The following is a 57,671-nucleotide window of genomic DNA, read 5'->3' as shown; positions in this document are numbered from 1 at the left end:
CGCCGCCACCGCCTCGTGGACCAGGGCGCGGGCCTCCGGTTCGAGTTCGGTCAGGCGGCCGGAGAGGTGGATCCGGCCGAGGAGCGCGCCCGCCATGGTGAAGGCCACCTCGTCGGGGGAGTCCTCCGGCTGGGGGTACGCCCAGACGGCACCCTGTTCGGGGGTGACGGCGGTGGGCGCGGAAGCCGCGATGGGCGCGTAGAGGTCGAGGTTCTGCTGGTCGCTGGTGGACTGCAGCTGCATCCGGGAGAGCAGGGCGTCGTCCCAGCGCATGCCGCCGGAGGCGCAGTTCTCCAGCACCAGGTGCGGGTACCGGTCGAGGACGCCGTCGAGCCAGTCGAGGTGCGCCCGGTTGTGGCCGAGCAAGCCGGCGCCCGGAGTCTCGCCGGGGTGGGCGCTGGTGCCGGAGCCGGGGTCGATGTTGTGGTCGAGTTTGAGGTAGCCGACGCCCCACTCGCCGACGAGGCGGTCCACGACCCGGTCCAGATGGGCGCGGGCGGCGGGGTGGCGCAGGTCCAGGTGGTGGCGGCCGGCCTCCGTGACGCGGGCGCCGTCGCGGCGGAAGAACGCCCCGTCGGGCAGGGACTTGGCCATCGGGCTGCCTACGCCGATCACCTCCGGCTCCAGCCACAGCCCGGGAACCATGCCGCGCTCCCGGACGCGGTCCAGCACCTCGTGGATCCCGCGCTCCCCGGGGAACCGGGAGGCGGCGGGCTCCCAGGCGCCGACGGTGGTCCACCAGCCGCCGTTGTCGTCGTCGTACCAGCCGGCGTCGATCACGAAGTACTCCGCGCCCGCGTCGGCCGCCGCGTCGACGAGCGGCATCAGCTTCCCGGTCGTGGGGTCGCCCATCAGGCAGTTCATGTAGTCGTTGAAGATGACGGGCAGGCGCCGGTGGTCGGCGTGCGGGCGGCGCTGGGCGCGGCGGTAGCGGGTCAGCGCGGCGAACGCGGCGTCGGGCCCGCCGTCGGCGCTGAAGGACAGGGCGGCGGGGACGGTACGGAAGGCGGCGCCGGGTTCGAGGGAGTGCCGCCAGCCGTGATGGGTGTCGGTGGGTCCGAACAACGCCGCGTAGACCGCCCGGTCGTGCTCCGCGCACTCCCAGCGCCAGCCCCCGCCGTTGTGCTCGATCTGCCACACCCACGTGCGGCCGGTCCGCCGGTCCGTCAGGCCGCCCATGGGCAGGCGTCCGCAACTGGACCAGGTGCCCTGTCCGTTGAGGGTGAAGCCAGCTCTTCCGTGCCCGTTTCTCACGCGTCCGCCGTGGGCCGGTGTGGTCAGGCGCATCGGCTGTCGCCGCCAGCGGCATTCGGCGAGCCAGTCGTTCTCGGCCCACAGCAGCTCCGCGTCCTCGACGGCCGCAGGATCCCGCGGGGTCAGGCAGCCCACCGCGAGCGAGCTGACCGACTCCAGGTGCAGCGCGGCCCGCCCTTCGTTGCGCAGGGTCACTTCGCCGCGGAGTACGGGGATGCCGTCCGGTGACCGGTAGGTCACCTCCGCGGTCAGCCCGGATTCCGGATCGTGGAGGTGGACGGTCAGTGTGTGCCAGTCCCCGTCGCGGGTCGCGCGGTGGCTCCGGTGGCGCAGACGCCCGCCGAGATCGGTCCCGATCAGGCGGTCGCCCGACCAGCCACGGCCGTGACCCGCGGCCGTCACCTCCACCAGGGGCAGCGACGCACCGGGGATTTCCCGGGCTTCGCCGGGCCGTCCGAGGTGTGTGAGGCGCGGGCTGCCGTGGTCATCGAGGGCGATTTCGAGGTGGAGGGCCTCGTGCCCCCAGTGAAAGGTCCCTGGTTCCGTCGTCATGGTGGCTTCCATCGAGGTCAGTGCCCGCGCAGAACCACGCAGCCACCGGGCGGCAGCGCGTGCGCGAGGGCATCGGTGAGCAGGTCGTGGGCGGGTTCCGGCAGGGGCACGGCCTCGGAGGTGTGGTTGAGCAGGACCTGCCAGTGGCGGCCGTCGGGCGCGTGCCGGGTGACGGCTTCGACACCGGACGGCAGCCCCGGCACCTCCGGCTCGACACCGGCCTCCGTCAGCAGGCGGCCGACCAGGGCGGCGTAGTCGGCGTCGTCCAGGCGGGTGGAGAGGTACCAGCCCTGTCCGCTGCCGCAGTGGTGTCGGGTCAGGGCCGGGCTGCCCGCCAGCATGCCGTGGGTGTAGGTGGCGAGCGTCTGCGCGCCCTCGGTGCGCAGGGACTCGCTCCAGAGCGTGCCGTGCGATCCGTCCGACAGGGTGATGCGTTCATCCGTCCGCAGCGGCCGGTGCTCCTCGACGCGGATGCCCAGCGCCTCGCGCAGCGGGCCCGCGGGATATCCGCCCAGCCGGGCGTGCACGCGGTCGTCGACGAATCCGCTCGCGTGCTGGACGAGGAGCGTGCCGCCGCCCTCGACGTAACGGCGCAGGTTCTCGGCGCCCTTGTCGGACAGCAGGAAGAGGGACGGGGCGATGACCAGCCGGTAGCCGCTCAACTCGTGCTCCGGGTGGGCGAAATCGGCCGTGACGCCCGCGTCCCACAGCGCCCGGTGCGCCCCGGCGAGCGGCGCGTGGTAGTCGAGCCGGGCGGAGGGCAGGCCGTCCGCCTCCAGTGCCCACATGGCGTCCGGGTCGTCGAGTACGGCGACCTGCGCGGTGACCGTGGATCCCGCCAGCTCGCCGAGCCGGGCGACCGCCTCGCCGGTCCGGGTGACCTCGCGGAAGATGCGGCTGTCGGGACCCGCGTGCGGAAGCATTGCCGAGTGCCAGGTCTCGGCCCCGGCCCGGGACTGGCGCCACTGGAAGAAGAGGGCACCCTCCGAACCGCGCGCGATGTGGCCGAGGCTGTGGCGCAGGATCTCGCCGGGCTCCTTGCCGAGCACCTGCTCGCCGTCGTAGAGCGTGCTGGTGCCCTGTTCCATCAGCAGCCACGGGCGGCCGTCGGCCAGGGAGCGGGAGCGGTCGGCGTAGAAGGCCACGTGGGCGCAGGCGTCCAGGCCGGGCTCGGACGGATACTGGTCGGAGGTGACGACGTCGAGTTCACGTGCGAAGGCCCACAGGTTGAGCCTGAGGTAGTAGGGCAGCATCAGGTTCGTCGTCACCGGACGGTCGCTGTGCGCGCGGATCGCGTCGCGCTGTTCGCAGTACGCGGCGATGATCTCGTCGCCCCAGAAGCGGTGGAAGTCCACCGTCTGGCCGGGGTTCTTGTGGTACTGCGTCGCGCGCGGCGGCAGCACCTGCTCCCAGGAGGTGTAGCGCTGGCTCCAAAAGGCCGTTCCCCAGGCCTCGTTGAGAGCCTCCAGTGAGCCGTGGCGGGTGCGCAGCCACACCCGGAACGCGGCGGCCGCGTGGTCGCACCAGCAGAGCGTGCCGTACTCGTTGTGCACGTGCCACAGCGCGAGGGCGGGGTGGTCGCCGTACCGCTCGGCGAGCGCGGCGGCGATCCGGCGGGCAGCGCGGCGGTAGGAGGGGGAGGCGAGGCAGTATGCGTCGCGACTGCCGTGGACGAGGCGGGTGCCGTCGGCCCGGACCGGCAGCGCATCGGGGTGGGCCAGGGTGAACCAGGGTGGTGGGGATGCGGTCGGGGTGGCCAGGTCGACGGCCACGCCGTTCGCGTGCAGGCGGTCGATGTGGGCGTCGAGCCAGGTGAAGTCGTAGCGCCCCTCCTCCGGTTCGAGCAGGGCCCACGAGAAGACGCCCACCGTGGCCAGGTTGACCCTGGCCCGGCTCATGAGCTCGTCGTCCTCCTTCCAGACCGGCTCGTCCCACTGCTCGGGGTTGTAGTCCCCGCCGAAGGCCAGGCCACCCAGGCGGTCGGTGATGCTGCGAGTCGTCATGACGGCTCCTCGGGTAGGGAGAGTCGAGTCACGCCCTGACGATGCGTCAGAGTCGATGGAGGCAGCGCTCGGTGGCGGCCTCCCTGCGGCCGGGACTATCGAAGCGCTTCACCTCTTGGCGACAAAAAGTAACGGACAAGTTTCGTAAGAAACAAGGGCCCCTGGCACGAGGGTGGCTCCTACTGGCCCTTGGGTGGCCCGTCCGGGCTGGTGAGGGCGTCGAAGCGCTTCGATCGTTTACTTCGGCACCCTGAAGAGCATCATGGAGACCTGCGGGCCCGGCGGAGGTGCGGAGCGGTGTTGCTCGCGTCGGAGACCTCGCAGATCAGCGAAGCATCGCGAATCAGCCGCAGCCTGATCGGCGGCTCGCCGTATCTGATGGCGTTGGTGACCAGCTCGCTGACGACCAGTTCGGTGACGAATGAGGCCTCCTCCAGACCCCAGGCGTCCACCTGCTCGACGGCGAACTTCCTGGCGCGCGGCACCTGCGAGGGGTCGGGCTCGACGTCCCAGTCGGCGACGTGCTGGGGGTCCAGCGCGTGAGTGCGGGCGAGCAGCAGGGCGGTGTCGTCGGTGCGGCGTTCGGGGGAGCATGGCGTCCATCACCGTGTCGCACAGGGCCTCCAGTGAGGTGGCCCCGTGGTTGAGGACCCGCTGCAGTTCGGCGATCCCCTGGTCTACGTCCCGCTCGCGGCTCGCCACCAGCCCGTCGGTGTAGAGGGTGAGCAGGCTGCCCTCGGCCAGTTCGAGCTCGGTGGCCTCGAAAGGCAGTCCACCGATGCCGAGCGGCGGTCCCGGCTGTGCGCGTACCGGGGGCCTGGTGCCGTCCGGAGAGATGATCAGCGGCAGCGGATGGCCGGCGCTCGCCAGCGTGAAGCGGCGGGAGACCGGGTCGTAGACCGAGTACAGGCAGGTCGCCCCGAACTCGCCGGTCGCCTCGGATCGGCCGGCGGGCTGAAGGTCGCTGGACAGGTGGAGGACCAGGTCGTCCAAGTGGGTCAGCAACTCGTCCGGCGGCAGGTCGACGTCGGCGAGGTACGGACCGCCGTACGCAGCCGGCCCATGCCGTGGCCTACGACATCGCCTACGACCAGGGCGACCCGGGCGCCGGACAGCGGAATGACGTCGAACCAGTCACCGCCCACGTCCGCGCCGGTCCCGGCGGGCAGGTAGCGGGACGCCACATCGATCGCCTCCTGGCTCGGCAGTCGCTGCGGCAGCAGGCTGCGCTGCAGGGTCAGCGCCGTGGTGCGCTCGCGCGAGTACCGGCGGGCGTTGTCGACGGCGACCGCCGCCTTGGCGGTCAGCTCCTCGGCGAGGATCAGGTCGTCGGCGGTGAAGGCCTCGGGCCGGTCACGGCGGGAGAACGCGACGACGCCGAGCAGCGCGCCGCGCGCCCGGAGAGGCACGGTGATCCGGCCGGTCAGCTCGTCCGCGGCGATGGACCCGTCGATCACCGGGTTGCCCGGCGGCCAGTGGGCCGGGTCGGCGGCGAGCCCGGGGCCGAAGGCCCATTCGCCGCCCTGGCCCGGCTCGGCGGCGAGCTCGACCGTGGACCTGCCGGTGGCCATGCAGCGGGCGGCGACGGAACCGGGGGCGTGGCTGACCCGAGTCGTGGTCCCGGGCGCCCGGGCGGTGTCCCCCTTCGCGCCGCGCTGGGCGGCACGGCTGAGCGCGATGCTCTCACCGGGGGTGAACGCGGACGCGGAAGGCGGTTCCTCTCCGCGCAGCACCTCGTCGAACAGATCGACGCTGACGAGGTCGGCGAATCCCGGCACCGGGGAAGACGGTGATGAGACGTGCGGGCACGCCCGTCCTCGCCACCTCGGAGAGCCGGTCGGTGTAGGCCATGTCGTCCAGTTCGGGGAACAGCTCGCGGTACTTCTCACCGAGCACCTGCTCCTCGGAGTGCGCCATCACCCGGCAGGCGGAGGCGTTGACCCACAGGAACCGCAGCTGGGGGTCGTAGACGCCCAGAGCGAAGGGGCACTGCTCGAAGGCCCGGTCGGCGATCACCGGGCGGTGTCCCCAGAGCTGGGCGGTCACCACGTGGCCCAGCGCACGGCCGTCCGCGCCGCGCAGCGGATGGGCCGTCAGCACGGCGTCCGCCGTGGAACCGTCCCGGTGGCGCAGCGGGACGACTCCGGTGAGATCGGAGCCGAGGTGCTCGGGGAAGCCGGGTGGGCGACCGGCGATCAGATCGGTCACGGGCCGCCCCACGGTCTCCTCCGCCGTCCAGCCCAGTAGCAGCCGCCCGCCCTCGCTCCAGCCGCTCACCATGCCGTCCGGGTCGACCACGACGGTGGCGGTCGGGCATCCTGCTCGGCAGCCATCTCCACGCGCCGCGCCTCCGTCCGGACAGCGGTGCTCGCCAGGACCAGTCTCCAGCGGCTGTTTCCAGCCTAGGGCGTGTTTTAAAAGTCCCGCCTGGCCCGCGACGCCTGGCACCGCGCCTCGCTGCGTTGTCGGAACGCCCGATTACGTCCAGTAGGCGGGCGATCCTCCGCCTTGCGATGCACGGCACCAGACGCCGCGGGCCGCGCCCTCCGGGCGCCCGGCGCTACTTTTAAAACACGCCCTGGGTCCGCTCCGGCCGGCGTGCCGTCCGGTCGCGTTCCGTCTCGGATGCGGAACAGTAGGTGATCGCCGCCTGTCTGCCCAGGCGCTTCTGGGCAGGGCCTCGCGGCCGGGGAGCCGTGGGCTACGCCTCGTCGGGAGCGCGCAGCTCTCCTGTCCGGGCCACGCGGGAGTACCAGTGCGCGCTCGATTTGGGTGTGCGCTCCAGGGTGTCGTAGTCGACGTGGATGGCGCCGAACCGCTTGGCGTAGCCGTAGGACCACTCGAAGTTGTCGAGCAGAGACCAGAGGAAGTAGCCGCGCACGTCCGCCCCGGCTTCGATCGCCCGGTGCACGGCGTCGAGGTGCGCGTGGATGTACGCGGCGCGCTCCGGGTCGTGGACCGTACCGTCCGGGCCGGCCTCGTCCTCGTACGCGGCGCCGTTCTCGCTGATGACGAGCGGCAGGCCGGGATACCGGGCGGCGGTCCGGGTCAGCAGGTCGAACAGCGCGCCCGGGTCGACCGGCCAGCCCATGGCCGTACGTTCGCCCGGCGCCCGGTGGAAGGCGACGTCGTCCGCTCCGGGCCAGGGGGAGTGCGCGCTGTTCCCGTGGCCATCGTCCTGCGGCCGCTCCGCGCCCTTCCCGACGTGCGAGACGACCGTCGGGGTGTAGTAGTTGACGGCGAGCAGGTCCAGGGGCTGGTGGCTCGTGGCGGTGTCGCCGTCCCGCACGAAGGACCAGTCGGTCAGGTGGCCGGTGTCGAGGAACAGGTCATCGGGGTACGCGCCCTCCAGCATCGGGCCCAGCCAGATCCGGTTGCCGACGGCGTCGATGCGGCGGGCCGCCTCCCGGTCCCCGGGCGAGGAGGTCAGGGGGCGGACCTCGTGGAGGTTGAGGGACACCGCGACCTGACCGTCCCCGGGCAGCGCCGCCCGCAGGGCCTGTACGGCGAGGCCGTGACCGAGGTTGAGGTGATGGGCCGCGCGCAGGGCGGCGACCGGGTCGGTGCGGCCCGGGGCGTGGACTCCGGAGCCGTAGCCGAGGAACGCGCTGCACCAGGGCTCGTTGAGGGTGATCCAGTGCTTCACCCGGTCTCCGAGGGCGTCGGCCACCAGGCCCGCGTACTCGGCGAAGCGCTCTGCGGTCGCGCGCTCGGGCCAGCCGCCCGCGTCCTCCAGGTCCTGGGGGAGGTCCCAGTGGTAGAGGGTGAGGGCGGGTGTGACACCGGCGGCGAGCAGTTCGTCGACGAGCCGGCGGTAGAAGTCGAGACCCTTCTGGACGGCGGGGCCCCGGCCGGTCGGCTGTACGCGTGACCAGGAGACGGAGAACCGGTAGGCGCCCAGGCCGAGTTCGGACATGAGCCGGACGTCCTCTCGGAACCGGTGGTAGTGGTCCACGGCCACGTCACCGGTGTGGCCTTCGAAGACCTTGCCGGGGGTGTGGGAGAAGGTGTCCCAGATGGAGGGGGTCCGGCCGTCCTCTCGGACGGCGCCCTCGATCTGGTACGCGGCGGTGGCCGTGCCCCACAGGAAATCGGGCGGAAAGGTGCGGGTGGCCGTGAGTGGCCGGGTCTCGGACGTGGTCATAGGAGAGTGCTCCTCATGCAAGTGTGGATGAAGTCGTGTCGTCAGTTCTTGACGGCGCCCGCGGTGATGCCGCCCACGATGTGCTTGCCGAGGACGGCGAAGACCAGGAGCAGCGGCAGGGTGGAGATGAGCGCCCCGGTCAGGACGACGGCCTGGTCGACGGTGTGGTTTCCCGCGCCGAGGCCGGCCAGGGCGACCTGGAGAGTGGGGTTCCCGTCGGGGGTCAGCGCGATGAACGGCCAGAAGAAGTCGTTCCATGCCTGCACGAAGACGAGCATCCCGAGGACCGCCATCGCGGGCCGGGCCACCGGGAACACCACGTGCCAGATGATGCGCAGGCTGTGCGCGCCGTCCATCCGGGCCGCCTCCACCAGCTCCACCGGCAGGGCCTCGATGAGGTACTGGCGCATGAAGAACACGCCGAAGGCGGCGACCAGCGAGGGCAGGACGACCGACTGGAGCTGGTCGACCCAGCCGAGGTCGGTGATGATCTGGTAGAGCGGGATCACACTGAGCTGCGGCGGGATCGTCATGGTGGCCACCACGATCGCGAGCAGCGCGCCCTTGCCCCTGAAGGCGAGTTTGGCGAAGGCGAAGCCGGCCAGGGTGGAGAACAGGACGGTGGACAGGGCCACGAGCCCGGCCACGATCGTCGTGTTGACCAGCGCCTCGCCCATGTCGACCTGGTTCCAGGCGAAGGAGAGATTGTCGAACAGCCGGGGGCCGGGCAGGAGCGGGGCCGGAGCCTTGACCACGCGCTCGCCCGTATGGGAGGCGGCGACCAGGTTCCAGTACAGGGGGAAGAGGGAGACCAGCGCGGCGAGGCCGAGCAGGACGTAGGTCAGCGGTCCGGCGTGGTGCTGGCGGCCGGCCGACGGGCGAAGGCGCCTGGCGCGCGGCGCCCCGGTGGCGGTCGTGCCGAGTGTGCGGGTCATGGGTTCAGCTCCCCGCCTTCGTGCGCATGCGGCCGACGCGGTTGCGGGTTCGGTTGCGGTTGCGGGTTCGGCCACGGCCGCGGCTGCGGTTGCGGTTCGAGCGGGAGATCAGAGCCTGGAGGCCGCCGATGAGCAGGAGGATCAGCAGCATGACCCAGGCGATCGCGGAGGCCTGGCCCAGTGCGCCGGTCACCCACCCCTTCTCGTACATGAGCAGGCTCAGCGTCTGGAACTGGTTCCCGCTGCCGCCGCTGATGCCGACACTGCCGCCGAAGAGCATCGGCTCGCCGAAGAGCTGGGTGGCCCCGATGGTCGAGACGATGACGGTGAACAGGATCGTCGGCCGGATCGAGGGGATGGTCACGCTGAGGAACTGGCGCCACCGCGAGGCCCCGTCCAACGCGGCCGCCTCGTAGAGGTCCTGGGGTACGGCCTGCATCGCCGCCAGGTAGATGAGGGCGTTGTAGCCGGTCCAGCGCCAGGTCACGATCACCGAAATCGCGATCTGAGCGGGCCACTTGGAGGATTCCCAGGCGACCGGCTCGAAGCCGGCCCAGCCCAGCGCCGTGTTGATCAGGCCGTAGTCGGTGTTGAACAGCTGCGCGAAGACGAGCGTCGCGGCCGCGATCGAAGTGGCGTACGGGGCGAGCACCGCGACACGGAAGAAACCGCGGCCACGGAGTTTGTAGTTGAGCAGGTGGGCCAGGCCGAGGGCCATCAGCAGCTGCGGAACGGTGGAGATCACGCCGATGGTGAAGGTGTTGGCGAGGGCGTTCCAGAAGAACTCGCTGCCCGCCAGCGAGGTGTAGTTCTCCAGCCCCTTCCACTGCGCGCTGCCGCCGAGTTCCACTCGGTGGAGCGAGAGCCAGCCCGTGTAGATCAGGGGGAAGAGTCCGAAGGCCGCGAAGGTGAGGAAGAAGGGGGCGAGGAAGACGTAGGGGACCGCCTTCAGGTCCAGGCGGTAGAGCGTGCTGCGCAGCCCGCCCCGGCCGGAGGGCCACTGCTTGCGGGAGCCGGTGCCGGGGGCCGGGGGCTGTGCGGCGGGCGGCGGGGAGCCGCCACTGGTCGCCCGTACGGAGGTGGCCACGGGGGCGTCCTTCCAGGTCGATGCGTGCGGTGGTGCGGTGGCGCGGACGGCGGCGGCCCGCCGCCACCCGCGGGGAAGCGGCGGGAGGCGGCGGGTGGGGCGGGCCGCCGCGTGGCCCCGCTACTTGTCGATCTTGTCGGCGACCAGCTTCTTGACGTTCTCCCAGGCCTTCGCCGGGTCGGTGCCGCGCTGCTCGATGTCGAGGATGCCGTTGTCGGTGAGGAAGGTCTTCACCTGTCCGTCCCAACGGCTGATCGGGGCGGGCGTGATGCCGGCCGCGGCTTCCGAGTAGATCTTGCCGACCGGGGTGTCTCCGAAGTACGGCAGCTTGGCGCCCTGCACCGCCGGAGAGCTGAGGGTGTCCTTGGAGGAGGGGATGTTGCCGTTCACGCCGAAGACCTTGGCGTGCTGGGCCGGAGCGGTGAGCCAGGCGGCGAGTTCGGCCGCCTCCTTGGTGTGCTTGCCCGACTTCGGGACGGCGAGGAAGGAGCCGCCCCAGTTCCCGGCCACGGGCGGTGCGGCGATGTCCCACTTGCCCTGGTTTTCCGGGCCCGCCTGGTCCTTGATGATGCCCGTCATCCAGCTGGGGCAGGCCACGGTGGCGAACTTCGAGTTCTTGAAGGCCGCGTTCCACGTGCCCTTCTCGTCGAACTGGCGGAGCTTCGCGGTCATTTCGCCCTTGGCCGCCGCCACGGCGGTGTCCCAGGCCTTCTTCACGCCCGGACTGTTCTCGTAGTCCAGCTCGCCCTTGGCGTTGGCGTACTGCACCGGCTGGCTGGAGATCACGGCGTTGAACAGGCCGCTCGCGGAGTCGTGGAAGGAGGTCCCCGCGGGGGCGCTCTTCTTGTACGCCTCGCCGGTCTGGATGAACTTCGCCCAGTCGCCCGCCCAGAGCTTGGCGACTTCGGTGCGATCGGTCGGCAGACCGGCCTTGGCGAAGAGGTCCTTGTTGTAGCAGATGGCCATCGGGCCGATGTCCGTGCCGAGGCCGATCACCTTGCCGTCGCCCGTCGTGGCCTGCTTGACCTTCCAGTCGAGGAACGCGCCGAGGTCCGCGCCGCCCGTCGTGCCGAGGTCGGCCCACTTGTCGGCCATGGCGGGTCCGGTCGCCTCCGCGATGTAGCCGACCTCCAGGGCCTGGATGTCCGCGAGGCCGCTGTTGCGGGAGAGACGCAGCTTGAGGGTGTCCCAGTACTTCTGGCCGTCCGCGACGTTCGACTCTTCGATCTTGATGTTCGGGTGGGCCTTGGTGTACTCGGCGTAGAGCTTGGCCCCGGTCGCGTCGTCGTAGCCGAAGGAACCGAAGGTACCGATCCGCAGCGTGATCTGCTCGTTGCCGGCCGCGCCGCCGTCGCCCTTGCCGCTGTCACCGCCGCAGCCGGTGAGCAGGGCCGTACCGGTCGCCACGACGGCGACCGCGGCGACCGCGTTGATCACGGTGCGGCGTCCGCGTCCGCGCCCGTGTCTGCTGCTGGAAGTACGCATTCCACTCTCCTCGTCCAAGGTGCTGCTCGTTGTGCGCCATGGGGTCCGGCGGGCTGTTCGCGGCTCGGCCAGGGGCCCGCCCGGACCTGATGTGAAAGCCGTTGTCGCACGCCTGGATGGGAGCGCTCCCACATCGTTGCCGGAAGGTTGCTGCCTGGCGGGTGCGGGTGTCAAGAGATGAACGCGAATTCATTACACAGGAGCCTCAGGGGCGGGCGGCTTCCTTCGTGAGTGCGCTGCCCGCGTCAGGTTGTGAACGCGACCGTGGTGGCAGGAGGGAATGAGGAGTACTGTGGGAGCGCTCCCACTCCTAGTCGGCGTAACGTGTCCCACGGCTACGGAACGGGTGCACCGGCCTGCTCACCTGATCGGCAGGCCCGGCCCGCGCCCGGTGCGGAGTGCGCTGGCACACGAGGGGAGTTCAAAAGCGTGAGCGGACGGCAGAGCGGCGGCAGGCCCACTCTGGAAGAGGTCGCGGCCCTGGCCGGTGTCGGCCGGGGCACGGTCTCCCGGGTCATCAACGGTTCGCCGCGGGTGAGCGAGCGGGCCAAGGACGCCGTGGCCCGGGCTGTCGCGGAGCTGGGGTACGTACCCAATCAGGCGGCCAGGGCGCTGGCCGGCAGCCGGACCGACGCGGTGGCCCTGGTCATTCCGGAGACCGAGGCCCGGCTGTTCTCGGAGCCGTACTTCCTCGACCTGATCCGCGGGGTCAGCGCCGAGCTGGCCGAGGCGGACAAGCAGCTGCTGCTCACCCTGGTCCGGACCGAGGCCGAGCGGCAGCGGTTCGAGCACTACCTGGCCGCCCAGCGGGTCGACGGCGTGCTGCTGGCATCGGTCCACGGGAACGACCCGCTGCCCGACCGGATCGCGCGGCTGGGCCTGCCGGTCGTCATGAACGGGCGGCGTTCGGAGGCCGAGCCGGTGGCCTATGTGGACTCCGACAACATCGGTGCGGGACGGGCGGCCGTCGCCCACCTCGCGGAGCGCGGCCGGTCCAGGATCGCGACCATCAGCGGGCCGCTGGACATGTACGTGGCCCGCGCCCGTCTGGGCGGCTACCGCGCGGGCCTCGCCGAGGCCGGAATCCAGCCCGACGAGTCGCTCGTGGCGACCGCGGACTTCACCGAGGAAGGCGGCCGGCTGGCGATGCGCGCGCTCCTGGAACGTGCCCCCGGCCTGGACGCCGTCTTCGCCGCCTCCGACGTGATGGCGGCCGGCGCGCGCGGCGTGCTGCGCGAGGCCGGCCGGCGGGTCCCCGAGGACGTCGCCCTCGTGGGGGTCGACGACTCCACGGTGGCCCGTCTGATGGACCCGCCCCTGACCAGCGTGCGTCAGCCCATCGAGGAGATGGGCCGCACGATGACCCGGCTCCTGCTCCAGAAGATCGCGGAGGAGTCCCGAGAGGGCGCCGCCCCGAGGCAGGGCATGGGCGAGGAGCCGCGCCGGGTGCTCCCGACGGAACTGGTCGTACGGGATTCCTCCTGAGCCGCTTCGGCAGCCGGCCGTCCGGCCGCCCCGCACCGGGCGTGCCGAAACCCGGAGCCCTGCGGAAGGAATGCTTCCGTAAGGCTCCGGGTCCGTCACCTGCCCCGCGTCACAGCGCCGGGTAGGCGTTCTTCATGAGCTCCTGGAACTGGGCGGAGAACCACTGGCCGGCGAGCGGTGCGTTCGGGAGGGCCCCCGACATGCTGTTGCCGTTGCGTACGTTGCCCGTGTAGGTCGGGTCGCACATCCGGTCGAATCCCTTGCCCTCGTTGTTCGGGATCTCCTTGCTCGCCCCGTCGGACTCGCCCGGAGGCTTGATCCACACGTAAGCGTCGATGCCGGCGGCCGGGGCCGCTTGCGGGCGTTCGCCGAGTCCCGCGCCGGACTGGTTGCACCAGTTGCCGAGGTGGATGCGCCGGTCGTAGCGGCCGCCGTTGACATAGGTGTCCACGCTGGTCAGCGCGCCGGGTCCGGTCGGGCGGGCGGTGCCGCCCCAGCCGTTGCGGGAGGTGTCGATGAGCATGCCGATGTTGGCGTCGAAGCCCAGGGAGACCAGCTTGGTGCGCATGCCTTGGGCGTAGGACAGTTCGTCGGTGTAGCGGTTCCAGTCGACCCACTTCGACTGGCGCACCGAGGTGCCGTTGACGGAGTCGTCGATCTTGAAGTTGTCCTCCTTCAGGGCGCTGTAGTTGGCGGTGTTGACGATGAAGCCGTGCACGTTGGCGAGCGTGGAGCCCTCGGCGGTCGCGGCCTGCTTGAACATCTCGGCGGAGGCGCCGAGGTTGTCGTCCCAGCCGAGCCAGCCGTGGTGGCCGGCGTCCAGGTAGTTGTAGACGTTGGGGATCGCGCCGAGCTTGTTCAGGGCGTAGCCGACGCCCTTGACGTAGTTGCCGTTGGTCTTCATCACGTCGCAGTTGGCGGTGGCTGTCGGGCGCCCGGAGACGTTGGTGACCAGGTTCGGCAGCGAGTCGATCTCGACGGTGGTGACGATCCGCAGCCCCGCGTACTTGGGGTCGGCGAGGATCGCGGCGATCGGGTCGATGTACTGCGTCTTGTACTTGTCGATCTCGGTCGGGCCCAGTTCGCCGTTGGAGGCGAGCGCGGAGCAGTCCCGTCCGGGCAGGTCGTAGATCACCAGCTGGACGACGAGTTCGCCGCTGCCCTTCTGTGTCAGGGCCGCGTTGAGGTGGTCGCGCAGCCCCATCGTGCCGCTCGTTCCCGTGACGAGGGCGATGCGGTCCAGCCAGACGGCGGTGGGCTGGTTGGACACCCTGCTGCCGCCCGGTTCGGCGGCGGCATGGGCGGACCACTCGGGGTTCACGTACATCTTGGCGCCGGCGTAGGGGTTGTCGACCTTGCCGCCGGTGGGCGGAGGCGTGGTCGGCGGTGTCGTGGGCGGTGTGGTGGGCGGAGTCGTCGGGGGCGTGGTGGGGGGCTGGGTCGGGTCGGTGGCGCCGTTGCAGGTGATGCCGTTGAGTTTGAACGTCGCGGGGACGGCGTTCGTGCCCGTGTGCGAACCGTTGAACCCGAAGGACGCCGAACCGCCCGTGGCCAGCGACCCGTTGTAGGAGAGGTTCTTGGCCGTAACGGCCGCCCCGGACTGGGTGATGGTGGCGTTCCAGCCCTGCGTGACCTGCTGGCCGTTGGCGTAGGACCACTCCAGGGTCCAGGAGGCGACCGGGTCGCCGGTGTTGGTCACGATCACATTGGTGCTGAATCCGGTGTTCCACTGGTTCGAGATCTGGTACTCGACCTTGCAGCCGGCGCTGGCGGCTCCGGCCGTGGTGCCGAACACGGTGGCGGTGGCGCCCGCGGCCGTGACGAGACTGAGGGCCGCCAGTAATGCGGTGCGGGGGATGGTGCGGCTCATTTCGTGGGGTGCCTTTCCGTTCGGGGCGCGCGGGCGGTCGTGCGGCCCGGCGCCGGTTGCGGTGGGTGTGCCGTTGTGCGGAGAGGCCGCGGTCGCCGGAACGGGCCGTGGCGCGGTGGTCGGAACCAGGCCGTGGCGCGGTCGATGAACGCGTGTCCGCAGGTGTGCTCGCTGTTCTCGCCCGCGATCAGGGGGGACCCGGGACGCGACCGGGACGAGAGCCGGAGGAGCGCCAACGGGCGTCGCTGGAACAGGTGGTGGACGCGCGGTGTGCGCTGCTCCGCCGAGCAGCGCTGACAGACGCGGTGATGGCACCTGAGCGAGACCTTGCGGCAAGTCGCGCTCTGATGGTGCGTCAACTGTGGAACCGCTCCCACTGGTTGGGGCCAGACCGTAGCGCCAACTGACGACAAGCAAAAGAGGGGCCGAGTAAATTTCTCACGCAATGTATTCGACTCTTCACACGTCTTGACGCCGTCGCGCCACGTCTGCACATTGGGAGCGCTCCCACTCGTTCAGAGCTTGTGTGCAATCGTTCTGCCATACCCGTCTCCCCGAGCCGCGAGGAGAACCATCGGCATGTCGGCACATCCCCCACCCGGACTCCACAGACGACGCAGGCTGCTGACCGCGTCGGCCGCGACTCTCTCCCTCTCCCTCCCCCTGGGTCTCACGGCCATCGGCGCCACCACCGCCGCGGCTGCAGCGGTGCAGTGCAGCGTCGACTACAAGACCACCAACGACTGGGGCTCGGGCTTCACCGCCGAACTCACCCTCACCAACCGGTCCGCGAGCGCGCTCGACGGCTGGAGCCTCACCTACGACCACTCCGGCAACCAGCAGCTGACCAACGGCTGGAACGGCACCTGGACCCAGTCCGGGAAGAGCGTCCGCGTCGTGGCCCCGGACTGGAGCAAGACCGTCGCCGCCGGCGCGGCCGTCACCACCGGCGCCCAGTTCAGCTACAGCGGGACCAATGCCGCCCCCACTTCCTTCGCCGTCAACGGCACCCCGTGCACCGGAGCCCACCAGCCCCCGGTCGCCGTCCTGACCAGCCCGACCGCGGGCGCCGTCTACACGGCGGGTACTCCCGTCCCGCTCGCCGCCACCGCCGCCGCGGCCGACGGCGCCACCGTGGCCAAGGTCGAGTTCTACAGCGACACCACGCTCCTGGGCACGGACACCACGGCGCCCTTCACCCTGGATGCCACCGGCCTCGCCGCCGGTTCCCACTCCCTCTACGCCAAGGCCTACGACAGCCTCGGGGCCTCCGCCGAGTCGGCCCCCGTCGGCATCACCGTCGCCGCGGGCCCCGCGCTCGTCGCCACCCCCGCGCAGCTCTCCGTACGCCGCGGGGAGACGGGCACCTTCGACCTCAAGCTCTCCAAGCAGCCGGCCGCGAACGTCACGGTGGGCGTGGCCCGTACCTCGGGCAACACCGACCTCGCCGCTGCACCCGCCACGCTCACGTTCACCCCGGCGAACTGGAGCACCGCCCAGAAGGTGACGGTCACCGCCGGGACCACCGGCAGCGGTTCCGCCGTCTTCACCGCGACCGCGCCCGGCCACGCGAAGGCCGAGGTGACGGTCGCCCAGCTGGCCGCCGACTCCACGTACGACGCCCGCTTCCTCGACCTCTACGGGAAGATCACCAACCCGGCCAACGGCTACTTCTCGCCCGAGGGCATCCCGTACCACTCCGTCGAGACACTGATCGTGGAGGCCCCGGACCAGGGGCACGAGACGACCTCGGAGGCCTACAGCTATCTGATCTGGCTGCAGGCGATGTACGGGAAGATCACCGGGGACTGGACCAAGTTCAACGGTGCGTGGGAGACCATGGAGAAGTTCATGATCCCCACGCATGCCGACCAGCCGACGACCGGCTCCTACAACGCCTCCAAGCCCGCCACCTACGCCCCCGAGCAGGATCTCCCCTCGCAGTACCCGGCCAAGCTCGACGGGGGAGTCGCCGCCGGCGCGGACCCGATCGCCGGTGAGCTGAAGAGCGCGTACGGCACGGACGACATCTACGGCATGCACTGGCTCCAGGACGTCGACAACGTCTACGGCTACGGCAACGAGCCCGGAAAGTGCTCCGCCGGACCGACCGCGACCGGACCCTCCTACATCAACACCTTCCAGCGCGGACCCGAGGAATCGGTCTGGGAGACCGTGCCGCACCCCACCTGCGACAACTTCACCTACGGCGGCAAGAACGGCTACCTCGACCTCTTCACCGGGGACTCCTCCTACGCCAAGCAGTGGAAGTTCACCGATGCCCCGGACGCCGACGCGCGTGCCATCCAGGCCGCCTACTGGGCCGACATCTGGGCCAAGGAACAGGGCAAGGGAACCCAGGTCACCGCGACCGTCTCCAAGGCGGCCAAGATGGGCGACTACCTGCGGTACTCCATGTTTGACAAGTACTTCAAGAAGGCCGGGAACTGCGTCGGCCCGACCGTCTGCGCCGCCGGCACCGGCAAGGACAGCGCGCACTACCTGATGTCCTGGTACTACGCCTGGGGCGGCGCCACCGACACCTCGGCGGGCTGGTCCTGGCGGATCGGTTCCAGCCACGCGCACAGCGGCTACCAGAACCCCCTCGCCGCCTACGCGCTCAGCGAGTACGCCCCGCTGAAGCCCAAGTCCGCGACCGGCGCCACGGACTGGGCGACCAGCCTCGGCCGGCAGCTGGAGTTCTACCGCTGGCTCCAGTCCGACGAGGGCGCCATCGCGGGCGGCGCCACCAACAGCTGGCAGGGGCGCTACGCACAGCCCCCGGCCGGCACCCCCACCTTCCACGGCCTCTTCTACGACGAGAAGCCGGTCTACCAGGACCCGCCGTCCAACCAGTGGTTCGGCTTCCAGGCCTGGTCCATGGAGCGGGTCGCCGAGCTCTACCGGCAGACGGGCGACGCCGCCGCCAAGACCGTGCTCGACAAGTGGGTCGGCTGGGCCCTGTCGAAGACCACGATCAACCCCGACGGCACCTACCGCATCCCCTCCACCCTCCAGTGGTCCGGCGCCCCCGACACCTGGAACGCGTCGGCCCCCGGCGCCAACGCGGGCCTGCACGTCACCGTCGCCGACTACACCGACGACGTGGGCGTGGCCGCCGCCTACGCCAAGACCCTGACCTACTACGCCGCGAAGTCCGGGAACGCCGAGGCCAAACGGGTCGCCAAGGCCCTGCTCGACGGTATGTGGGCCCACCACCAGGACCCCCTGGGCCTCTCCGTCCAGGAGACCCGGACCGACTACAAGCGCTTCAACGACCCGGTGTACGTGCCCAGTACGTGGACCGGCAAGATGCCGAACGGCGACACGGTGAACTCCTCGTCCACCTTCGCCTCGATCCGCGGCTTCTACAAGAACGACCCGGCCTGGCCGAAGGTCGAGGCCTACCTCGCGGGCGGCGCCGCGCCCGTCTTCACCTACCACCGGTTCTGGGCCCAGGCGGACATCGCCCTGGCCATGGGCTCGTACGCGGAGCTGCTCGAATAACAGAGCGCCCCGCCCGGAGACGGCTCCGCGTACGACGAGGCCGGGCAGGCCCTCAGGGCCTGCCCGGCCGCTACGCGTCCCGCCGTTCACAGTCCCAGTGCGAGGCGGTGGTACGCCTGGTTCCAGCGGAGATCGCGCCGGAACTGCTTCGGGGTGGTGGTCTCGTCGATGAGCGCGAGTTCCACGCGGAGCATCTCCGCCAGGTCGTCGAGGTGGTCGGAGGTGAGGGCGGTGCTGAGGACGGTGTGGTGCGGTCCTCCGGCCGTCAGCCAGGATTCGGTGGAGGTCCGCAGGTCGGGGCGCGGCCGCCAGACCGCGCGGGCGACGGGCAGGGCGGGCAGCGGGTGAGGGGGTGCCATCACGTCGATGTCATTGGCGATCAGGCGGAAGCGGTCGCCGAGGTCGGCGAGCCCGACCACCACGGCCGGGCCGGGGGCCGCGTCGAACACCAGGCGCACCGGGTCCTCCCGCCCGCCGATGCCGAGGGGGTGGATCTCAACGCTGGGCCTGGCGGTCGCGATGGTGGGGCAGACTTCCAGCATGTGCGCGCCGAGGATGAGCTCGTTGCCGGGAGTCATGTCATAGGTGTAGTCCTCCATGAAGGAGGTGCCGCCCGGGAGACCGGTGGCGGCCACCTTGAGGGCGCGCAGCAGGGTGGAGGTCTTCCAGTCGCCCTCTCCGCCGAAGCCGTAGCCCTGGGCCATGAGCCGCTGGACCGCGAGGCCGGGCAGCTGGCGCAGTCCGCCCAGGTCCTCGAAGTTGGTGGTGAAGGCCCCGAAGCCGCCCGTTTCGAGGAAGGTGCGCAGGCCGGCTTCGATGCGGGCCGCGTAACGCAGCGAGTCGTGCCGTTCGCCGCCCGGTCGCAGTTCCGGCGCCAGGTGGTACAGGTCCGCGTACTCCTCGACGAGGGAGGCCACCTCGCTCTCGTCCGCGCTGTCGACGACCTCCACCAGGTCGTTGACGCCGTAGGTGTTGACGGAGACACCGAAGCGCAGCTGGGCCTCGACCTTGTCGCCCTCGGTGACGGCCACGTCGCGCATGTTGTCGCCGAAGCGGGCGACCTTGAGGGTGGCCAGTTCGGACCGCGCGGCGGCCGCCCGCGCCCAGATCGCGACGCGTGCGGTCGTGACCGGATCGCTGACGTGGCCGGCCACGGTCTTGCGCGGGACGCCGAGACGGGCCTGGATGTGCCCGAACTCGCGGTCCCCGTGGGCGGCTTGGTTGAGGTTCATGAAGTCCATGTCGATGGTGTCCCAGGGCAGGGCCACGTTCGACTGGGTGTGCAGGTGCAGCAACGGCTTGCGCAGCGCGTCCAGTCCGGCGATCCACATCTTGGCCGGCGAGAAGGTGTGCATCCAGGCGATGAGCCCGATGCACCGGTCGTCGGCGTTCGCGTCGAGGCATGTCCGGCGGATGGCGTCGGCGTCGGTCAGTACCGGCTTCCACACGACACGTGCGGGAATGCCGGAGGCTTCGGCCAGGGTGGTGGCGATCTGCTGCGACTGTTCGGCGACCTGCTTCAGGGTCTCCTCCCCGTACAGGCCTTGGCTGCCCGTGAGGAACCAGATTTCCTGGGCGGGAGATGTAGGGCTGGGCACATGGACTCCTGAAGGTGACGTCCCGCTACGAGGGTGAGGGCGGCGGGCGGGTGGGGAACTGGTTGCGGACAGCGGGGCGGGGTCAGCCCCCGGTGTGGGTCGTGTCGCGGATGCTCCTCAGCCGGTGCAGCAGGCCGCCGACGGCGAAGTGGTCGTGCAGGAGCCGGTATTCGGCGAAGAGGGCGTCGTAGGCGTCGGCCCGGGAGGCGTCGGGCGTGTAGACGGCGGGCAGCCGGCGGCCCATGGCGGCGGTGGCCGTGCGCACGTCCGCGTGCGCGCCGGCGGCCACGGCGGCGTGGATGGCCGACCCGAGGGCGGGGCCCTGGTCGGACGCGGCCAGGGAGACGGGGCGGCGCAGCACGTCGGAGTAGATCTGCATCAGCAGTTCGTTCTTGGCCAGTCCGCCGGCGACGATGAACTCGTACACCGGTACGCCGCCCGTCTCCAGGGCCTCGACGATGACGCGGGTGCCGAACGCGGTGGCTTCGAGCAGCGCGCGGTAGACGTCCTCGGGGCGGGTCGCGAGGGTGAGGCCCACGATGACCCCGGAGAGGTGGTGGTCGACGAGGACCGAACGGTTGCCGTTCAGCCAGTCGAGGGCGACCAGTCCGTGTCCGCCGACCGGCTGGCCCGCGGCCTTGCGGGTCAGCAGGGTGTGCAGGTCCTCGCCGCGGTCGGCGGCCTCGGTGAGGTAGTCCGAGGGGACGCCTTGGTCCAGTACCCAGGCGAAGATGTCGCCGACCGCGCTCTGGCCGGCCTCGTAGCCGTAGGTCCCCTCGACGATCCCGCCGGCCACGACACCGCAGATGCCGGGGACGTCGGCGAGGACGGGGGCGTTCACGACGTGGCAGGTGGAGGTGCCCATGATGGCGAGCAGCTGGCCGTCCTCGACGGCCTGGGCCGCCGCCGCGGTCACATGGGCGTCGACGTTGCCCGCGGCCACGGCGATGCCGGGGCGCAATCCCGTCCACGCTGCCGCCTCGGTACTGAGCGAGCCCACTCGTGAGCCCAGTGCGGAGAGGGGGAATTCGAGGCGGGTGCGCGCGAAGTCGGCGAACCGGGGGTTCAGCTCGGCGAGGTACTCCTCGCTCGGGTAGGCGCCGTCCTGGTGGATGCCCTTGTATCCGGCGGTGCAGGCGTTGCGGGACTCGGTTCCGGTGAGCTGCCACACGATCCAGTCGGCGGCCTCGATCCACCGCGCGCAGGCGTCGTAGACGAGCGGATCCTCCTCCAGGACCTGGAGGGCCTTCGCGAACTGCCACTCGGCGGAGATCTTGCCGCCGTAGCGGGCGATCCACTTCTCCCCGCGGGCGTGGGCGAGTTCGTTGATGCGGTCGGCATGCGACTGGGCGGAGTGGTGCTTCCACAGCTTGGGCCACGCGTGCGGCCGTCCGGCGAGCTCCGTCTCGGCGAGGGGGGTCCCGTCGGCCAGTGTGGGCAGGACGGTGCAGGCGGTGAAGTCGGTGGCGATGCCGATCACCGCCGCGGGATCGATCCCGGCCGCCGCCAGGGCGTGTGGGACGGCGTGACGCAGTACGTCCCGCCAGTCCTGGGGGTGTTGCAGGGCCCAGTCCGGAGGCAGCGGCGCACCGCCGTGCGGCAGATAGCGGTCGATGATGCCGTGCCGGTAGACGTGGACCGCCGCGGCCAGCTCCTGACCGTCGCGAACCCGCACCACCACGGCGCGGCCCGACAGCGTGCCGAAGTCGACGCCGACCGTGTACTGCTCCGATTCCTCGGAATACGGGGTGGGCGCGAGGGGGCGGGGTGAGGTCAACGGAGTGCCTTTCGAAGGAGCCGTGGGGCGGCGGACGGCCCGGCAGACGGCGTTGCCGCCCGCGATCCTGGCGGTCGGCCGGGCGGTCCCCACAGTGTGAGCGCTAACAATGTCGGTAGGCAAGAGGCTTGGGGTTGAGGGTCGCAAAAAGCCGGATGCCGCCCTCGTTGTCGCACCTGACATGGTAACGGACAGGTAACGCGCGCAAGGGGGTTGAGAACGCGGCTTGTTAGCGCTCACAATGCGACAGCGCCCCCGGGGTCCCATGGGGTCAAGCCCGGCCCCGGTCGTGCGGCGCCTCTTCCGTACACCCTGAAAGGACACCCGACATGGCTCGCAGAGCAGTTCTCGTCCTCACCGCCGCCCTTCTCTCCTCCTCGTTGACCGCCTGCTCGACCAGCGCCCCCGCCCCCAGCTCCCCCTCGGAGGCCAAGGCGGGATCCGGCAAGACGATCACGCTTGGCTTCGCCCAGGTCGGCGCCGAGAGCGGTTGGCGCACCGCCAACACCAAGTCCGTCCAGGAGGCGGCGAAGAAGGCCGGGATCACCCTCAAGTTCTCCGACGCGCAGCAGAAGCAGGAGAACCAGATCAAGGCGATCCGCAACTTCATCCAGCAGAAGGTCGACGTCATCGCCTTCTCGCCGGTCGTGGAGTCCGGCTGGGACACGGTGCTGAAGGAGGCCAAGGACGCGGGCATCCCGGTCATCCTCACCGACCGCGCCGTGGACACCAAGGACACCTCCCTCTACAAGAGCTTCCTGGGCTCGGACTTCGTCAAGGAGGGCAAGTCCGCGGGCGAGTGGCTGACCGCCGCTTATGCGAACAAGCAGGGCCCGGTCAACATCGTCGAGCTTCAGGGCACCACGGGCTCCGCACCCGCCAACGACCGCAAGGCCGGCTTCGCCGAGGCCATCCGCTCCGACGGCAAGTTCAAGATCGTCGCCTCGCAGACGGGCGACTTCACCCGTGCCAAGGGCAAGGAGGTCATGCAGGCGTTCCTGAAGTCCCAGAAGAACATCGACGTCCTCTACGCCCACAACGACGACATGGCCCTCGGCGCCATCCAGGCCATCGAGGAGTCCGGAAAGAAGCCCGGTACGGACATCAAGGTGATCTCGGTGGACGGGATCAAGGACGCCTTCGTCGCAATGACCGAGGGCAAGATCAACGTCGTGGTGGAGTGCAACCCGATGCTCGGTGACCAGCTGATGGAGCTGACCAAGAAGGTCGCGGCGGGGGAGAGCGTGCCGCCCCGCATCGAGACCCAGGAGGGTGTCTTCCCGCAGGACAAGGCGGCGGCCGCGCTGCCGTCCCGGAACTACTGACACAGCAGGGTTCCGGTGCGGGAGGAGGCCACCCGGCCACAGCACCAGGCCCCGGTGCCTCCTCCACCGTCGGCAGCCCGCTCCACCACCCCACCCATGAGAGGAGGGCGGATGGCATCCCCGTCCACCACCCCGCGGCCCACGGACGCGGGCGGTCCGCGACCCGTCCTGGAAGCCCAGGGCATCCGCAAGCAGTTCCCGGGCGTGCTCGCCCTCGACGGAGTCGCCCTGCGGCTCTTCCCCGGTGAGGTGCACGCCCTGATGGGCGAGAACGGCGCCGGGAAGTCCACCTTGATCAAGGTGCTCACCGGTGTGCACCCCGCCGACGGCGGCACCCTCGTGGTCGACGGCCGGCCCCACACCTTCGCGGACCCCCTCCAGGCGCAGCGGGCCGGAATCAGTACCGTCTACCAGGAGGTGAACCTCTGCCCGAACATCTCGGTCGCCGAGAACATCCTCATCGGGCGCGAACCGCGCCGGTTCGGTCTCATCCACTGGTCCGCGATGCGGCAGCGGGCGGCCGAGCTGCTGACGGAACTGGATCTCGACCTGGACGTCACCAGTCTGCTCGATGCGCATTCCCTGGCGGTGCAGCAACTGGTCGCCATCGTCCGGGCGGTGGACGTCTCGGCGAAGGTGCTCGTGCTGGACGAACCCACCTCCAGCCTGGACCGCGAGGAGGTCGCCCAGCTCTTCACCCTGGTGCGGCGCCTGCGGGACCGCGGTGTGGCCATCCTGTTCGTCACGCACTTCCTCGACCAGGTATTCGACCTCTGCGACCGCGTCACCATCCTGCGGGGCGGCCAACTGGAGGGCGAGTACCCCATCGGGGAACTCACGCCGGTGACGCTGGTACAGCGCATGATCGGCGGAGAACTGGCCACCCTCGACCAGCTGTCCGGCCGTGCCCACGAGGAGGCGGCCGAACGGGCGGCCGGCGAGCCGTTCCTCCAGGCGCGACAGCTGACCCGCACGGGCTCGATCGAGCCGTACGACCTCGACATCCATGCCGGCGAGGTCATCGGACTGGCCGGCCTGCTGGGCTCGGGCCGCACCGAGGTGGCGCGCCTCCTGTTCGGCGCGGACAGCGCGGACTCCGGAGAAGTGAGCATCGAGGGCGAGAAGGTGGTCCTGCGCACCCCCCGCCACGCCATCGCCCGGGGCATCGCGTTCTGCTCCGAGAACCGCAAGTCCGAGGGACTGGTGGGCGAGCTCACGGTCCGCGAGAACATCATCCTCGCCCTGCAGGCCGCCCGCGGCTGGACCAGGCCGCTGGCCCGGGCGAAACAGGACGAACTGGCGCGGCACTGGATCGAAGCCCTCGACATCCGCCCCGGCGACCCCGAAGCGCAGGTACGCCACCTCAGCGGAGGCAACCAGCAGAAGGTCCTGCTGGCGCGTTGGCTGCTGACCGCCCCCCGGCTCCTGATCCTCGACGAACCCACCCGGGGCATCGACATCGGGGCCAAGGCGGAGATCCAGAAACTCGTGGCCCGCCTGGCGGGCGAAGGCACCTCCGTGCTGTTCATCTCGGCGGAACTCGAAGAGGTCCTGCGCCTGAGCCACCGCATCGCCGTGCTCCGCGACCACCGCATGGTGGCCACCCTCGCGAACGATGACACCGTCACGCCCGAACGCCTCCTCACGACCATCGCCACCGGAACGGACTCATGACCACCCAGCCCGCCAAGTCCGAGGCGGCCGGCGGAGTCGGGAGACGACTGGCCGGCCACCGCCTGCTGTGGCCCGCGCTCATCCTGCTCGCCCTGCTCCTCGGCAACCTCGCGTTCCACCACGACTTCTTCTCCGTCCGCATACGCGACGGCCACCTCTACGGCAGCCTCATCGACATCCTGCAGTTCGGTGCGCCCCTCATCCTGGTGGCGCTCGGCATGACCCTGGTCATCGCCACCCGCGGGATCGACCTCTCGGTGGGTTCCACCGTCGCCATCGCCGGCGCCCTCGCCTGCGGGCACATCTCCACCGCCGCACATCCCGGCAGCGTCGCCACCATGCTCACGGCCGTCGCCCTCGCGCTCGGCGTCGCCCTCGTGCTCGGCGTGGCCAACGGTTTCCTGGTGTCCGGGCTGGGGGTGCAGCCCATCGTGGCCACCTTGATCCTCATGGTCGCGGGCCGCGGTGTCGCCCAGCTGATCACCGACGGCCAGATCATCACCGTGACCAGTGCCCCGTACAAGATGATCGGCGGCGGCTACTGGCTGACCTTCCCCTTCGCCGTCCTTCTGGCGGCCGTCCTCGTCGCGCTCACCGCCTTCGTCACCCGTCGCAGCGCGCTCGGCATGCTGATCGAGTCCGTGGGCGGCAACCCCGCGGCCAGCCGCCTGGTCGGTATCCGCGCCGGCGGTCTGCTCGCCCTGGTCTACGTCTTCAGCGCGCTGTGCGCCGCCGTCGCCGGGCTGATGATCAGCTCCAACGTCTCCAGTGCCGACGGCAACAACGCCGGCCTGTGGATCGAACTCGACGCGATCCTCGCCGTCGTCGTCGGAGGCACCGCCCTGACCGGAGGACGCTTCTCCCTCGGCGGCACCGTGCTGGGCGCCCTGATCATCCAGACCCTGTCCACCACCGTGTACACCCTCGGTGTCCCGCCCGAGACCACCCTCGTCTTCAAGGCCTTCGTCGTCATCGTCGTCTGCCTCGTGCAGTCCCCGGTCTTCCGGGCCAAGGTCCTGCGCCGCCGCGGGACGACCACTCCCCGACCCCACACCACGGCGGGCGCCGCCCCGCAGCAGCAGGAGGCAGGCGCATGAGTACCGGCATCGCGAGCGCCGCCGCGCACCTCACCCGCCCCTTCGCGACCGTGTCCCCGCGCACCCGCACCCGTATCCCACTGATCGTCACGGCCGTCCTGCTGGTCGTCATGTTCGGCGTCGGATCGGTGCGCTACGAGGGCTTCCTCTCCGCGCAAGTCGTACTGAACCTGCTGATCGACAACGGATTCCTCCTGGTCGTCGCGGTCGGAGCGACCTTCGTCATCCTCACCGGCGGCATCGATCTGTCCGTCGGCTCCATGGTGGCCCTGTCGACCATGCTCACCGCCTGGCTGGTCGAATCGCACGGCTGGCCCCTGGCCGCCGTCATTCCACTGGTCCTGCTGGCCGGCGCCGCGAGCGGGACGCTCATGGGCTGGATCATCCACACCTTCGAGATCCAGCCGTTCATCGTGACCCTGGCGGGCATGTTCCTCGCCCGCGGGCTCTGCTACACGATCAGCACGGAATCCATCACGATCAACGACCCCACCACGAAGGGAATCGCGCAGACCCGGCTGTACGGCCCGGGGGGACTGTTCGTCTCGATCCCCGTGGTCATCGCCCTGGCCGTGCTGGTGATCGCCTTCGTCGTACTGCACCACACGCGCTTCGGCCGCAACGTGTACGCGCTGGGCGGCAACGAGTCCTCCGCACGCCTGATGGGTCTTCCGGCGGGCTCCACCAAGATCGCCGTGTACGCCGTCAGCGGCCTGTGCTCCGCACTCGGCGGCCTGCTGTTGACCTTCTACATGCTCTCCGGCTACGCCCTCCACGCCATGGGCATGGAACTCGACGCGATCGCCGCCACCGTGATCGGCGGCACTCTGCTGACCGGCGGTTCCGGCTTCGTCCTGGGCACCGCCCTCGGCGTGCTCGTCCTCGGCATGATCCAGACGGTCGTCAACTTCCAGGGCACGCTCAGCTCCTGGTGGACCCGGATCGTCATCGGCGCCCTGCTGCTCGTGTTCATCGTGCTGCAACGCCTGATGAGCGGCCGCCGCCCGGCCGCCGACTGACCCCGGCTCCGGCTCCGTAGCCCATCAGCCCGTGCCACCGCGTTCGCGCGCCGCGATCACAGCCCGCCTCCCGGCGCGCCCTCCGGTGGACCGACTTCCAGGGAAACTGCCATGGAAAACGCATGCGAATCCGTCGATCAGGCCGCCGAACCCACGCGGACTGCCGCCTGTCCGCGGACGGTCCGCCCCCTGCGCCTGGATGATGAAGGACCGGGGGAGAGGTGGCGGTTCGGCTTCCCCGGCCGGGCCTGCGCGGAGGTCCACACGCGCGGCGCCCGCCTCCATTCCCTGATCCTGCCGGACCGCTGGGGCCACACCGCCGATGTGGTGCTCGCCGCCCGCGACCCCGGCGCCTGCGAGGGCTCCGCACGCTATTTCGGTGCGACGGTGGGCCGTTACGCCAACCGGATCGCCGGCGGCCGGCTCGTCGTCGACGGCGTCACCCACCGGCTCGCCACCCAGGAGACCGGGCACACCCTGCACGGCGGTCCCGACGGGTTCGACCAGCGTGTGTGGCGGTGCGAACCCTTCCACTCCGCGCACCGCACCGGTGTCCGTCTGTTCCTGCACAGCCCCGACGGCGACCAGGGATTCCCCGGCGCCCTCAACGTCCGCGTCACCTACACGCTGGACCGGGACGACAACCTGACCCTGTCGTACCAGGCGGTCGCCGACGCGCCGACGATCGTCAACCTCACCAACCACGCCTACTGGAACCTCGAAGGGGAGGGGCGCGGCAACGTCCTGGCCCACCACCTCCAGGTCGAGGCACCCCTCCACACCCCCGTCGACAGAGAGTTGATCCCCGACGGCCCCCACCGCTCGGTCAGCGGCACGCCGTTCGACCTCCGCCGGCCCCGGCGGCTCTCCGACGTGCTGACCCATACGGATGCGCAACTGGCCCTCGCCGGTGGTGGCTTCGACCACAACTGGGTCCTCGACGGCGCCCGGCGAGCCCGGCCCCGCAAGGCCGCCGTGCTGTACGCCCCCGCATCCGGCCGCCGGATGGACGTGCTCACCACGGAACCGGGCATCCAGGTCTACACCGCCCAAGGCCTGACCGGTGACATCACGGGCAAGGGAGGCAGGCCCTACCAGGCCTACGCGGGGGTCGCGCTGGAAACCCAGCACTTCCCGGACTCACCGAACCGCCCCGACTACCCGACGGTCCTGCTGCGCCCGGGCGAGCTGTACCGGTCCACCACGATCCACAGTTTCACCACGGTCACCGCCTGAGAGGGGGGCGCCGGTCATCGCCGCTGTCCGGTGCCGCGGGGGCACCGGACAGCGGCTTTCGTGCCCGGTACCCCGGTACCCCGGTACCGCAAGGGCACCGGGCGGGTGGGGATCAGGTGGGGGTCATGCCCCGGGGGAAGTGATCCTGCGGGCCGTGCTGGCGCGCACGATGAGCTCGGGCGCCACGACCAGGTGCGTCGACTCGTCCGTCCGGCCTTCGATGTGGTCCAGGAGCAGCCCGATGCTGTCGCGGCCGATCGAGGCGAAGTCCTGACGGATCGTCGTCAGCGGGGGCGGGAAGAACTCGGCCTCGGGGATGTCGTCGAAGCCGGCGACCGCCACGTCCTCCGGCGTGCGCAGGCCCGCCTCGCGCAAGGCTCGTAGGACACCGAGGGCCATCTGGTCGTTGGCGACGAACACCGCGGTGAGGCCCGCTCCCCGCCCTCGTGACGCCCGGAACCGGCCCGCGAGCTGCTGGCCGGCCTGGTATCCCGACAGCGCACTCCAGTCGCCGCGCAGCAGGGGCGGCACCTCGGCGCCGGCATCTCGGAGCGCGTCCTCCCATCCCTGGGTGCGGGCCTCGCTCTCAAGCCAGTCGGGAGGGCCCGCGACATGCCACACGGTGGCGTGGCCCGAAGCGAGGAGATGTTCCGTGATCATGCGAGCGCCGAGGCTCTGGTCCAGCGACACCCCCGGCAGGTCGAGGGTGTGGCCGCCTTCCACGGTGACCACCGGGCACGGTGCTTCCAATGCGGCCAGGGCCCTCACCGCGGCGCGTTGGGGAGTGACGGCGACGATCCCCTCCACGCCCCACCCGGCGAGGTGCTGCATGGCTTCGGCGAGGGCCGTCTGCGTGGCGGTCCGAAGTGTGACGGCGGACGTCAGATAGCCGCGGTCCCGAGCCGCCTCTTGAACCCCCGCCACGGTGCTGGCGGGCCCGTGCAGAGTGGTGTTCACCGCGATGACACCCAGCGTGTGGGTCCGGCGAGTGGCCAGGGCGCGGGCTGCCGAGTTGCGGCGGTACCCCAGCTGCTCGATGACCAGCGTCACGGCGGCCCGGGTCTTGGCGCTGACGTTCGGGTGGGCGCTGAGCACCCGCGAAACGGTCTGATGGGACACGCCGGCGACGCGTGCCACGTCCGTCATGGTGGGCGCTCGCGAGACGTCTGGGAGCTGGGTCAACTCTCTTCCTTTCCTCATCGAGCGGCCTTCCCTCAGGGTATCGAACCAGCCGCGGCCCGCACATGTCTCGGACCGACCGGGAGTCATGTCGACCAGGGTCGATGTGGGCGTTCACATTATGCAGCGTTGGTCGCATGATGTGGGCACGAATCTTCTCGTACCTCTTGAGTTTAATGCTTGTTAGCGTTAACAATTCGATCGGGGCAGCCGGGTGGGTGGGATGGCTGCGACAGCGCAGCCGTGATGCCCGGTGCGGCCCCCGAACAGTCCAGCCCGCTCATGCGCGACCGCGGGGCCGGCGGGAAGCCGGTCCCGGAGAAACCGCCGCGCATGCCAGACAGACGGTGAGAGCGTAGTGAGCGAGACCATTCTCAAGGACCTCCGTCGAGAGGTCCTCGCGGCCAACCTGCGCATCCCGGAGGCCGGGCTGGCCACCCTCACCTGGGGAAACGTCAGTGGAGTGGATCGAGACGCCGGCGTCTTCGTCATCAAGCCGTCCGGGGTGTCCTACGCCGACCTCACCGAGGATGACCTGGTGGTGGTGGCGCTGGAGGACGGGCGGGTCGTCGACGGACACCTCAGGCCGTCCACCGACACCGAAACCCATCGGTGCCTCTACCGGGCCTTCCCCTCCATCGGCGGCGTCACCCACACACACTCGACGCACGCCGTCGCCTTCGCCCAGGCGCGCCGCCCGATCCCCGTGCTCGGCACGACGCACGCCGACACCTTCAACGGGCCCGTCCCCGTGACGGCGGACCTCACCGCCGAGCAGTGCGCGCGGGACTACGAGTACAACACCGGACAGGTGATCGTCGCCCGGCTCGACGGCGACCCCCGCCGGGCCGACGAGGTCCCCGGCGCGCTCGTCTCCCGGCACGGCCCCTTCACCTGGGGCGCCACCGCGAAGGCCGCGCTGGAGAACGCCATCGTCTGCGAGGCCGTGGCGGAGATGGCGCTGCACACGCTGGCGCTCGGCTCCCGCCTCGGAGACACCTCCGAACCGCCGAGGCATCTGCTGGAGCGGCACTTCACCCGCAAGCACGGACCGGACGCCTATTACGGCAACGCCCCTCACACCCCTCACGCCCCGGGCGTCTGAGGCCGCGCACCGCCTCGCGACGCGGTTCGGTCTCGTGATGCGGTTCGGTCAACTACCGGTTCTGGCCGGTGACTTGACGGGTCCTTCCGGTGCCTGGCTTGATTGGGAGCGCTCCCACTCCGCCCCTCCACCGAGGAAGGCTTCACCGTGCCTCCTGTCACCTCCGCCCGCGGCGTGCCACGTCGCGCGGCCGCCGTGCTCGCCGGCTTCGCGCTGGCGGTCGGCGGCCTGTCCGCGACCGCCCTGACCGTTCCGGTCGCGGCCGCCGCGACCGTGGCCGCCGCTGCCGAGACGCCCGTACGGGTCAACCAGCTCGGCTACCTGCCCGACGGCCCCAAGCGGGCCACCGTGGTCAGCTCCGCGACCGCACCGCTCGCCTGGCAACTGCGCGACGCCTCCGGCGCGGTGGTGGCCTCGGGCGCCACCACGGTACGCGGCGCCGACCAGGCGTCCGGCCAGTCCACGCACCTGGTGGACTTCGGCGCGTACACCGCCGCCGGCACCGGCTTCACCCTGGTTGTCGACGGCCGGGCGAGCCATCCCTTCGACATCTCCGCGTCGCTGTACGACGGACTGCGCGCCGACAGCATGTCGTTCTTCTACCAGCAGCGCAGCGGCATCGCGATCGACGCCGCGCTGGTGGGCGGCAGCGCGTACGCCCGCCCCGCCGGGCACCTGGGCGTCGCCCCGAACAAGGGCGACACCGGCGTCCCCTGCCAGGCCGGGGTGTGCGACTACCAACTGGACGTGCGCGGCGGCTGGTACGACGCGGGCGACCAGGGCAAGTACGTGGTCAACGGCGGCATCTCCGTCTGGGAGATGGTCAACTCCTTCGAACGGGCCCGCCGTTCGGACGGCGAAGCGGCGCTCGGCGACGCGACGCTGCGGGTGCCGGAGCGCGGCAACGGGACGCCGGACGTGCTGGACGAGGCCCGCTGGGAACTGGAGTTCCTGCTGCGGATGCAGGTCCCGGCCGGGAAGCCGATGGCCGGGATGGCCTTCCACAAGATGCACGACGCCCAGTGGACCGCCCTACCGACGCGGCCCGAACTCGATGTTGAGCAGCGGGAGTTGCACAAGCCGTCGACCGCCGCGACGCTGAACCTGGCGGCCTCGGCCGCGCAGTGTGCCCGGGTGTACGCGCCGTACGACGCCCCGTTCGCCGCGCGCTGCCTGGACGCGGCCCGCCGCGCCTGGACGGCCGCCAGGGCCAACCCGAACGTGCTCGCGCTGGCGAGCGACAACACCGGCGGCGGTGCGTACGAGGACGCCGACGTCTCCGACGAGTTCTACTGGGCGGCGGCGGAACTCCTCGCCACCACCGGTGAGTCGCAGTACCGGGACGCCGTCACCTCCTCCCCGCACCACACCAAGCCCGTCGACGCGTTCTGGTGGGGCGGCACCGCGACGCTCGGCCGCATCACCCTCGCCACCGTCCCCGGCGTTGCCCTGCCCGCCGACGATGTGACCCGGCTGCGCGGCCTGCTGGCCACCGCCGCCGATGGTCACCTGTCCACCATGGCCGGACAGGGCTACGCGGTGCCGCTCCCCGCCACCGGGTACGTATGGGGCTCCAACAGCTCCGTCACCAACAACGCGATGGTGCTGGCCGTCGCGTACGAGATCACCGGGCAACAGCGCTACCGCGCCGGAGCGTTGGAGTCCCTGGACTACCTGCTCGGCCGCAACGCGCTCGACCTCTCCTACGTCACCGGCTACGGCGACCGCTATTCCGAGAACCAGCACCACCGGTTCTGGGCGCACCAGAACGACGCCTCGCTGCCGCACCCGCCTGCCGGTTCCTTCGCGGGAGGGCCGAACGCCGGGCTGGAGGACCCCGTGGCCAAGGAGAAGCTCGCGGGCTGCGCACCCGCGGCGTGCTATGTGGACGACATCGGCTCGTACTCCACCAACGAGGTGGCCATCAACTGGAACGCCTCGCTGGCCTGGCTGGCGGCCTTCGCGGCTGAGCGGCGCGGTGCCCCGGCGGCGCCCGTGGTCCAGGTGGCACCGGCGGCCGTGACGGTCCCGGAGGGCGGCTCGGCGCCGGTGGGCGTGCGGCTCTCGGCCGCGCCCGCGCAGAACGTGACGGTGACGGTGGCCCGGAACTCCGGCGACGAGGACCTGTCGGCAACCGCGACCCTGGTGTTCACCCCGGCCAACTGGGCGACGGCGCAACAGGTTTCGATCCTCGCCGCACAGGACGCCGACGCGTCGTCGGGCAGCGCGACCTTCACGGTCGGTGGTCCTGGCGTGCAGTCGGCGACGTTCACGGCGACGGAGGCCGACGACGACGCGTCGGCGGCCTCCTGCACGGTGGCGTACCGGATCGACAACGCCTGGGGCAACGGTTTCACGGCGACGGTGACCGTGAGGAACACCGGAACCTCGACGCTCTCCGGCTGGACCCTCGGCTGGAGCTTCACGGGTGATCAGCGGATCAGCAACGGCTGGAACGCCACGGTGACCCAGTCGGGCAGCACGGTCACGGCCCGGGACGCCGGATGGAACGGGACGCTGGCGCCGGGCGGCAGCGTGGGCTTCGGCTTCCAGGCGACGAATTCGGGCACCAACGCGATCCCGGCGCGCTACACGCTCAACGGTGCGCTCTGCTCGTGAGCCGCGACGGAGTGGAGCCAGGATCATCCTGGCTCCACTCCATGGCGCGGGCCTGTCACTGACCTTCGCCGTGGCAGGTCGTCAGGTGCGGGTCCAGCGCTGGTTGCTGCCGCCCGAGCAGGAGTAGAGCTGGATCAGGGTGCCGTTGGCGGTGCCGGTGCCGGCGGCGTCCAGGCAGAGGCCGGACTGGACTCCGACGATGGATCCGTCGGAGTTGAGGCGCCACTTCTGGTTGTCGCCTCCCCAGCAGCTGTAGATCTGGACCTTGGCGCCGTTGCCGGTGCCGGCGGCGTCCAGGCACTTGTCGCCGTAGACCTTGAGTTCGCCTCCGGCCGTGTACGACCACTGCTGGTTCGTGCGGTTGTTGCAGTCCCACAGGTTGAGCTGGGTGCCGTCGGTGGTACTGGTACCGGGTACGTCCAGGCAGCGGCCCGAACCGACGCCCTTGATCTGACCGGAACCGGGCGTGGGGGTCGGAGTGGGGGTGGAGGAGCCGGCGTTGAGTGCGCCCAGCACGGAGGTGTAGGCCGGCTTCTTGTTGCCGTTGCCGTCGAACAGCAGCGGCGATTGCTCCGACCGCCAGGAGTCGGTGTCGCGCACACCCCAGACGGTGATGCCGAGGCAGCGCGTGACGGCGAGGCAGTCGTTGGTCACGTTGGCGTAGGTCGTGGCCGAGGCGCCCTGGATGTCGAGTTCGGTGACGGCCACGTCGACGCCGAGGGCGGCGAAACTCTGCAGGGTGGTGCGGAAGTTGCTGTTGTACGGGCTGTCGTTGTTGAAGTGGGACTGGAAGCCGACGCAGTCGATCGGCACGCCGCGCTGCTTGAAGTCCCGGACCATGGAGTACACGGCCTGGGTCTTGGCCCAGGTCCAGTTCTCGACGTTGTAGTCGTTGTAGCAGAGCTTGGCGGCCGGGTCGGCGGCGCGCGCGGTGCGGAAGGCGACCTCGATCCAGTCGTTGCCGGTGCGCTGCAGGTTGGAGTCGCGCCGGGCTCCCGAACTTCCGTCGGCGAAGGCCTCGTTCACGACGTCCCACTGGGCGATCTTGCCCTTGTAGTGGGCCATCACGCCGTTGATGTGGTTGGTCATCGCCTGGCGCAGCGCGCTGCCGCCGAGGTTCTGCATCCAGCCGGGCTGCTGGGAGTACCAGGCCAGAGTGTGGCCTCGTACCTGCTTGCCGTTCTGCACGGCCCAGTTGTAGACGCGGTCACCGGCGGCGAAGTTGAACTGGCCCTGCTGGGGTTCGGTGGCGTCGATCTTCATCTCGTTCTCGGGCGTCACCATGTTGAACTCGCGGCCCGCGATCGCCGTGTACGCCGAGTCGCCCAGCCTGCCCGAGGCGACGGCGGTACCGAAGTAACGGCCGCTCTGCGCCGCCGCGCCACCGAGCGTGCTCTCGGCGGCGTGTGAGGCGAGTGGAGCCACCAGTATGGCGGCCGAACCGAGGACGCCGGCGACCAGCGCCGTACGAAGAATTCCGATCTTCCGGCGGACGGTGGATGGGGGAATGGCATTCGAGCCCATGAAAGAGCCTCCAGGACAGAAATCACGGAAGGATGGGAGCGCGGTAGGACGAATCCGCGTGAATGACGCCCGCGTCCATTGATGAAGGACACTCACCGGTCAGGGTGTGAAGACCCAAGGCCGGCACGCGGCACCCGGCACCCGACACCCGGACACAGACGGGGGGTATCGCCTCGGGCCTCAGTCTGGAAACACCGCCGAAACATGTCAAGACTTTCGAAAGGGTTTCGAGAATTCAACCCCTCCGAATAGCCAAATAGCCGCTTTTCATAGCGCGATCCTCATCGAAAATATTTCGATGAGGATCGCGCTGCAACGGGTATTTCCTGCCGTTCGCATCTCCGGTCAGCGCAGGGTCGTGTTGAACTCCAGTGCCGGGTCGGCGTTGCGGACGAGGGACTTGGCCTGCTCCGGCCACCACACACCGGCCGCGGGATCCACGACGCCGTACTCCGGGTCGATGGTGCCGCCCGGGATGCTGCGGTTGCACTGGCCGTCGGACTGGCCGACGGTCTTGATCCACAGGTAGGCGTCCACGAGCGGGACGCGGGTGTTCGCGGTCGGCCGGGCGCCGATGCCCCGATCGGGAGCGTTGCACCAGGTTTGCGGATCGCCGCTGTACTTGCCTGCAGGCGGGGTCCAGGCGCCCCGGCCGTCGCGGCTGGTGTCCACGACGAGGTGGGTGAGCTCCTGTGCGGGCGGGGAGCCGACGTTCTGCTGGAACCACAGGTCGGTCCAGTGCCAGGTGGACGGGTCGTCCACGTTCACCGAGTTTCCCGGCTGCCCGTCGTTCGGTGCCGCGGGGGAGTAGTACTGGCTCGGGCACCAGTCGGGGTGCCCCTTGGCCCAGTCAGGGCCCTTGGTGGCGAACCACAGGCACTGGGAGACCCAGGTGCCGTAGTGGGTGGACAGATCGGTGGCCAGGTGGTTCGAGACGTTCAGCGAGAAGCCCTGGGTGCGGGTGACACCGGCCTGGAGGAGGCGCCCCGCGGCGTCGCCGACGCCGCGCCAGTGGCTGTTGCCGGCGTCCAGGTAGACGACGCTGTTCGGCTGCCGCTCCAGGGCGTCGATCGCGTGGTTGAGGTCGGCGAAGCGTCCCGTGGTGATCGCGCCGGTGGGGTCGCTGCCGGGCCCGCAGTCGGACGGGAGGTTGGCCAGCCCGTCCGGTTCGAGGACGACGACGGCCTTGCTGCGGCCGATCCCCCGGGCGAAAGCGCTGATCCAGGCCTGGTAGTCGGCGTCCGACCGCGCACCGCCGGAGGAGTACTGGGAGCAATCGCGCAGCGGGATGTCGTAGGCCACCAGGACAGGAACCGTCCGGGTTCGCTCGGCCCGGCGCACCAGATCGCGCACGCGGGATTCGACCTGCTCCGGGGTGCCGTCGGTGAACCAGGCGGCCTCCGGCCAACTGGCCAGCTCGGCCATGGACTTGGCGCCCTCGAAGTCTCGATGGAGGAGGTCGGTGACGGCCTGGTGGGCCGCGTCGCCGTCGGGGTCGACGTAAAAGCGGGTGTTCGCGGGAAGCATGTGGGAGGCCGGCGCGGAGCTCGCCTCGGCAGAGGCCGGGGCGACGGCGCTGAGGAGCAGGGTGAGTACGCTCGCTGCCAGGAGTAATCGGTGCGGGGGGATGCGCACGGGGTTCCTTCGGTGAGGGAGGGAAGCGGCGGGTCAGTAGCCGTAGATCATCTTGTAGGCGACCTCCGGCAGGAACTGTCCGGCCGAGGAGCCCGCCCCGACGCCGCAGTTGCCGTCGGACTCGCCGGGGATCTTGATCCACAGCAGCATCTCGGCGCCGCCGCCGCGCTGGGTGGGGGTGCCGATCCGGCGGCCGGCGGGATTGCACCACTGGCCGTTGGAACCGTTGCCGTTGCGGCTGGTGTCGACGACGAACGGCTTGGTGTAGCCGTAGGAGCTCAAGGCGGAGTTGACCGCGTTGCCGTAGGAGCTGTTCTGGTCGTTGGTGAAGTAGTTGGAGACGTTCAGTACGAAGCCGCGGGCCCCGCCGACCCCGGCGCCGGCGAGCTGCTGCGCCATGGTCGAGGCGCCGATCCAGCCGGGGTTCCCGGCGTCGAGGTAGACCCAGGTGTTGGGTGCCTTGGCATTGAACTGGGCGATCGCGTTCTTCAGCATGGCGTTGCGCTCGGCGATCTGAGCAGCGGTCATGCAGCTCTCGTGGCCGAGCGCGTCGGGTTCGAGGACGACGACGGCCGGGCGGCTGCCGATGCCACTGGCGAAGGCGGCGATCCAGGCGTCGTACGCCGCGCGGCTTCCGGCGCCGCCGCCGGACTGACCGGCGCAGATGTCCCGGTTGGGGATGTTGTACGCGACCAGGATCGGCAACTTGTCGGCGGAGTCCGCGCGGCCGACGTAGGCGCCGGTGGCAGTGCCGATGTCGCCGCTCCAGTTGCCGAACCAGCGGGCCGCCGGGGTGTTGGCGATGGACGTCCGGATCGCCGCCGACCGCCCGTCGCCGGGGTTCGCATTGGTCCACCGCAGGGCGGAGTTGTCGGGGTCGGCGTAGAAGCCGCTGGTCATGGTGGTCGGGTCGGCGGCGTACGCCGGGCCGGCGTTGATCAGGGCGAGAGCGGCGGTGAGGGCACCGGCCAGCAGGGCGGATGCGGCTCGGACGGACTTGCGCATGGTTCTTCCTCCGGTGGGGGTGGGGAAGTGGAAGCGCTTCCAGTTTTGGTGTGGGGTCGGGTCGCGCTGATGGGATGATTGGTGTCGTTGCCGGGGTGTGTCAAGTGGTTGAACACAGGATTACCGCCGTGGCCGGTATGGCGTCATTGGTTGGAAGCGCTACCGGATCGAGACCATGGGCGGCATCCGCATGCGGGTCCGAAGTCGGGGCGGTGATGGAATCATGGCCGATGTTCGATGTTCGATGTTCGCCGACCGCGTGAGCCCGAGGAGCAGTTCTTCCATGGAGCCGTCACCCAAGCGCATGCCGACTCTCGACGAGGTGGCCGCACGCGCCGGCGTGTCGCGCACGGCGGCCTCCCGGGTGATCAACAACGCCCCGCACGTCAGCCGCGCCAAGCGGGAGGCGGTCCAACGGGCGGTGCGCGAGCTGGATTTCGTGCCCAATCCGTCCGCGCAGGCCCTCGCGAACCGCCGGGTCGGAGCGGTGGTGCTGGCGGTCTCCAGCGACGAACCGGGGCTGTTCGCGGACCCGTTCTTCGCGGAGGTCATCGTCGGCGTCAGCGAGGCGCTGGAGCAGACCGAACTGGAACTGATCCTGCTGCTGGCCAACACCCCGCGCGGCCGGGAGAGGTTCGAGCGGCTGCTGCGCTCCCGCCGGGCCGACGGCGTCATGCTGATGGCGCTGCGGGGGGACGATCCGCTGGGCCGCCTGGGCGAGGAGGTCGATCTCCCCGTCGTCTTCGGCGGACTCCCGCTCATCGGGGAACCCACGTGGTACGTGGACGCCGACAACCGGGGCGGTGCCCGCCTGGCCGCCGAGCACTTCGCGCGCACGGGCCGCCGACGGCCCGTCATGATCACCGGCCAGGTGGACGCCAGGGCCGCGGTCGCGCGGGAACAGGGGTTCACCGACGGTCTGACCTTGTCCGGCCTGCCGCTGCTCGGAGTTGAGCCCGGGCAGTTCACCGAGGAGGGCGGCGCCAAGGCGATGGAGCGGCTGCTCCGGGCGCACCCCGATCCCGACGCGGTGTTCGCGGCCTCCGACGCGATGGCCATCGGCGCTCTGCGCACCTTGCGGGAACGCGGGCTGCGGGTGCCCGAGGACGTCGCGGTGATCGGCTTCAACGACCTGGCGAGCGCCCGGCACACCAGCCCGCCGCTGACCACCGTCCATCAGCCGGTACGGGCGCTGGGGCAGGAGATGGCCAGGATGCTGGTCAGTGCCATCGAAGGACACCGCCCCAGCCCGTTGATCCTGCCGACCCGCCTGACCGTGCGCGAGTCCGCCCCCGGTCTGCCTGCGCCCGCCTGACCGGCGGGCGCTTGCGGCAGGGTCGCAGGGTCAGATGAACCGCCACAGGTGGTCGTCGGTGCCGTTGTCGTCCCAGAGGACGGTCTGTGCTCCCTGGGCGGTGGAGGCGCCGGAGACGCCGAGGACGCGGCCGCTGTTGGCGCACTGGATCCGGAAGGTGTCGCCGCCGCCGTGGCGCAGGCGCCACCGCTGGTCGGCGGCGCCGGTGTCCGCCCACTGGGCGATCCGGGCGCCGTTGGCGGTGGCGCCGTTCTCCACGGCGAGGACCTTGCCGCTGTGGGAGTTGCGCAGGCGCAGGTGGCCGCCGGTGTCGACGACGGCCGTCCAGAGATGGTCGGCGGTGCCGCTGTCGTCCCACTGGATGGCGAGGCCGCCGTCGGCGGTGGACATGTCCCGCACACCGAGGACCCGCCCGCTGGCGACGTTCTGGATGCGCCTGGCGCCGTCGGGGACGAACTGCCACTGGCCGGCGGGGGCGCCGGTGTCGGGTACCTGTACGGCTGCGGCGCCGTTGGCGGTGGAGCCGCCTTCGATGCCGAGCAGCTTGCCGGTGTGGACGTTTTGAAGCTTGTGGTAGCCGTTGCCGGTGTCGACGACGGTCCACCGGTGGTCGGCGGTGCCGGTGTCGGCCCACTGGAGGACCGGGGCGTTGTCGGCGGTGGACATGTCCTGCACGCCGAGGACCTTGCCGCTGTTGAGGTTGCGCAGCCGCAGTGCGGTGCCGTCGACGAGGAGGAGCCAGTCGTGGTCGGCGGTGCCGGAGTCGGTCCACTGCAGAGCGAGGCCCCCGTCGGCGGTGGACATGTCCCGGATGCCGAGGACGAGTCCGCTGGCCGCGTTGACGAGACGGAAGCCGGGACCGCCGGTCCGCCAGTAGACGGTGTAGTTGAAACCCTGGGCGTCGTGGAACGGGCCGAGGCCGACCTTCGTTCCGTTGGCGGTGGCCGTGAAGGCGAGGGCGGTGCTGCTGGTCCGGGTGATCGAAGAGGGGTCCAGGGCCGGGAGGGAGGACAGTGTGGTGCTGCCGTAGTTGCCGGCGAGGATGGCGGGGCCGTAGGTGATCGCCGCGACGGCGGGGTTGTCGATGGCGGCCTGGAGTGCCACGCGCATGGGGAGCTTCACGGTGACGGTGTCGCCCGAGGCCCAGGAGCGGGTGAGGGTGGCGTAGGTGCCGGGGGTGGCCGTGACGCTCTGAGGGACGCCGTTGACGCTGACGGTGGCGCCCGAAGTCCAGCCGGGGATGCGGACGCGCATCGACCAGGTCCCGGCGACGCTGCCGGTGACCTTGAGCGTCGTGGTGTCGTCGGCCGGGTAGGAGGTGGTCTGGGTGATGGTGATGCCTCGCCGGGTCCAGTTCAGGACGGAGGGGAGGAACAGGTTCACGGTGAGGGTGGTGCTGCCGTCGTGGAAGTAGACGGAGTCCATCAGCTTGGTGTGGGACTCGACGCCCGTTCCCTGGCAGCACCAGAACGTGCCGTAGTCGGTGCTCCAGGTGCCGCCGCCCCACGCCGGGCCGACCCCGCGGCGGCCGCCCGGGTTGAGGGGCGTGAAGTAGGTGACGTGCCCGTGCGGGTCGGCCGGGTTCTGGGCGCCGATGACGTGGTTGAGCAGCACCTTCTCGTAGAAGTCGAAGTACGGCGCCCGGTCGGGGTCGAGCTGCCACAGTTCCCGGGTCAGCTTGAGCATGTTGTAGGAGTTGCAGAGTTCGCAGGTGTCGGTGACGAGGAACCCGGAGATGGCGTTCGGGGCCCGGAAGTGTTCCGCCTGGCTGTTGCCGCCGATGGCGTAGGTGTGCGAGGTGGTGCAGATCGTCCACGCGTTGGCGGCGATGTCGCGGTAGCGGGTCGTCCCGGTGGCCTTGTACTCGCGGACGGCTCCGATCCACTTGGGTACCTGCGTGTTGGCGTGCAGACCGTTCAGTTGGTCCTGGTTCGCGGCGAGGGGGTCGAAGACCGCCGCGTGGTCGAACCGTTGGGCGGTGGTCAACCAGCGTGCGTCGCCGGTCTGTTGGTGGAGGTCGGCCAGTACGTCGTTCATGCCGCCGAACTCGACGCCCAGCAACGACTGCATCGTGCTCCGGCTGAGCGCGGCGGTGCGCCGGTCGACCCAGCCGGCGAGCGCGAGGAGCACGTCGCGGGCCTGCGTGTTGCCGACGAGGCGCCACACGTCGAGCAGACCGGCCATGGTCTTGTGGACGCAGTAGTACGGGACGTTGCCGTTGGTCAGCGTGCCTGCTTCGAGGCTGGTGAAGTCGGCCTCGGGGAAGCCCGACAGGTAGCCGGCGGAGAAGCCCGCGGTGGAGTTGTTGGCCTGGCACTTGGCGAGTTCGGCCACCATGCGGTCGGCCTTGTCGCGGCAGGTGGTGTCCCCGACCGCGGCGTAGGCCTGGGCCCATGCCGTGAGGAAGTGGCCCTGCACGTGGGTGCGGAAGGGGAACGCCGGGTCGTCCCATCCTCCGGTCGGGGTCGCGGCGTTGGTGGAGAGCCGGTGGTTGGCGCGGAAGTTGTACAGCAGGCGGTCGACGTCGATGAAGCGGAGATAGGCCAGGGTGCGGTTCTGGTTGTCGAGCCAGCGGCTGCTGGTGAGCTGGACCTGACCCAGGTCGAACGGGAACGCCGACACTCCGACGTCGGACCTGACCGGGGCCGTCCGCGCCGCGGCGGAGCCGGTGGTGAACACGGGGCCGACAGCCGCGGCCACGGCCGCGACACCGGTCGCCTTGATCATGGCGCGGCGGCTGAAGGGGGGAACCGGCATGGCGAACTCCATGGTCCGTGAGAGATGAGGGTGCCGCGCACAAGGGCTGTCGGGCTTCGACCGGCGGCCGCGGGGTCGGTGGGGGCGGCCGTCTGCTGCGCACGAGTGTTAGCGCTCACAATTGACGTGTCAATACCTACGACGGGCGGCGCCGACAAGGCCGGCCCGCGCACCGCGCGCAGCTGCTCCGGGCGAGCCGGCAGGCGGCGGACGCGGACCGCCACCTGGTCGCGGAATCGGCGACGTCAGGGCCTGTCCGGCGGATCCAGTGGGCTCGGGCTCGGGTACGTGATGTCGAACCACGTGAAATGGGCCTGGCTGGTGGAGGGGACGCCGTTGGAGGTGGCGTAGAGGCCGAGCTGGATGCTGGTGAACAGCGGGGTGAGGAAGGTGGCTTCGACGGTGGTCAGGTCCTGCCAGGCGCCGTCGGGTGCCGCGTGGGCGAAGGTGTGGCTGAAGCCGCGGATGCGGACCCCCAGGCGAATGGGGCCCGGGGGGACGGGAACGCCGGCCAGGACCTCGGCCCCGCGATGGAGGCTGAGTCCTTCCGCGGTGCGGAGGAAGAGGAGATGGGTGTCGTCGTCGAGGACCACGGCGAGGCCCGCCTGTTCGTCCGGCGCGGCGGGGGTGAAGTGCAGTTCGGTGGAGACGTCGCAGACGGGCTGTTCCTGCGGGCGGGCCAGGAGGGACGGGGTGGTGCGTTCGCCGAGGCGTTCGGGGCGGAGCTGGAGGCGGAGCCCGTCGCCGGTGGTCCAGAACCGCTCCCGCGGTGTGCGCAGGCTGCTCCAGTCAGCGGAGAGCGTGGCGAAGTCGTCGTGGACGGGGCGGCGGAGGCCGGTGTGGACGACGGGGGAGAAGACCGGCCAGCCTGCGTCCCAGGTGATCCGGCTGAGGAAGGTCTCGCGGCCGAGGGCGGAGCCGGGGCGGACGCCCAGGAGGACGGCCCGCCAGTCGCCGTTCGGGGTCCGGACGAGGTCGGCGTGCCCGGTGCAGGTGACCGGGCCCTTGGCGGGCGGTAGCACCGGGTTGCCGGGGGCGCCCTCGTAGGGGCCGGTCACGCGGTCGGCGCGGGCGGCCACCACGCTGTGGTCCACATCGGTGCCGCCCTCGGCGGTGAGCAGGAGATAGCTGCCGCCGGTCCTGTAGAGGTGCGGGGCCTCCGACCATCGGGCGCCGGGGTGGCTTCCCGACCACAGGACGTGCTCGGGTCCCGTCAGCCGTCGTTCCCGGGGAAGGTATTCGCGCATCCAGATCTCGGTGCGGCCCGCGGCTTCGTCCACGACGCGTGCGGCGGTGAACCAGGCCCGGCCGTCCCCCTCGCCGTCGCCGTCCCCGTCGCCGTCGTCCGGCCCGTCCTCCGGCCCGTCGTCGAAGAACAGCGACGGGTCGAAGCCTTCGCCGTCCAGCCAGTGCGGCTCCGACCACGGCCCCGCCGGGTCGGTCGCCGTGACGACGAAATGACCGGGGCCGTCCATCAGCGTGCAGACGAGGTGGAAGACCCCGTCATGGTGCCGGATCGTCGGTGCGAACAGGCCCCGAGAGGGCTCGCACCCGTCGAGGTCGAGCTGGGACGCCCGGTCGAGCGCGGAGCCGATGCGCCGCCAGTTCACGAGATCGCGGCTGTGGAACACGGGAAGGCCCGGGAACCATTCGAAGCTGGACGTCACCAGGTAGTAGTCCGCTCCCACCCGGCAGACGGACGGGTCGGGCCGGAACCCGGGCAGTACGGGATCACCGAAGACGGGATCACCGAAGACGGTTTCACCGGACAACGCGGTCATGGGACCGGGGCGATCTCGACGGGCACGGACAGCACCCGGTCGGCCGCCGGGTGACGTACGGGGCCTTCCAGAGTGAAGGAGCCCCGGAGCGGAAGATCGCCGCTGGACCGTCCGACGGCCACGCCGATCTCCCCGGGCTCCACTCTTCTGCGCAGGTCGAGCCCGGTGAAGGAGGTCCGGTCGGCATGGACGGAGAAGGTGATCCGGGCGGCCGCGCCCGGCCGCAGTTCGACCCTGGCGAATCCGGCGAGCCACCGCTGGGGCCGGACGACGGACGCGACGGGGTCCGAGAGGTACAGCTGGACCACCTCGGTCCCGGCCACCTCGCCGACGTTGCGTACGGTGACCGAAACGGAGACGGCCCCGTCCGTCGCGGCGACGGGATCCACCGACAGTTCCGAGCAGGTGAAGCTGGTCCAGCTCAGCCCGTGTCCGAAGGGGAACAGCGGGGTCGGGTCCACCGAGCTCCAGTCGGTGCGCCCGCCGAGCCCGGCGTGCAGGTAGGTGCCGGGCTGGCCGCCGACCTGGCGGGGGATGGAGACGGGCAGCCGTCCGGACGGTTCCGCGGCCCCGCTGATGATCCGGGCCAGCGCCGTCCCGCCCTCCTCGCCGGGGAAGAAGGACTGCACCACGGCCGATGCGCGCTCGGCCGGCGTGCCGAGCGCGTAGGGCCGTCCGGAGACGAGGACCAGGACGGTCGGCACCCCGGAGTCCAGAACGGCGGAGGCGAGTGCGGCCTGGTCGCCGGGCAGGTCGAGGGTCTCGGCGTCGCAGCCCTCTCCGGAGGTGCCCCGGCCGAACATGCCGGCCCGGTCTCCCAGCACCAGCACGTTCACGTCCGGATGGTCCGCGGTGACCGTGAACCCGGCAGCGGTGAGCGCCTCGCCGAGCGTCGGGATCTCCAGCCCGAGGTCGCCGGGCAGCGCGACGTGGTTGGGGAAGGAGTAGCAGCCGAGGAAGGACTGGGGGTCGTCGGCGTAGGGCCCGCTGATCGCGACCCGGCACGGCCGCAGCGGCAGGATGCCGTCGTTGGCGAGCAGCACGGTGGACCGTTCGGCCAGGAGCCTGGCCAGTGCCCGGTTCTCCGGCGGGTCGAGGTCGACCGGCTCGGGCTTGACGGGTTCCCAGTCGGGGTCGAGCAGGCCGAGTTCGGCCTTCTGGAGCAGGACCCGTTCCGCGGCCCGGTCGATGAGCTCCTCGGGTACGCTCCCCGCCCGCACGAGTGCGGTCAGCGGCTCGGCGTAGCAGCGGGCCGTGGGCAGCTCGACGTCGATTCCGGCGGTCAGCGCCAGCGCCCCGGCCGCGCCGCGCGATCCGGTGACACCGTGCCGGGTCTCCAGGAAGGAGACGGCGTAGTAGTCGGCGACGACCACACCGGTGAACCCCAGCTCACCCCTGAGCAGCCCGGTCAGCAGCCGTTCGTCGGCGGCCACCGGGACGCCGTCCACGTCGGTGTAACTGTTCATCACCGACCGGGCGCCCCCCTCGCGCAGTGCCCGTACGAAGGGCTCGACCAGTACGTCGGCGAACTCGCGCGGCCCCGAGGAGACGGGTGCCATGTTCCGGCCGCCGCGCGAGGCCGAGTACCCGGCGAAGTGCTTGAGCGTCGCCACGATCCCGGCGCCCTCCAAGCCCTGCACATAGGCGGTGCCGATCGCTCCGACGAGATAGGGATCCTCGCCGATGCACTCCTCGGTCCTGCCCCACCGGTAGTCGCGGACCACGTCGAGCACCGGAGCCAGCCCCTGGTGAACGCCGACCCGCCGCATCCCCGCGCCGATGGTGGCGGCCATCCGGCGCACGAGTCCGGGATCGAAGGAGGCGCCCCAGGCCAGTGGCCCGGGGAAGACGGTCGCCCCGAACGTCATGAACCCGGTCAGGCACTCCTCGTGAGCGACCGCCGGGATCCCGAACCGGCCGGATCCGGTCACCTGCCGCTGGAGCGAGGCGAGCCGCTCCATCCCGGCTTCCGCGGTGATCGGCGCGGTGCCGTACACCCGGGTGAGCTGGCCGAGGCCGTGGGCGACGATGTCGTCGAGGCCGGGCGCGGACTCGCCGGAATCGTCCTCCATCGGCGCGACCGGTGCGCCCGGGTCGGAGGGCAGCGCCCAGAAGCCGGCGAGCTGACCCGCCTTCTCCTCCAGCGTCATCCGTTTCAGCAGATCGGCGACTCGTACGGACACGGTCAGGAGGGGGTCACGCCAGGGCTCGGTCAAGGAGTTCTCCTAGGGACTTCGACGACACGACCTAAACTTTGACGACACGGCCTAAAGACGGGGCGGGGCGGTGGAGAGCCGGACCTTGAGCTCTGTCGAGAGCTCCATCCGGGGGCTGACCAGGGGCTGGCCGTCCAGGAGCTGGAAGAGCGTACGGGCGGCGAGCCGGCCCATCTCCTCCAGCGGCTGGCGCACCGTCGTGAGCGGCGGGGACAGCCATTCGCACATCGGCAGGTCGTCGAAACCGACCACGCTGAGGTCCTGCGGGATGCTCAGTCCGCCCTGCCGGGCGGCTTCGTAGACGCCCATGGCCTGCTGGTCGCTGCCGGCGAAGACGGCGGTCGGCGGCTCGGGGAGGGCGAGCAGTTCCCGGGCGCGCTGGAACCCGCCCTCGTGCTGGAAGTCGCCGAACCGGATCAGGTCGCGGTCGACCTCGATCCCGGCACGCTCCAGCGCGGCGCGGTACCCGTCGATGCGGGCCTGGCTGCAGAGCATCTCCTTGCGTCCGCCGATCGCGGCGATCCGGCGGTGCCCCAGCTCCAGCAGGTGCTCGGTGGCGGCGAGGCCGCCCGCCCAGTTGGTCGCGCCGATGCTCGGCACACCGTTGCCCGGCAGGTCGATCGGGTCGATGACGACGAGTGCCACCCCGGCCTGTTCGACCTGGGCGCGCTGGGCCCGGGTGACCGAGGCGGTGACGAGGATGACGCCGTCGCTGTGGTGCAGGACCGGCAGTGCGGCCCAGCTCGAAGGCGTGGCCTCGCCCGGCGGGACGAGCGACACGACGGTGCCGACGCTCCGCCGGGCGCACTCGGCCTCGACGCCGCGCAGTATCTCCACTGCCCACGCGCTGTCCAGACCGCCGATGATCAGGTCGACCAGGCCGGACCTGCGGGCCCTGGCCTGTGCGCCGGGGTGGAGGTAGTTGTGGGAGCGCAGCAGGCTCTCGATCCGTTCGCGTGTCGCGGGTGCGACATCGGAGCGGCCGTTGACCACCTTGGACACGGTGGCCTGGGAGACCCCTGCCTCAGCGGCGATGACGGCCAGGGTCGGGCGCTGCTCGCTCAACTTCTCTCCTCCGCGCGGACGCTTTGGGTTAGCGACAGGTATCGCAAACTTTCGAAGAGTCTCCGGCCGGTGCGATCTGATTGTCAAGCTCCAAGAGGGCTGCTGCTGAAGGGAATTCGGTAAGAAGGCTTGACCGGTGCGCGCCATGTTCCTAGTTTGTGGCAGCACGAATTCGAGAAGGTTACGAAACATTTTCGAAGGAACCGGCGTCCCCTACCCCGGAGGTCCCATGGCCAGCACACCCCCGAGTCGACGAAGCTTCCTCGCGCTCTCGGGCCTGACCGCTCTGTCCGTCTCACTCACCGCGGCCTGCGGCGGCGGGGGCTCCGGCTCGGGGCCGGCGGCCGACGGCAAGGTGACCTTCGCATGGTGGAACATCGCCACGACCGAGCCGGGCAAGTCCCTGTTCCCGCAGATCTCCTCGGCGTTCACGACCGCTCACCCGAACATCACGATCAAGACGACCTCGTTGGAGAACGAGGCGTTCAAGTCCAAGCTGACGGCCACCACTTCCTCGGGCAGGCTCCCCGACGTCTTCCAGACCTGGGGCGGCGGTGTGCTGCGGCAGCAGGTCGACGCGGGGCTGGTGGAGGACCTCACCGAGGCGTTCGGCTGGTCGTCCGACCTGACCCCGGTCTCGTTGCAGGCCTATCAGTTCGAGGGCCGGACCTACGGGGTGCCCTACGACGTCGGCATGGTCGGCTTCTGGTACAACAAGAAGCTCTTCGCCCAGGCCGGGATCACCGCTCCGCCGGCCACCTGGGCCGAGTTCCTCGAAGACGTCAAGAAGCTCAAGGCCGCGGGCGTCACTCCGATCGCCCTCGCGGGCAAGGAGAAATGGCCGGGCCACTACTACTGGGCCTACCTCGCGATGCGCGTCGCAGGCCTCCCCGCGCTGCAACAGGCCGCGACCACCAAGGACTTCACCGGCGCGGGCTTCGTCAAGGCGGGCACCCACCTCAAGGAGCTGGTCGACCTCCAGCCCTTCCAGACGGGCTTCCTCGGCGCGGGCTACTCCACCCCCGGCGGCCAGGCCGCGACCATGGGCAACGGCAAGGCCGCCATGGAGCTGATGGGGCAGTGGGCACCGTCGGTGCAGAAGGACGCGGGCGCGGACCTCGCGGCGGACCTGGGGTTCTTCCCCTTCCCGACGGTCGACGGCGAAGTCGGCCGGGCCACCGAGGTGTTGGGCGGCGGCGGCGCCTTCGCGCTGCGCAAGGGCGCCCCGAAGGAGGCCCTGGACTTCCTGAAGTTCTTCGTTCTGGAGAACGAGTCCAAGCTGCTGGCCTCCAACGGCTATCTGCCCGTGGTCAAGGGTGCGGAGGGCCAACTCACCGACGCCAACCGGAAGGTGGTGGCCGACAGCCTGGTCAAGGCGACGGGTTTCCAGCTGTACCTCGACCAGGCCTACCCGCCCGCGGTCGGCCAGGAGGTCAACGACAGCGTCGCCGACCTCATCGCGGGCAAGAAGACGCCCGAGCAGGTCACCAAGTCGATCACCGAGGCTGCGAAGGGTGCCTAGCTCCGTGTCCACGCTGACCAAGGAGCGGACGCCGGACGCCCTGCCGGTGGGCCCGCCCGCCCCGGCACGGTCGCTCCTGCGCGGGCTGGGAAGCTGGGCGTCGGTCGCCTGGTTCCTCGTCCCGGCTCTGGTCCTCTTCCTCGTCTTCGTCCTCGCCCCGATCGCCGTCGCCGTCTACACCGGCTTCTTCAAGTGGGGCGGGATCGGCCCCCTGGACGGCTTCATCGGCTTCGAGAACTACGCCACGCTCTTCCGCGATCAGGTCTTCCTCGGCGATCTGGAGCGCGGGCTGTACCTGATCGCCCTGTCGATCACGGTGCAGTTGCCGTTCGCGCTGTTCACCGCGGTCCTGCTCAACCAGCGGCTGCGCGGCCGGGCCGTCTACCGGATGCTGTTCTTCGCGCCGTACATCCTGTCCGAGGTGGTCACGGCGGTCCTCTTCACGATGATCTTCCTTCCCGGCGCCGGCATGGCCGACCATCTCGCCGGCGCCCTCGGCCTGGAGGGGCTGCGGGGGAAGTGGCTCGCCGATCCCTCGACCGTCATGCCGACCCTGTTCGTGGTCATGACCTGGAAGTACTTCGGCTTCCACATGATGCTCTTCCTCGCCGGACTGCAGAGCATCCCGGGCGAGATCCTGGAGGCCGCCTCCATCGACGGCGCGGGCGCATGGCAGCGCTTCCGGCACGTGACGCTGCCGCTGCTCGGCCCGACGATCCGGATCAGCGCCTTCCTTTCGGTCATCGGGGCCATCCAGCTCTTCGACCTGGTCTGGGTCATGACCGCGGGCGGGCCCAACCACTCTTCCGAGACGATGGCGATCTCGATGTTCCAGTTCGGGTTCAAGCGCTACCAGGTCGGCTATGCCAGTGCGATCAGCGTGGTGCTGTTCATGATCAGCCTGATCTTCTCCCTCTTCTATCAGCGCTACGTGCTCCGCCGTGACCTGAGCGGGGCCGTCACCTCGGGAGGTGGCCGATGAACGCCCGTAGGACGGCGCGAGGCCTGTCGTTGCACGCCGTGGTCTGGCTGATCGGCGCGTTCGTCGTCGTGCCGCTGCTCTACGCGGTGATCTCCGGGTTCAAGAGCACCGGCGAGCTGACGACCAACCCGTTCGGGCTGCCCGAACACTGGAAGACCGGCAACTACACCGGCATCCTCGGCGACGGAACGTTCTGGCGGCAGATCGCCAACAGCGCGGGCATCGCGATCGGCACGACGTGCTGCACGGTGGCGGCCTCCGCGATGGCGGCGTTCGCGCTGGCCCGCTACGCCTTCCGGGGCAGGGAACTGTTCTACATGCTGTTCACGATCGGGCTGATGTTCCCGTTCGCCGTGGCCGTCCTGCCGTTGTTCCTGCTGCTGCGCACCTTCGACCTGCTCGACAACCCGCTCGGAGTGATCCTCCCGCAGGCGGCCTTCGGGCTTCCCATGACGATCATCATTCTGCGCGGCTTCTTCCGGACCATCCCGGCGGAGGTCGAGGAGGCGGCCGTCATGGACGGCTGCGGCAAGTTCCGCTTCTTCTGGAAGATCCTGCTGCCGATGGCGCGTCCGGCGCTCGGCACGGTGTCGGTGCTGGCGATCGTCGCGAGCTGGAACAACTTCTTCCTGCCGCTGCTGGTGTTCAACGACCCGAAATGGCAGACGATCCCGGTCGGAGTCCAGCAGTTCCAGGGCCAGTACTCGACCGACTATGCGCTCGTCCTCGCCTACATCGTGCTCGCCATGGTTCCCGCCCTCGCGTTCTACGCCGTCGCCGAGCGGCAGTTGATCGGCGGCCTCACCGCGGGCGCCACCAAGGGCTGACCCGCCCCGCGCGACCTCCACCCCCGAGGAGACCCTGTGAAACGTCTGTCCGCACTGGAGTCCCCAATTTTGTTAGCGCTCACATCCCCTCGACCGGCGCGCCCATCGGTGCGACCCGGGCACTCGTCCATCCCCGAGGAGCAGCCCGCCATGTCCCTTCCCAAGTCCGCTCCCCTGTCCCGGATCCTCACCGCCCTGTCCGTCGCCGTCTGCCTCTCGGCCGGTCTCGCCGCGGCGCCCGCAGCCGCCGGGCCCCGTCCCAGGACGCTCGGCGAACTGGCCGCGAAGCACCACAAGTACTTCGGCTCCGCCACCGACAACCCCGAGTTCACCGACGCCGCCTATCTGAAGCTCCTCGGCAGCGAATTCGGCCAGACCACCCCCGGCAACGCCATGAAGTGGTACGCCACCGAACCCCAGCGCGGCGTCTTCGACTTCACCGATGCCGACAAGGTGGTCGCGTTCGCCACGGCCCATCACCAGAAGGTCCGCGGTCACACCCTCATCTGGCACAACCAGCTCCCCGCCTGGCTCACCGAGCGCACCTGGAGCGCCGACGAGCTGCGCGCCGTCCTCAAGAACCACATCCAGACGGAGGTCCGGCACTTCAAGGGCCAGGTGATCCACTGGGACGTCGTCAACGAGGCCTTCAACGAGGACGGCACCTACCGCGAATCGCTCTTCTACAAGACGCTCGGCCCCGGCTACATCGCCGACGCCCTGCGCTGGGCCCACGAGGCCGACCGGCACGCCACGTTGTACCTCAACGACTACAACGTCGACGGGATCGGCCCCAAGAGCGACGCCTACTACACCCTGATCAAGCAGTTGAAGGCGGACGGCGTCCCGGTCGGGGGCTTCGGCATCCAGGGCCACCTGGCGCTCCAGTACGGCTTCCCCGCCGATGTCCAGCAGAACATGCAGCGCTTCGCCGACCTCGGGGTGGACGTCGCGGTCACCGAGCTCGACATCCGGATGGCCCTCCCCGCGACCCCTTCGATGCTCGCCACCCAGGCCACCTGGTACGCCGACTACGTCAAGGCCTGTCTGGCGGTCAGGAAGTGCGTCGGCGTCACCATCTGGGACTACACGGACAAGTACTCGTGGATCCCCTCCGTCTTCCCCGGCGAGGGTGCGGCGCTGCCCTACGACGAGAACCTGCTGCCCAAGCCCGCCTATCACTCGATCAAGGAGGCGCTGGGCGGATGATCAGGACGGCGATCGCCGGAACGGGCGGGATCGCGGGCATCTGCCACGTTCCGGCCCTCCGCGCGCAGGCACACCGGGCCCCGACCGTGGCAGCCGTCGACGTGGACGTAGGGGCCGACTCCCGGGCCCTGGACATCACCACCGCGCTGACCAACGTCCGCCGACCCCCTGACGCGTCCGCCCCGCGGTCCGTCGGGGTCACCCCACCCCACCCCCCCCGAAGGAGCCCTTCTGATGTGGTCTCGCCCACCATCCCCGGTCCACCTGAGGCGACGCCTGCTCGCCGTCCTCGCGCCCTTGCTCCTCCTGGCCGCCTTCCTCGGTGTGCAGCCCGCCGGCGCGGCGACGGCCGTCGACCCCGACGCCTCATACGTGCTGGTCAACCGCAACAGCGGCAAGGCCCTGGACGTCTACAACCTGGCGACCAATGACGGCGCCCGCATCACCCAGTGGACCAGGAACGACCAGAACCAGCAGCAGTGGCAGTTCGTCGACTCGGGCGACGGCTACTACCGCATCAAGTCCCGACACTCCGGCAAGGTGCTGGACGTCCAGAGCAAGTCCACGGCCAACGGCGCCTCGATCGTCCAGTGGGCCGACGTGAACGGCACCAACCAGCAGTGGCGGCTGGCCGACAGCTCGGACGGCTACCTGAGGCTCATCGCGCGCCACAGCAACAAGGCCCTCGAAGTACAAGGCGGCTCCACCGCCGACGGCGCGAACATCGTCCAGTACGACGACTGGGGCGGCACCAACCAGCAGTGGCAGCTCGTCCGGGTCGGCGCCGGCAACCCCGGCCCGTGCGCTCTTCCGTCGACCTACCGCTGGACATCGACGGGCGCGCTGGCGCAGCCCAAGGCCGGGTGGGCCTCGCTCAAGGACTTCACCGTCGCCCCCTACAACGGCAAGCAGCTCGTCTATGCGACGACGCACGACACCGGGAGCAATTGGGGTTCGATGAACTTCGGCCTGTTCACCAACTGGTCGGAGATGGCCTCGGCCGGCCAGAACGGGATGTCGACGTCGACCGTCGCGCCCACGCTCTTCTACTTCGCGCCGAAGAACATCTGGGTGCTCTCCTACCAGTGGGGCGGGACCGCCTTCTCCTACCGGACGTCGAGCGACCCCACCAACCCGAACGGCTGGTCATCACCGCAGGTGCTCTTCTCCGGAAGCATCGCCGGCTCCGGAACGGGCCCCATCGACCAGACGCTCATCGGTGACGGGACGAACATGTACCTGTTCTTCGCCGGTGACAACGGCAAGATCTACCGGGCCGGCATGCCGATCGGGAACTTCCCGGGCAGTTTCGGCTCGAACTCGACCGTGATCATGAGCGACACGACGAACAACCTGTTCGAAGCCCCGCAGGTCTACAAGCTCCAGGGCCAGGACCGCTACCTCATGATCGTCGAGGCGATCGGCTCGCAGGGCCGCTACTTCCGCTCGTTCACGGCCACCAGTCTGGACGGCTCATGGACGCCCCAGGCCGCGAGCGAGAGCAACCCCTTCGCCGGCAAGGCCAACAGCGGCGCCACGTGGACCAACGACATCAGTCATGGCGAACTGATCCGCACCAGCGCCGATCAGACCTTCACCGTCGATCCCTGCAACCTGCAGTTCCTGTACCAGGGACGCGACCCCAACGTCGGCGGCGACTACGGTCTGTGGCCCTACCGGCCGGGTCTGCTGACCCTGCAGCGCTGATGACGTGACACCGGTCCGGCTCCGGAGTGGAGCCGGCGTGGCGGGCCCGGCGGAAGGCCGAGCCCGCCCGGGTGCACGTCCTCAGGGCTGACGTCGCCTACCCGGTCGGCAATCGGCCGGTTGCCCGGAGGGTGACCGCCACGACCTCGGGGGTCATGACGTCGGCGACGGTGTACGGGGTGGAGGCCATGGTGTAGTCCTCAGTGTGCACAGGCGAGCGGAGCCGCTGCCTGGGGGCGAGCGGGTCGAGGGTCCGTCCGGAAGGACGCGCCTCGCGGTGCTGACCGCCGGGCCTGTGCGGCCCGGTCAGCGGCCCCGGTCAGCGGACCAGGACGGCCTCCCCGGACTTGGGCACGACGGCCGTCCACCCCAGCTCGCGGTCGATGCGGTCGCGCAGGGTCTCCGAGGCGGTACCTTCGCCGTGGACGAGGTAGGTGGTGTGCGGGGCGGGGGCGCCGCGCAGCCAGTCGATGATCTGGCCGGCGTCGGCATGGGCGGAGAAGTGCGGTACGTCGGCGACCTCGGCCCGTACGGGGACGTACTCGCCGAACATCTTGAGCGTGCGCGCGCCGTCCACGAGATCGCGGGCCCGGGTGCCGGCGGCGGCGAACCCGACGATCACCACGGCGCTGCGCGGGTCGGGGAGGACCCTGCTCAGGTGGTGCAGGACGCGCCCGCCCGTCGCCATGCCGGCGGAGGAGACGATGACGGCCGGTCCTCCGGCGTTGCTGATGTCGATCGATTCCTGCACGGTGCGGGTGGCGAGGAAGGGGTCCGGGCTGATCGCCCGCTCGCCCTGGGCCAGGGCCTCCGGCCGCAGCTCGGGCGAGCGGGACCGGAGGGCGTCGCGGTAGACGTCCAGGGCCGCCAGCGCCATGGGGCTGTCCACGTACACGGGGACGTTCCGCGGCAGGACGCCCTCGCGGCGCAGGACGGCGAGTTCATGGAGCACCACCTCGGTGCGGTCGATCGCGAAGGCCGGGATCACCACGGTGCCTCCCCGCGCGAGGGTGCGGCTGATGACGGCGGCGAACTCCCGCTGGGCCGTCTCGTGATCATGGTGGCGGTCCCCGTAGGTGGACTCCATCAGCAGCACGTCGGCGCCCGAGAACGGCTCCGGCGGGAGGAGCAGGGGATGCCCGGGGCGGCCGAGGTCGCCGCTGGTGGCGAGCGTGTGGCCGTCCTCCAGCGTGAGGTGGACCCAGGCGGATCCGAGGATGTGCCCGCCGCGGTGCAGCCGCAGCCTGGTCCCCGCCATGATCTCGATTTCTTCGCCCATCGGGACGGGATCGAAGAACTTGACGGTCTGGTCCACATCGCTGTCGTCGTAGAGCGGCGACGCGGGCCGGTGCTTCGACCAGCCGTGCTCGTTGGCGTGCCCTGCCGCTTCCCTCTGCAGCTTCGCGCTGTCACGGAGCACGATCTCGGCCAGCCGGGCGGTGTGCGCGCTGGTCAGGATGGGGCCGCGGAAGCCGTGCCGGACCAGCCGGGGCAGGTAACCGCAGTGGTCCAGGTGGGCGTGGGTGACGACCACGGCGTGGATGTCGGCGGCGTCGCAGGGCAGCTTCTCCCAGTTGCGACGACGCAGGTCCGCGAAACCCTGGAAGAGACCGCAGTCGACGAGGATCCGGGCGTGGTCGCTCTCGACCAGGAACTTGCTGCCGGTCACGGTCCGCACGCCCCCCAGGAAGCGCAGCAGCGCGGGACGTGAGGCCGACGTCGACGGGGCGGTCATCGGGGCTGTCTCGGTCATGGCGGCGGCCCTCCTTTCGGGGCGGGTACCGGTCTTCACCATCGCATCCGCCACGCGGCGCGGAGAGGGGGCCGACAGGTCCCGGCCGGGGGCCGACCGGCCCCTGTACCCGGGGCGGCCACCGGGCCAGCCTGGCACTGTCCCCACCCGACGAGACACAGGAAGAAGGACGACGCCATGAAGGCACTCGTCTTCCACGGCCCGGGGCAGACCGCTTGGCAGGACGTCCCGGACCCCGCGATCAAGGATGCAGCCGACGCGATCGTCCGGGTCGACGCGGTGACCATCTGCGGCACCGACCTGCACATCGTCAAGGGCGACGTACCCGAGGTGACCCCCGGCCGGATCCTGGGCCACGAGGCCGTCGGAACCGTGGTGGAGACCGGCGGCGACGTGCGCTCCGTCCGCCCCGGGGACCGGGTGCTCATCTCCTGCATCTCCTCGTGCGGCCGTTGCCGCTACTGCCGGGAGAGCCGCTACGGGCAGTGCCGCGGCGGCGGTGGCTGGGTGCTCGGCCACACCATCGACGGGACCCAGGCCGAGTACGTCCGCGTCCCCTTCGCCGACCTGTCCGTCCACGCGCTGCCCAGCGCCGTCTCCAGCCAGGACGCCGTCCTCCTGGCCGACATCTTCCCCACCTCCTACGAGGTGGGCGTGCTCAACGGGAACGTCCGGCCGGGCGACACCGTCGTGGTGGTCGGTGCGGGCCCGATCGGCCTCGCGGCCATCGCCACCGCCGGCCTGTACAGCCCCGGCCGGATCATCGCCGTCGACCTCGCGGAGTCGAGGCTGGCGGCCGCCCGTGCCTTCGGCGCCGATGCGACCGCCGGCGCGAGCGACCAGCCGGAACAGCTCGTCACCGACCTCACCGACGGGCTCGGCGCCGACGTGGTCATCGAGGCCGTCGGCGTCCCGGACGCCTTCGAAATGTGCACGCGCATGGTCCGCCCCGGTGGCCACGTGGCCAACATCGGCGTCCACGGCAAGCCCGCCACCCTGCACCTCGAAGACCTGTGGATCAAGGACGTCACCATCACCACGGGCCTGGTCGACACCAGCTCCACCCCGATGCTGCTCCGCATGATGGCCGCCGGCCGCCTCCCCGGGAGCGAGCTGATCACCCACCGCTTCGAGCTGGGGCAGATGGAAGAGGCGTACGACGTATTCTCCCGCGCCGCTGACACCGGCGCCCTGAAGGTCGTACTCGGTGGCCCCCGGCACGACGTGGTCGCCGAGACGGCCCCGCACGAGACCGACAGGACGTGACCGCCGCGAACGGCCGCACACAAGGACCCTCGCCCACCGAAGCCCCCACCGCCGGGACGGAGGTCGGCTACGACGCCGTGGTCCTCGGCGGGGCCCTGTACGCGGGGCACTGGAGCCGCACGGCCAAGCGCCGCGCCGAACGCGATGCCGACGCCCTCAAGCACCGTCCGGTCTGGCTGTTGAGCAGCGGTCCGCTGGACCGCTCCGCAGAACCCGCCACATCGGCGCCGAGCTCGCCGCCCTCAACTGAGCGATCCGACCAGGCCATGGCACGGAGGTGCCACATGTTCGAGACCCCTTCGGAGAAGGACCCGCGGCGACGCCCGGGCGGCCGTCGTCCGAATCCACTGCGCCGCGCCGCCGACCGTACGCGTACCCGATGGCTCGCCGCCTTCAGGCTCTTCCTGCTCGTCGCCGTGGTCTGCGGCGTCGCGGCCGGAACGGCCGTCCGCGACGCCGAGGCCCGTACCGCCCAGGCGGAGGCACTGCACCGTCACCGGGTGTCGGCCATGACCACGGACCAGGCCGACCGGGTGCTCTCCGGCCGCTTCAGCAATACCCGCACGGCGATGGCGCAAGCCTCCTGGGAATACCCCGCGTCCCACCGCCACACCGCCAGGATCCTCGTCCCGGACGGCACACCTGCGGGCGGGGCGGTCACGCTCTGGGTGGACGACACGGGTCAGGTGACACCCGCACCCCGACCCGACGCGGAAGTCGTCTCCACCGCCGTCGCCGCCGGGGCCGCGGTGTCCGGGCTGCTCGCGCTGTCCGCCGGGGGACTCGTCTGGTTCAAGCTCCGTTGCGTCGACGCGGACTGCCTGAACGCATGGGACCGCGCATGGGAAGACATCGAGCCGCGCTGGTCCGGTCGGCTGCGCAGTGAACCGGGAGCCAACGATTCCTAATGCCGTTCGTCAAGCCGCGGCGCACGCTTGAGGTAGCGGGCAGGATGTGTCGGAGGTGCGCGGTACAGTCCGTTCATCCGACTGGGGAGGGCTCATGGGGACCAAGTGGAGCTTGACGATCGACTGCGCGTACCCGGCGAAACTGGCCGCGTTCTGGGCGCTGGCGTTGGGCTACGAGGAGAAGCCCGCGCCCGCAGGGTTCGGGAGCTGGGAGGAGTGGTTCTCGCATCATGAGGTTCCGGAGGACGAGTGGGATGACGGGGCGTACCTCTCAGATCCGGACGGCGTGGGCCCCACCATGTCCTTCCTGAAGGTGCCGGAGCCGAAGGTGGCGAAGAACCGGCTGCATATCGACGTGCAAGTTGGTGGCGGCCGTGAAACCCCGTGGGAGGTGCGCTGGCCGCGCGTGGTCGAGGCGGTGGAGCGGTTGACCGCTGCGGGCGCGACCGTGGTCCGCGAGGACGAGTTGCAGGGCAGGCCGGATCACGTGGTGATGGCAGACCCGGAAGGTAACGAGTTTTGCCTGGTCTGACGGGGTCGGTCGGACCAACTGGCCGCGCGCAGCGTGTCGCGTCCCTTCCTATGCGGCAGCCCTTGCCGGCGGAGCTGGCTCGTAGCGCCGTCCGTCGCGCAGAAGCGCCCAGATGACGTTGACGCGACGCCGGGCCAGGGCGAGGACGGCCTGGGTATGGCGTTTGCCCTCGGCGCGCTTGCGGTCGTAGAAGCGCCGCGATTCCTCGCAACAGCGGATGCTGATCAACGCGGAGGTGTAGAAGACGCGCTGGAGCTTGCGGTTGTAGCGTTGCGGGCGGCGGAGGTTGCCGCTGATCTTGCCGGAGTCACGGGGTGCGGGCGCGACTCCACCGAAGCCGGCGAGGCGATCGGGAGTGGCGAAGGCGTCCATGTCCCCGCCGGTGGCGGCCAGGAACTCGGCCCCGAGGATGGGACCCAGGCCCGGCAGGCCGGCGAGGATCTCTGCATCGCGGTGCTCGCGGAACCGGGCCGCGATGAGCTTGTCCATCTCGGCTACCTGCTGGTTGAGGGCTATCACCTGGGCGGCCAAGGTGTGGACCATCCAGGCTGCCGTCCTCTCGCCCGGGACGCTCGTGTGCTGGCTGCCGGCGGCCTCCAGCGCAGCCTCGGCGATCTGGCCGGCGCCACGAACGCCGCGGTTCCGCAGCCAGCTCTCCAGCCGCTTGGTGCCCAGGCGTCGCAGGGCGGCCGGGGTCTGATAGCCGGTCAGCAGCG

At 70.5% G+C, this 57,671-nt stretch carries 38 protein-coding genes and 1 pseudogene (2 of these 39 cut by a window edge); 18 read left to right on the top strand and 21 right to left on the bottom strand.

The window, feature by feature from the left end:
* The 8 genes and pseudogenes from OHS33_RS03385 to OHS33_RS03355 form a co-directional block, all read right to left on the bottom strand.
* On the bottom strand, positions 1–1,806 hold the 5' portion of the coding sequence (locus OHS33_RS03385; RefSeq protein ID WP_330328876.1) for an alpha-galactosidase. Its footprint begins 330 nt before the window's first position; the window shows 1,806 of its 2,136 coding nt (coding positions 1–1,806); it begins with the start codon at positions 1,804–1,806; its stop codon lies beyond the left edge, outside the window.
* Between the two features lie 17 nt (positions 1,807–1,823).
* Entirely contained in the window at positions 1,824–3,809 is a 1,986-nt protein-coding gene (locus tag OHS33_RS03380) for a beta-galactosidase (RefSeq protein WP_330328875.1), read from the bottom strand.
* Positions 3,810–4,084: 275 nt separating this feature from the next.
* Positions 4,085–5,407: pseudogene (locus OHS33_RS39785) on the bottom strand (ATP-binding SpoIIE family protein phosphatase); the annotation flags it as partial.
* Positions 5,408–5,492: 85 nt separating this feature from the next.
* Positions 5,493–6,107 carry a PAS domain-containing protein gene (locus OHS33_RS39780; protein ID WP_443065203.1) on the bottom strand — a complete coding sequence of 205 codons (615 nt, stop codon included), beginning with the start codon at positions 6,105–6,107 and terminating at the stop codon, positions 5,493–5,495.
* Positions 6,108–6,510: 403 nt separating this feature from the next.
* Complete coding sequence (locus OHS33_RS03370) at positions 6,511–7,953, bottom strand: GH1 family beta-glucosidase (RefSeq protein ID WP_330328874.1); 1,443 nt, start codon at positions 7,951–7,953, stop codon at positions 6,511–6,513.
* Between the two features lie 41 nt (positions 7,954–7,994).
* Entirely contained in the window at positions 7,995–8,888 is an 894-nt protein-coding gene (locus tag OHS33_RS03365) for a carbohydrate ABC transporter permease (RefSeq protein WP_330328873.1), read from the bottom strand.
* Between the two features lie 4 nt (positions 8,889–8,892).
* Positions 8,893–9,975, bottom strand: coding sequence for a carbohydrate ABC transporter permease (locus tag OHS33_RS03360; RefSeq protein WP_330328872.1), 1,083 nt, complete (start codon positions 9,973–9,975; stop codon positions 8,893–8,895).
* A 120-nt stretch (positions 9,976–10,095) separates the two neighbouring features.
* Positions 10,096–11,460 (bottom strand): ABC transporter substrate-binding protein, encoded by a 1,365-nt coding sequence (locus tag OHS33_RS03355; protein ID WP_330328871.1) that lies wholly within the window; start codon positions 11,458–11,460, stop codon positions 10,096–10,098.
* Between the two features lie 429 nt (positions 11,461–11,889).
* On the opposite strand from OHS33_RS03355, the gene OHS33_RS03350 reads away from it, so the two are divergent.
* Positions 11,890–12,945 carry a LacI family DNA-binding transcriptional regulator gene (locus OHS33_RS03350; RefSeq protein WP_330328870.1) on the top strand — a complete coding sequence of 352 codons (1,056 nt, stop codon included), beginning with the start codon at positions 11,890–11,892 and terminating at the stop codon, positions 12,943–12,945.
* A 109-nt stretch (positions 12,946–13,054) separates the two neighbouring features.
* Here the strand turns inward: OHS33_RS03350 and OHS33_RS03345 are convergent, their stop codons facing one another.
* Complete coding sequence (locus OHS33_RS03345; RefSeq protein WP_330328869.1) at positions 13,055–14,815, bottom strand: glycoside hydrolase family 6 protein; 1,761 nt, start codon at positions 14,813–14,815, stop codon at positions 13,055–13,057.
* A gap of 579 nt (positions 14,816–15,394) precedes the next feature.
* Here OHS33_RS03345 and OHS33_RS03340 point away from each other — a divergent pair.
* Positions 15,395–18,322 carry a glycoside hydrolase family 48 protein gene (locus tag OHS33_RS03340; protein ID WP_330328868.1) on the top strand — a complete coding sequence of 976 codons (2,928 nt, stop codon included), beginning with the start codon at positions 15,395–15,397 and terminating at the stop codon, positions 18,320–18,322.
* An 86-nt stretch (positions 18,323–18,408) separates the two neighbouring features.
* On the opposite strand, the gene araA is transcribed toward OHS33_RS03340, so the two are convergent.
* Complete coding sequence (gene araA / locus OHS33_RS03335; protein WP_330328867.1) at positions 18,409–19,920, bottom strand: L-arabinose isomerase; 1,512 nt, start codon at positions 19,918–19,920, stop codon at positions 18,409–18,411.
* A gap of 82 nt (positions 19,921–20,002) precedes the next feature.
* On the bottom strand, positions 20,003–21,697 hold the full coding sequence (gene araB / locus OHS33_RS03330) for a ribulokinase (protein ID WP_330328866.1): 1,695 nt from the start codon (positions 21,695–21,697) through the stop codon (positions 20,003–20,005).
* 329 nt (positions 21,698–22,026) lie between these two features.
* On the opposite strand from araB, the gene OHS33_RS03325 reads away from it, so the two are divergent.
* The 5 genes from OHS33_RS03325 (at position 22,027) to OHS33_RS03305 (ending at position 28,048) form a co-directional block, all read left to right on the top strand.
* Positions 22,027–23,022 (top strand): ABC transporter substrate-binding protein, encoded by a 996-nt coding sequence (locus tag OHS33_RS03325; RefSeq protein ID WP_330328865.1) that lies wholly within the window; start codon positions 22,027–22,029, stop codon positions 23,020–23,022.
* Positions 23,023–23,133: 111 nt separating this feature from the next.
* Positions 23,134–24,696 (top strand): sugar ABC transporter ATP-binding protein, encoded by a 1,563-nt coding sequence (locus tag OHS33_RS03320; protein ID WP_330328864.1) that lies wholly within the window; start codon positions 23,134–23,136, stop codon positions 24,694–24,696.
* Positions 24,693–25,793, top strand: a complete 1,101-nt coding sequence (locus OHS33_RS03315; protein ID WP_330328863.1) for an ABC transporter permease — start codon at positions 24,693–24,695, stop codon at positions 25,791–25,793. The genes OHS33_RS03320 and OHS33_RS03315 overlap by 4 nt, the downstream gene beginning before the upstream one ends.
* Positions 25,790–26,812: a galactofuranose ABC transporter, permease protein YjfF gene (yjfF, locus tag OHS33_RS03310; RefSeq protein WP_330328862.1), complete on the top strand. Its 1,023-nt coding sequence runs from the start codon at positions 25,790–25,792 to the stop codon at positions 26,810–26,812. The genes OHS33_RS03315 and yjfF overlap by 4 nt, the downstream gene beginning before the upstream one ends.
* A gap of 111 nt (positions 26,813–26,923) precedes the next feature.
* Complete coding sequence (locus OHS33_RS03305) at positions 26,924–28,048, top strand: aldose epimerase family protein (RefSeq protein ID WP_330328861.1); 1,125 nt, start codon at positions 26,924–26,926, stop codon at positions 28,046–28,048.
* A gap of 123 nt (positions 28,049–28,171) precedes the next feature.
* Here OHS33_RS03305 and OHS33_RS03300 read toward each other — a convergent pair whose 3' ends face one another.
* Positions 28,172–29,248 carry a LacI family DNA-binding transcriptional regulator gene (locus OHS33_RS03300; RefSeq protein WP_443065202.1) on the bottom strand — a complete coding sequence of 359 codons (1,077 nt, stop codon included), beginning with the start codon at positions 29,246–29,248 and terminating at the stop codon, positions 28,172–28,174.
* Positions 29,249–29,585: 337 nt separating this feature from the next.
* On the opposite strand from OHS33_RS03300, the gene araD reads away from it, so the two are divergent.
* Both araD and OHS33_RS03290 read left to right on the top strand, forming a co-directional pair.
* Positions 29,586–30,332, top strand: coding sequence for an L-ribulose-5-phosphate 4-epimerase AraD (gene araD, locus OHS33_RS03295; protein ID WP_330328859.1), 747 nt, complete (start codon positions 29,586–29,588; stop codon positions 30,330–30,332).
* Between the two features lie 147 nt (positions 30,333–30,479).
* Positions 30,480–32,951 carry a glycoside hydrolase family 9 protein gene (locus tag OHS33_RS03290; RefSeq protein WP_330328858.1) on the top strand — a complete coding sequence of 824 codons (2,472 nt, stop codon included), beginning with the start codon at positions 30,480–30,482 and terminating at the stop codon, positions 32,949–32,951.
* A gap of 81 nt (positions 32,952–33,032) precedes the next feature.
* On the opposite strand, the gene OHS33_RS03285 is transcribed toward OHS33_RS03290, so the two are convergent.
* The 3 genes from OHS33_RS03285 to OHS33_RS03275 all read right to left on the bottom strand — a co-directional run bounded on the left by OHS33_RS03285 (position 33,033) and on the right by OHS33_RS03275 (position 37,115).
* A complete protein-coding gene (locus OHS33_RS03285) occupies positions 33,033–34,475 on the bottom strand; it encodes an endo-1,4-beta-xylanase (protein WP_330328857.1) in 1,443 nt (480 codons plus the stop codon).
* 345 nt (positions 34,476–34,820) lie between these two features.
* The gene (locus OHS33_RS03280) at positions 34,821–36,110 is read right to left on the bottom strand and encodes a glycoside hydrolase family 6 protein (protein ID WP_330328856.1); all 1,290 of its coding nucleotides are present in this window, start codon (positions 36,108–36,110) and stop codon (positions 34,821–34,823) included.
* Positions 36,111–36,143: 33 nt separating this feature from the next.
* A complete protein-coding gene (locus tag OHS33_RS03275) occupies positions 36,144–37,115 on the bottom strand; it encodes a glycoside hydrolase family 6 protein (RefSeq protein ID WP_330328855.1) in 972 nt (323 codons plus the stop codon).
* 283 nt (positions 37,116–37,398) lie between these two features.
* On the opposite strand from OHS33_RS03275, the gene OHS33_RS03270 reads away from it, so the two are divergent.
* Complete coding sequence (locus tag OHS33_RS03270; RefSeq protein ID WP_330328854.1) at positions 37,399–38,430, top strand: LacI family DNA-binding transcriptional regulator; 1,032 nt, start codon at positions 37,399–37,401, stop codon at positions 38,428–38,430.
* Positions 38,431–38,460: 30 nt separating this feature from the next.
* Here OHS33_RS03270 and OHS33_RS03265 read toward each other — a convergent pair whose 3' ends face one another.
* From OHS33_RS03265 to OHS33_RS03250, 4 genes are all read right to left on the bottom strand, one after another.
* Positions 38,461–41,187 (bottom strand): beta-L-arabinofuranosidase domain-containing protein, encoded by a 2,727-nt coding sequence (locus OHS33_RS03265; RefSeq protein WP_443065201.1) that lies wholly within the window; start codon positions 41,185–41,187, stop codon positions 38,461–38,463.
* A 245-nt stretch (positions 41,188–41,432) separates the two neighbouring features.
* Positions 41,433–42,959 (bottom strand): glycoside hydrolase family 43 protein, encoded by a 1,527-nt coding sequence (locus OHS33_RS03260; protein ID WP_330328852.1) that lies wholly within the window; start codon positions 42,957–42,959, stop codon positions 41,433–41,435.
* Between the two features lie 5 nt (positions 42,960–42,964).
* Entirely contained in the window at positions 42,965–45,184 is a 2,220-nt protein-coding gene (locus OHS33_RS03255; protein ID WP_330328851.1) for a glycoside hydrolase family 3 N-terminal domain-containing protein, read from the bottom strand.
* Positions 45,185–45,235: 51 nt separating this feature from the next.
* Complete coding sequence (locus OHS33_RS03250) at positions 45,236–46,249, bottom strand: LacI family DNA-binding transcriptional regulator (RefSeq protein WP_330328850.1); 1,014 nt, start codon at positions 46,247–46,249, stop codon at positions 45,236–45,238.
* A 229-nt stretch (positions 46,250–46,478) separates the two neighbouring features.
* Between OHS33_RS03250 and OHS33_RS03245 the strand changes: the two genes are divergently transcribed.
* The 5 genes from OHS33_RS03245 (at position 46,479) to OHS33_RS03225 (ending at position 52,496) form a co-directional block, all read left to right on the top strand.
* A complete protein-coding gene (locus OHS33_RS03245; RefSeq protein ID WP_330328849.1) occupies positions 46,479–47,771 on the top strand; it encodes an extracellular solute-binding protein in 1,293 nt (430 codons plus the stop codon).
* Entirely contained in the window at positions 47,764–48,753 is a 990-nt protein-coding gene (locus OHS33_RS03240) for a carbohydrate ABC transporter permease (RefSeq protein WP_443065200.1), read from the top strand. Before OHS33_RS03245 ends, OHS33_RS03240 begins: the two co-directional genes overlap by 8 nt.
* Entirely contained in the window at positions 48,750–49,580 is an 831-nt protein-coding gene (locus OHS33_RS03235) for a carbohydrate ABC transporter permease (RefSeq protein WP_330328848.1), read from the top strand. Before OHS33_RS03240 ends, OHS33_RS03235 begins: the two co-directional genes overlap by 4 nt.
* Positions 49,581–49,730: 150 nt before the next feature.
* On the top strand, positions 49,731–50,789 hold the full coding sequence (locus OHS33_RS03230) for an endo-1,4-beta-xylanase (protein ID WP_330328847.1): 1,059 nt from the start codon (positions 49,731–49,733) through the stop codon (positions 50,787–50,789).
* A gap of 234 nt (positions 50,790–51,023) precedes the next feature.
* Positions 51,024–52,496 (top strand): non-reducing end alpha-L-arabinofuranosidase family hydrolase, encoded by a 1,473-nt coding sequence (locus tag OHS33_RS03225; protein ID WP_330328846.1) that lies wholly within the window; start codon positions 51,024–51,026, stop codon positions 52,494–52,496.
* 319 nt (positions 52,497–52,815) lie between these two features.
* On the opposite strand, the gene OHS33_RS03220 is transcribed toward OHS33_RS03225, so the two are convergent.
* The gene (locus OHS33_RS03220) at positions 52,816–54,249 is read right to left on the bottom strand and encodes an MBL fold metallo-hydrolase (protein ID WP_330328845.1); all 1,434 of its coding nucleotides are present in this window, start codon (positions 54,247–54,249) and stop codon (positions 52,816–52,818) included.
* A 177-nt stretch (positions 54,250–54,426) separates the two neighbouring features.
* Here OHS33_RS03220 and OHS33_RS03215 point away from each other — a divergent pair, with 177 nt between their 5' ends.
* The 3 genes from OHS33_RS03215 (at position 54,427) to OHS33_RS03205 (ending at position 56,955) form a co-directional block, all read left to right on the top strand.
* A complete protein-coding gene (locus OHS33_RS03215) occupies positions 54,427–55,515 on the top strand; it encodes a zinc-dependent alcohol dehydrogenase family protein (protein ID WP_330328844.1) in 1,089 nt (362 codons plus the stop codon).
* Positions 55,512–56,423 carry an Rv1733c family protein gene (locus OHS33_RS03210; protein ID WP_330328843.1) on the top strand — a complete coding sequence of 304 codons (912 nt, stop codon included), beginning with the start codon at positions 55,512–55,514 and terminating at the stop codon, positions 56,421–56,423. Before OHS33_RS03215 ends, OHS33_RS03210 begins: the two co-directional genes overlap by 4 nt.
* A gap of 94 nt (positions 56,424–56,517) precedes the next feature.
* Positions 56,518–56,955, top strand: a complete 438-nt coding sequence (locus OHS33_RS03205) for a VOC family protein (RefSeq protein ID WP_330328842.1) — start codon at positions 56,518–56,520, stop codon at positions 56,953–56,955.
* Positions 56,956–57,003: 48 nt separating this feature from the next.
* Here the strand turns inward: OHS33_RS03205 and OHS33_RS03200 are convergent, their stop codons facing one another.
* Positions 57,004–57,671 carry the 3' portion of an IS110 family transposase gene (locus OHS33_RS03200; RefSeq protein ID WP_330328841.1) on the bottom strand. The gene runs 523 nt beyond the window's last position, so only the last 668 of its 1,191 coding nucleotides appear in the window; the start codon falls outside the window, past its right edge — the gene reads right to left on this strand; the stop codon is at positions 57,004–57,006.

Origin of the sequence: Streptomyces sp. NBC_00536 (genome assembly GCF_036346295.1) — a bacterium.
GTDB lineage: Bacteria > Actinomycetota > Actinomycetes > Streptomycetales > Streptomycetaceae > Streptomyces.
The sequence above is the reverse complement of the archived record's forward strand: the minus strand, read 5'-3'. Positions and strand labels throughout refer to the sequence as shown.

What these genes read in the sequence shown, in the direction of transcription:
- OHS33_RS03380 (WP_330328875.1), bottom strand. Translation starts at nt 3,809, where the DNA reads ATGACGACTCGCAGCATCACCGACCGCCTGGGTGGCCTGGCCTTCGGC.
- OHS33_RS03370 (WP_330328874.1), bottom strand. Translation starts at nt 7,953, where the DNA reads ATGACCACGTCCGAGACCCGGCCACTCACGGCCACCCGCACCTTTCCG.
- OHS33_RS03365 (WP_330328873.1), bottom strand. Translation starts at nt 8,888, where the DNA reads ATGACCCGCACACTCGGCACGACCGCCACCGGGGCGCCGCGCGCCAGG.
- OHS33_RS03355 (WP_330328871.1), bottom strand. Translation starts at nt 11,460, where the DNA reads ATGCGTACTTCCAGCAGCAGACACGGGCGCGGACGCGGACGCCGCACC.
- OHS33_RS03345 (WP_330328869.1), bottom strand. Translation starts at nt 14,815, where the DNA reads ATGAGCCGCACCATCCCCCGCACCGCATTACTGGCGGCCCTCAGTCTC.
- OHS33_RS03340 (WP_330328868.1), top strand. Translation starts at nt 15,395, where the DNA reads ATGTCGGCACATCCCCCACCCGGACTCCACAGACGACGCAGGCTGCTG.
- OHS33_RS03325 (WP_330328865.1), top strand. Translation starts at nt 22,027, where the DNA reads ATGGCTCGCAGAGCAGTTCTCGTCCTCACCGCCGCCCTTCTCTCCTCC.
- OHS33_RS03320 (WP_330328864.1), top strand. Translation starts at nt 23,134, where the DNA reads ATGGCATCCCCGTCCACCACCCCGCGGCCCACGGACGCGGGCGGTCCG.
- OHS33_RS03315 (WP_330328863.1), top strand. Translation starts at nt 24,693, where the DNA reads ATGACCACCCAGCCCGCCAAGTCCGAGGCGGCCGGCGGAGTCGGGAGA.
- yjfF (WP_330328862.1), top strand. Translation starts at nt 25,790, where the DNA reads ATGAGTACCGGCATCGCGAGCGCCGCCGCGCACCTCACCCGCCCCTTC.
- OHS33_RS03305 (WP_330328861.1), top strand. Translation starts at nt 26,924, where the DNA reads ATGGAAAACGCATGCGAATCCGTCGATCAGGCCGCCGAACCCACGCGG.
- OHS33_RS03300 (WP_443065202.1), bottom strand. Translation starts at nt 29,248, where the DNA reads ATGAGGAAAGGAAGAGAGTTGACCCAGCTCCCAGACGTCTCGCGAGCG.
- OHS33_RS03285 (WP_330328857.1), bottom strand. Translation starts at nt 34,475, where the DNA reads ATGGGCTCGAATGCCATTCCCCCATCCACCGTCCGCCGGAAGATCGGA.
- OHS33_RS03275 (WP_330328855.1), bottom strand. Translation starts at nt 37,115, where the DNA reads ATGCGCAAGTCCGTCCGAGCCGCATCCGCCCTGCTGGCCGGTGCCCTC.
- OHS33_RS03270 (WP_330328854.1), top strand. Translation starts at nt 37,399, where the DNA reads ATGGAGCCGTCACCCAAGCGCATGCCGACTCTCGACGAGGTGGCCGCA.
- OHS33_RS03265 (WP_443065201.1), bottom strand. Translation starts at nt 41,187, where the DNA reads ATGCCGGTTCCCCCCTTCAGCCGCCGCGCCATGATCAAGGCGACCGGT.
- OHS33_RS03245 (WP_330328849.1), top strand. Translation starts at nt 46,479, where the DNA reads ATGGCCAGCACACCCCCGAGTCGACGAAGCTTCCTCGCGCTCTCGGGC.
- OHS33_RS03235 (WP_330328848.1), top strand. Translation starts at nt 48,750, where the DNA reads ATGAACGCCCGTAGGACGGCGCGAGGCCTGTCGTTGCACGCCGTGGTC.
- OHS33_RS03230 (WP_330328847.1), top strand. Translation starts at nt 49,731, where the DNA reads ATGTCCCTTCCCAAGTCCGCTCCCCTGTCCCGGATCCTCACCGCCCTG.
- OHS33_RS03225 (WP_330328846.1), top strand. Translation starts at nt 51,024, where the DNA reads ATGTGGTCTCGCCCACCATCCCCGGTCCACCTGAGGCGACGCCTGCTC.
- OHS33_RS03220 (WP_330328845.1), bottom strand. Translation starts at nt 54,249, where the DNA reads ATGACCGAGACAGCCCCGATGACCGCCCCGTCGACGTCGGCCTCACGT.
- OHS33_RS03215 (WP_330328844.1), top strand. Translation starts at nt 54,427, where the DNA reads ATGAAGGCACTCGTCTTCCACGGCCCGGGGCAGACCGCTTGGCAGGAC.
- OHS33_RS03205 (WP_330328842.1), top strand. Translation starts at nt 56,518, where the DNA reads ATGGGGACCAAGTGGAGCTTGACGATCGACTGCGCGTACCCGGCGAAA.